Below are 56,660 nucleotides of genomic sequence, written 5' to 3'. Positions count from 1 at the left end.
TGTTCTCAGTGCTGAACGTATCAAGATCACCACGACCAAGTCGCCGCTGTGGTGCTCGGTCATCATCGTCGTGCTCGCGCTCGGCTTCGCGGCCATCATGGGCGCGGTTGCCAAGTCGGCTCTGACGTCCTCCGACGTCCAGGGAGCACCGGACCTCGACACCGCCGTTGCCACGGCCGGCATCTCGGGTTTCGGAATCATGGTTCTCATGATCATGGCGGCCCTCGCGGTCACCAGTGAGTACCGCTTCGGGACCATCCGCACCACCTTCCAGGCCGTTCCGAACCGTGCCTCGGTTCTGATCGCCAAAGCCGGCCTCATCGGTGCTTTCGGTGCTGTACTGACATTTGTTCTCGCCTTCGGCGCGTACGCCATGGCCAAGGCCATCGCCGGTACCGAGGCGAGTGCCGGATTGACCCTGTCGAGCGGCAGTGACTGGCGCGCGATCTACGGCATCCCGATCTACGCCTTCCTGTGCGTGATTCTCGCTGTCGGCGTCGGATCGATCATTCGCCAGTCGGCCGGCGCAATTGCGTTGCTCCTGCTCTGGCCGCTGCTCATCGAGAGCCTGTTCGGACTGTTCGGCAGCTTCGGCGAGAAGATCACCCCGTTCCTGCCGTTCGCGAATGCAAACCACTTCCTCAGTGCGAGCAGCGGTGGCGTCGACTTCCACTGGGGACCCTGGGGCAGCCTGATCTACTTCGCGGCCTTCGTTCTGGTGATTTTCGGAGCAAGTATCGTCATCGTGAATCGTCGCGACGCCTGATCTTGTCGCTCCCTCGGTAGGTGTTGTCGGGAGACCTACCGAGAACCAGGAGTGACAGCAGAGTAGGGACCCAGTACGAAAAACCATTCGTACTGGGTCCCTTTCCTGTGCTTCGGCCGATATCCTCCGAAGATGAGACTCTTCGGTGTGGTTGTGGTCGCAATGGCTGGAGCACTCGTGGTGAGTGGATGCTCGTCGGGAAGTGAAGCGGCCGTCCCGACAGACCCGGTTGCATTCTCCGAGACCGTCACGGTCGACGCCGTGACCGGGCATCTGGAGCAACTCGAGAAGATCGCCGCCAACAACGAGGGCAATCGATCGGCCGGTACCCCCGGCTACGACGCCAGTGTCGACTACGTGGCAAACCTGCTCGAAGACAAGGGTTTCGAGGTCAGCACCCCGGAATTCGACTTCAGCTCCTTCGATCCCGGCACCGAATCCCTGAAAGCCGCTGACGGCTCCGATGTTCCGGTGCGGGCGCTGACATATTCCACCTCCACGGGACCGACCGGAATCACGGCGCGTCTGGTGGCGATTCCCGCCGACGAGACCCCCGGTTGCGAGGCCACCGACTACGACGGCCGCGACGTGAACGGTGCAATCGTGCTGGTCACCCGCGGAGTGTGCCCGTTCGGCGACAAGCAGAAGATCGCCGCTGATCGCGGCGCGGCGGCGTTGCTGGTTGCCAACAACGAGGACGCAATGCTGGGCGGGGCTACCTTGGGTGAACCCGAAGACGCCCGCATTCCGACCGGCGGGGTGAGTAAGGCGTCGGGCGAGGCTCTTGCCGCAGCGCCCGGAGACCTCACGCTGATTCTCGACACGTCGACGGAAACGACGAAGTCGCGCAACGTGATTGCGCAGACCAAGACCGGCGCGACCGACAACGTGGTTGTCGTGGGCGCCCACCTGGACAGTGTGCCGGAAGGTCCCGGAATCAACGACAACGGAAGCGGTACCGCAGCCGTACTGGAAACCGCGCTGCAGATGGGAAGCTCACCGAGCATCGAAAATGCCGTGCGTTTCGCTTTCTGGGGAGCGGAAGAAGTGGGATTGGTCGGCTCCACCCGCTACGTCGAGGGTCTGAGCGATCAGGAACGGGCCGACATCGCCCTGTACCTGAATTTCGACATGCTCGGTTCGCCCAACGCCGGATACCTGGCTTACGACGGCGACAACTCGGATGCCGTCGGGGAGGGGCCCGGGCCCGAGGGGTCGGCGGGCATCGAGCGCACCTTCGTCGATTTTCTCGCCGGGCGAGGGATTGCGGCGGACGGAACGGACTTCGACGGGCGCTCCGACTACGGCCCGTTCATCGAGATCGGGATCCCGGCGGGTGGCGTGTTCAGCGGCGCGGACGAGCGCAAGACGCCGGCACAGGCCGAGAAGTGGGGCGGAGAAGCGGAGGAGACCTTCGACCCGAACTACCACAGTGCCCAGGACAACCTCGCGAACATCGATCGCGAAGCGCTCGCTGCCAACGCTTCTGCAGTAGCCTTCGGAGTTGCGACGTATGCCCAGGATTTGAGCGGGCCGAACGGAGTTCCCGTCGGCGATGCCCGGACACAGGCCAGAACCGAATGATCGACTGACCGAATGATCGACTGACCGAATGATCGACTGACCGAATGATCGACTGTGCGAGCGACCAGGAGGCCACTGTGCGAGAACGGCGGCAGCACACTGTCTGTAACTCTGAGTTACGCTTGAGTTATGGCTGATCTGTCCCCGGAGAACACCGACACGGCAGGTGCTTCTTCCTCCTCGGTTCGAGGCGTCGTCGACGTCGTCTTGAACTCTGCGGCAGAACTTAACCGTCGGCAGCAGCTCATCGACGCGCTACGACGCCTCAGGCGGGCACTACCCGGTGATCCAGGGTTCGGGGACCCGCTCTCGCTCGCCGGCCCCGGCGGTGCCCGCGCCGTGGCGCGCGTCGCTGACAGATTGCTCGATCAGAAGCCGGCAGCCACTCGCGAAGTGAGCCTCGGAGCACTGCAGGTGTGGCAGGCAGCGCTGGAAAAGATGGGCCGCGGACGTGGCGATCAAGAACTGACCATCGTCTTCACCGATCTGGTGGGCTTCTCCACCTGGTCGCTCGCAGCCGGTGACGGCGCGACGCTGACCCTTCTGCGTGCGGTGGCGCAGGCCGTGGAAACTCCGATCACCGACAACGGCGGACACGTCGTCAAACGGATGGGCGACGGTCTGATGGCAGTGTTCATTCGCCCGGATGCGGCTTTGAAGGCGGTGTTCACCGCGCAGGACGCGCTCGCGGAAGTCGATCTCGACGGATACACCCCACGCATGCGCGTCGGCCTACACACGGGTACCCCGCGTCAGATCGGTGACGACTGGCTCGGCGTCGACGTGACCATCGCCGCCCGGATGATGGGCCTGGGCGGCGACGGCAACGTCATGATGTCGGCGACAACTCTCGAGGAACTCGAAGCCGGCACCCTGGAGGATCTCGATCTCACGATCCGGCCATGGCGGCGAGGGTTTTTCGCGACCACGCCCAACGGAGTTCCCGTCGACCTGGGAATCTGGCGCGTGCGCCGGAACTAGCGCCCTGGACCTCGAGCGCTAGACCTGGAGCCGCCAGAGCGGGGACACCGGACCGTGTCCCGCGCCGAGGTCGTACGACGCCTCGAGACACTTGGTCACCCACTCCTTGCCGAACGCCACCGCGTCCGGAACGGAATAGCCGTGTGCGAGAGCGCAAGTGATCGCAGCAGCCAGCGTGTCTCCGCCGCCGTGATCGTTGCCGGTGTCGATCCGGGCACTGCTGAATTCGAGGAAACGGTCGCCGTCGAACAACAGGTCGGTGGACAACTCCGAAGTACGAAGGTGGCCACCCTTGACGATGGACCATTGAGCGCCGAGCGCATGCAGCGCTTCTGCCGCTTGGCGGGCGCTCTTGTCGTCGACGACCTCGATACCGGTGATCAACCGAACCTCGTCGAGGTTCGGAGTGACCACCGTGGCTGCCGGAATCAAGGTGTTGCGGACCGCGTCGAGAGCTTCTTCGTGCAGCAGCGGATCGCCGTGCATCGACGCGCACACCGGGTCGACCACGAGCGGAATCGGACGGTCGCGGCCGATCCCAACCTCGGCGGCAACCGCGGCCACCGCTTCGATGATCGTCGTCGACGCGAGCATTCCCGTCTTCGCCGCACCGACGCCGATGTCCGAGACCACGACGCGCACCTGGTCGGCGACGATCTCCGGCGGAATCTCGTGGAATCCGCTGACTCCCACCGAATTCTGGACCGTCACTGCGGCGACGGCCACGCAGGCGTGCACTCCGCACATCGCCATCGTGCGGGAATCGGCCTGAATGCCGGCTCCGCCACCGGAGTCGGTTCCGGCGATGGTCAATGCCCGAATCGGGGTCTGTCCGGCGGGGGTCAGGGGCAGCAGCTTCACGACGACGAGCTTACCGATCGGACCTGGGGAAACGGCAGCTCGGTCCCACCTCTCGCGGGAACGACGGCGCGAACTGCGATTGCGATCCGGTCGTTCCCGGTGCAAAAATTGGTCGAACCCGGGACAGCGTCGTCGGTAGCTGATTCTATGAGTGGCATGGATCACAGTTATGGAGAGCGTGCGAACGCAGCTGTCGCCGATCGCGCAGGTGCACATCGTGCCGTGGAGGTCGCCGCAATGAACGACATCGAAAATTCGAAAACCGGAACCTCACCGGAAGTCACGCTCGTGGACAATCCGTCGCACGAACGATTCGAACTGCTCTCCGACGACGAGTTGGTCGGCATCCTCGGATACCGCGACGAAGACGAGATTTCGGGGAGCGGAGCCGAAGCGGGCGACGTGGTTGCGTACATGCATACCGTCGTCAAAGAGGAGTACGGCGGGCAGGGACTGGCAGCCGTACTCGTGCAGTTCGCAATGGACTGCGCCCGTGAACGTGAATGGTCGGTACGGCCCGTGTGTACCTATGTTCAGCGGTACCTCGGCGAGCACCCCGAGTATCTGGAACTGCTCGTCGAGGACTAGAAGCCCGAGGGTGCAAACAGACGATCAGGCTCCGAGATTCACGATCACCCGAGATTCACGATCACCGGAGCGTGATCGCTGGCGCCCTTGCCTTTTCGCTCGTTTCGATCGATCTCGGCCGCCTCGACGCGAGCTGCGAATGCCGGTGAGCCGAGGATGAAGTCGATTCGCATACCCTGCTTCTTCGGGAAGCGAAGCTGCGTGTAATCCCAGTACGTGTACACGCCGGGACCGGGTGTGTACGGGCGAACTACGTCCGCGAACCCGGACTCGGTGAAGGCGGTGAACGCAGCTCGTTCCGGCTCCGACGTGTGGGTCTTGCCCTCGAAGAAAGCGGGATCCCACACGTCGTCGTCCGTGGGAGCGACGTTCCAGTCGCCGACCAGGGCGATCTGCGCGTCGGGATCCTGCTTGAGCCAGCCCTCCGCGTCGTCGCGCAGCTTGGCCAGCCAATCCAGCTTGTAGGCGTAATGCGGGTCTTCCAGCTCACGGCCGTTGGGGACGTACAGGCTCCACACCCGCACACCGCCGCAGGTGGCACCGATCGCACGTGCCTCGCGGACCGGGTCTGCCTCGGGATCCTTGTCGAATCCGGGCTGATCCTCGAATCCGATCTGCACGTCCTCCAAGCCGACGCGGGAAGCGATGGCGACACCGTTCCACTGGCTCAACCCGACGTGGGCGACCTCGTAGCCGATTTCCTTGAAGCGTTCGTACGGAAACTGCTCGTCCTTGCACTTGGTTTCCTGCATTGCCAGGACGTCGACGTCGGATCGACCGAGCCAGTCGATGATCCTGTCGGTACGGGCACGGACGGAGTTGACGTTCCAGGTAGCGATGCGCACGAGGGCAAGCCTAGCGTCAGCCGCCGACAGGATCGGTGGCGTATCGGTAGCGGTGGTGTTCGACGAATCCGAGCCGCTCGTACAGCGCGATCGCCGCGAAGTTGTCCGCCGAAACCTGGAGGTACGCGTGCGTCGCACCGTTCTCACGACCCCAGGAGAGTAGATCTCCGCAGATCAGCGACCCGATTCCGTGACGACGGTGTTCAGGGGCGACGTGAATGCCGGTCAGTCCTACCCAGCGTTTGTGGTCGGGTGCCTCGGTGAGCGCAGCGCGCCCGATGGCAAGCGTCGTGTCGGTGTTTCCGATCGCGCCGAAAGTTGCAGTGCCCACGACAGCCGTGAGGACCGCCTCGACGTACGCCGGATCGCCGTGGGCGTCGTACATCGACAGCCAGTTGTGGTCGGGGCGGTCGGCGAACGAGGTGACCGGAGGACCGAGCGGCAGCGTGACATTGTCCAGATCGGCGGCCATCACGATGGTTTCCTTCTTGCTGGTCCACCCGTCCGGAGCGGTGCCGAGTCGATCGGGGAGGAGCAGCAGGGTTGGCAGGCCGCGGTCACCGAACCACTGGCGTATCCGCTCGATGGTGCTCGCGTCGAAGCCGGCAACCGCCCCCGCACCACCGAGCGGCAAAGCCGAATTGGCGCGGCCGGTGACACCGTGACCGGCGCGCAGCAACCAACCGTCGATCCACGCCTGCTCGACCCCCGGCCACGCCGCCGCAGCAGCCGTTTCGAGGTTTCGAATCTCGCCGATGCGAATCGGGCGGGCCGAGAGACTCTTGAGCGCGATCACCTGATCGGCGGAGACCTGGACCAGCCGACCGTCGCCGGCGCGAACGGCGATGGGATCGGCGCCCTCGAGGATGCCGATGACGTCGGTCATGGGATGCGAATAGCCGGGTGGGAGCTTGTATCGCAAGACCACCCGGCTACCGATCGAAATGTTGCCGTTCAGAGCAGAATTCTCAGTCTTCGTAATCGTCGTCGTCGTGACCGAACGGATCGTCGACGGTCCCCGGCGTCCAGGTCAGACCGGGCTTGCCCCAACCGGAACGCTTGATGATCTTCTTGGCAGCGCGCGCGTTGCGGCCGATCAGTACGTCCGTGTAGAGGAAACCGTCGAGATGCCCGGTCTCGTGCTGGAGCATCCGTGCGAAGAATCCGGTGCCCTCGACCTCGATCGGGTTGCCGTCGGCGTCGGTGCCGGTGACCTTCGCCCAATCGGCGCGACCCGTCGGGAACTGCTCGCCGGGAACGGACAGGCAACCCTCGAAGTCTTCGTCCGGGTCGGGCATCGTCTGGGGGATTTCGGACGTCTCGAGTACCGGGTTCACGACGACGCCGCGTCGACGCTCGCTGCTGCGGTCGTCGCCGGGGCAGTCGTAGACGAAGACTCGCAGTGGAACACCGACCTGATTGGCCGCCAGACCGACGCCGTTGGCAGCGTCCATCGTCTCGTACATGTCTGCGATCAGTTCGGCGATCTCGGCCGGGGACTGAGTGACCGGCTCTGTCGCCTTGTGCAGTACCGGGTCGCCGACGATTCGGATGGGGAGGATAGCCATGCGGACAAGGATAGTGCGGCGCGCCCGCGTAGTTATCACGGCCCGCACACTCGATCATGGTTCAATGGTTGCTGAAGAACAGCGATGTAATTCGTTGCTCGGTCGGAACGTGGGCCGCGGGGGAAATTGTGAGTTACCTTCGGGCCAGGGGACCGGGAAACTCACGGCCGCGAGAATTCGGTCGGAAAAAGAACACCGGGCATACGAGTCTCGCTGACGCCGAGCACAGCAGTCGAGGAGTGACATGGACGGCGCAACCGCGCGTAGTCGGAACCAGTCCGAAGGCACTGGCGCCGACGATTCGGTAGTAGATACAGCAGGCATGCACGAGGTCGGCGAAGACGGCCTCACCCGCCGGGAGCACGACATCCTCTCCTTCGAGCGTCAGTGGTGGAAGTACGCCGGTGCGAAGGAAGAAGCCATCAAGGAGTTGTTCGACATGTCGGCAACCCGCTACTACCAGGTTCTCAACGCCTTGGTCGATCGCCCCGAATCCTTGGCGGCTGATCCCATGCTGGTCAAGCGCCTGCGTCGTCTGCGTGCCAGCCGTCAGAAGGCCAGGGCCGCCCGCCGCCTCGGCTTCGAGGTCACCTGAATCACGCGTACATATGATCGGGCTGTCCACGCACTGGCGATAAGGTCGACATCGTGAGTACCCCGAAAGAGCAGCCGTCCGGACCTCCGCTTCGCGCAATCGCCATGGTGTTGATCGCGTTGGCGATCGTGTTCATCGGTCTCGGAGCAGCCTCACTGGGTGGATCGAGCGACGGTGGATCGGGCGACGAGAACACCGCAGCAGAGCAGACCGAATCCTCGGCGCCTGCCACGACGAGCGCCCCCGCGCCGGCACCTGCCACTTCCAATCCGGCAGCGACGACGCAACCCGCTTCGGGCGATACCACCACCACGTCGCGACCCTCGGGAACTGCGACGACCACGACTTCCAGCTCCGCGAGCGGCACCGACACGTCGAATGTCAGCGTTCGAGTTCTCAACAACAGCACCGTCTCCGGTCTGGCAGCAGGCACCGCCGAGGAATTGACGGCAGCAGGTTGGAACGTCGAGGAGACGGGTAACTACAGCGAGGGCACCGTCAGTACGACGACGGTGTATTACGGATCGTCCGCGGCGGAGAAGGCAGCGGCGCAGAAGATCGCGGCTGAACTCGGAGTCTCCGCAGAGCCTCGATTCGCCGGCATCGCGAACGCGTCACCTGGCGTGATCGTGATCGTGACCTCCAACTGACCGGTCGTGAAGGTGGAACTGACCCGTCGGTTCCAGCTACTACACGCGCCGTTATGATCAGAAGCACTTTCTCGCCACCTCAAAGGAGCGGTTCGATGGCCCCCAGCAGCACCCGGCGTATGTCCTGGCGCGTCGTTGCCCCTGTAGTCGCGATTGCCGCTTTCGGCTTGACCGCTTGCAGTAACAGCGAAGAGCCCAGCAGCGTCCCCGGCACGACTCCTCCGGTGTGGACCGGTGCAGCCGATCCCAGCGCGCACGAAAGCGCGGGCGGCCACGGTTCCGAGACGGCTCACGCCGGCGCTTCTGCCGAAACGGTCACCGCAACGCTGAACGGCACCGACGGCGCCAAGGTCGGAACGGTCACGTTCGCGCAGGAAGGTAGCGACGTCAAGGTCACCCTCGACGCCAAGGGCCTCACCCCCGGCTTCCACGGATTCCACGTCCACCAGGTCGCCAAGTGCGAGACCAATTCCGTTGCCCCCAGCGGCGGAGAGCCGGGTAACTTCCTCTCGGCAGGCGGACACTTCCAGGCCGAGGGTCACACGGGCCACCCGGCGAGCGGCGACCTCACTTCGGTTCAGGTCCTCGAAGACGGCACCGCCACACTGGTCACCACGACCGATGCATTCACCGTCGACGAACTGGTCGCAAACGGTGGAACATCCGTCATGATCCACGCCGGAGCGGACAACTTCGGCAACATCCCGACGCGTTACGCGCCGGCACCGGACCAGCAGACTCTCGACACCGGTGACGCAGGCGGACGCGTTGCTTGCGGTGTCATCACCAAGAGCTGACAAACTCACCTGAGTTTTGCATCACTTCCGGCGACTACCACGCAGTAGCCAGCACGGTGTTTTTACCGACACTGTGATTGGATTCTCTGCGTGGTAGTTCCATTTCCAGGTTCGCCGCGTCCGACGCTGGGCGTGGAGTGGGAGATCGCGCTGGTCGATCGCAAGACCAGAGATCTCTCCAACACAGCAGCCGAGGTGTTTTCGGCGGTCGAAGAGCTTGCCGGCTCCGAAACCCCGCACATCACCAAGGAACTACTGCGAAATACCGTTGAACTCGTCACGGGTATTCATTCGACGGTCGGCGAGGCGATGAGTGATCTCGACAGGTCACTGGATCTGCTGCGTCGCGCTGCGAATCCGCTGGGCGTCGACCTCATCAGCGCGGGCACGCACCCGTTCGCGCAATGGTCGACTCAGTTGGTCACCCGGACGCCCGACTACGACGAGCTCATCGAACGCACGCAGTGGTGGGGTCGGCAGATGCTGATCTGGGGCGTGCACGTCCACGTGGGTGTCTCGTCCGCGGACCGCGTTTTCCCCATCATCAACGCACTGCTGCAGCGCTATCCGCATTTGCTGGCGCTGTCGGCATCCTCGCCGATGTGGGCCGGTGTCGACACCGGCTATGCGTCCAATCGAGCGTTGATGTTCCAGCAGCTCCCCACCGCAGGTCTTCCGTACCAGTTCGAGAACTGGGCCGAATACGAGTCGTTCATCGACGACCAGATGAAGACCGGTGTGATCACCAAGATCGGTGGCATGCACTGGGACATCCGTCCTGCGCCGAAGTGGGGAACCATCGAGGTCCGGGTCTTCGACGGCGTCTCGACGCGCGCCGAACTGGGTGCCCTCGTTGCTCTGGTCCACTGCCTCATCGTCGATCTGGACCGCAGACTGAGCGCCGGTGAGACTCTGCCGAACATGCAGCCGTGGCACGTCAAGGAAAACAAGTGGCGCGCAGCGAGATACGGACTGGACGCCGAGATCATCCTCGACTCCGACGCAAACGAGTGCCTCGTCACTGACGATCTGGATCGCCTACTCGACGACTTGGCGCCGATCGCGGTCTCGCTCGGCTGCGCGGACGAGTTGGCGTCGGTGGCGGACATTCCCCGGCGCGGCGCGTCCTACCAGCGGCAACGTCGTGTAGCGGAAGCGACGGGCGGCGATCTGGTTGCGGTCGTCGACGCCTTGGTCGCAGAGTTGGGCACCTAGCAGGTTCACAGTGCGAAGGACTGTTTCGCGGACTGGAAATCCGGGCATACCAACCGTTTGTCCAGTGGGTGTCCATATTCAGTTCACACGCCGTTTACTATTGTCCGGTGTTGATAGACAGTTGGTCCCAACGAGGGGGCGCACCCGGACAGTCGGACCGTTCGTGGTCGAGTTCTCACCGACTCCTTCTGATCGGCACAGCAGCATTGACCCTGCTGGTCCTGGGCGTGCAGGCGTTCGCGTCGTACAAGGGCTATCTCGGTCCGGTGGAAAGCCTGTTCGGTGACTACTTCCTCGTTCCCCGCTCCGCGACCATGCCTTGGGTGGGCCTCGCTCTCGCGCTCGTCGGACTGAACAACAAAGAACGCATCTACGCGGTATCCGCGGCCGTCGTGATCGACGTGGTCGTCGGCGCGATCCGCTGGTTCTCGGGTGGACCGCTGACTATGGGCACCGGCGGCACCTGGGTGCTGACGGCCATCGCGGTGTACGCGGTGTGGAAGTTGTCCGGTGAGCGTCGACTCAGCGTTCTGCACGGCGTCGCGCTGGGCGCGTTGCTCATCATCGCGGCCAAGGTTGCCGAGACGTGGCTGGAGATCACCATTCTCGTCGGCACCGACGTGTGGGACGAGTACGTCTTTCTCGCCGACCAGGCTCTCGGGAATCCGTCGTGGGTGATGGGCCAGATCGTCGACGCCATGGGCCCCGTCGGTGCCGCAGCCCTCGACTGGATCTACGTCGAACTACCCGTCGCAGTGATCGTGGTTGCTCTCTATCAAGTACGTAAGGGATGGCCGTCGCATCACCTGCTGCGCACGTTCCTGCTCATCGGGCTGATCGGCCCGATCTTCTACGTCCTGTTCCCGGTGGTCGGCCCGGTGTTCGCCTTCGGTCCGCGTGGTTTCGGATTCCAGATCGGTGACTACTGGCCGAACATCGTGCCCAGTTTCGACTTCGCATCACCGTCGTCGCTACCGTTCGACGACGCCGCGCCACGAAACTGCATGCCGAGCCTGCACACCGCGTGGGCAGTCGCGCTGTTCATCCACTCGCGCAGCGGACCGTGGTGGATTCGCAGCCTGGGATCGTTCTGGCTCGTTGCGACCCTGACCGCGACGCTCGGTTTCGGATTCCACTACGGCGTCGACCTCATTGCCGGTGCCGTCCTGTGCTTGACCCTCGATGCGGCGCTACGGGATCCGGAGCGAGGCTGGGGGTGGTTCCGAGTGCGTCTGTTGATCGGTGGCTCGGCACTCCTGGCGGGATTGTTGCTCTCGTACCGGTTCGCTGCGGTGCAGATGGCCGAGTACCCGGCGATCTTCGGGCCGCTGCTGATGGCTGTCCTGGTTCTCATGTCGGTGGCGTACTTCGCCACCTTCTTCGCCCGCCCCGGCACTGCTCTTGCGGTGTGGGGCGAGCGCGACGGCGAGTGGGATGCCGTTACAGGAGAGAGTCCGGGTCTTCCAGCTCGTTGATCTTCATGAGGTCGTCCTCTTCGCGCTGTTCGCGGTAGGCGACTCGGCCGACGCTGTGCGCGATCACGGGCGCCGTCAGCAGCGTGAAGATGCCCACCAGGACCAACATCCAGATGTCGACGCTCCCACGAAGCAGGAACACGGCGCCCATCAGGACCAAGATCAGTCCGACCACCTGAGGTTTCGTGGCCGCGTGCATACGACGCAGAGTGTCGGGGAAGCGAACGATTCCCACCGCGGCGGTCAGCGCGAGCAGCGCGCCGAGGAAGATGGAGATGGCCCCGATCGTGTCGAGGATGTTGCCGATCACTGGTCACTCACCCGGAAGCGCGCGACGGACACGGAACCGATGAAGCCGACCAGCGCCAGCGCGACGATCGCGGGAACAATGGTCGTGTCTTTGCTGTACGCGGCCCAGACCGCGAGTCCACACATCGAGACCGCGATGATCGTGTCCAGGGCGACGAGGCGGTCGAGTGAGCTCGGACCGTCGAGCAATCGGAACGTGGTCAGTACGGCGGCGATCAGCAGAATCACTCCGGAAATGATCAAGATCGTGGTGATGAACCCGTTCATGGTTGGTCCTCCTGCCGGGGTGCATCGAATTCGTAGTCGCGCTGGTGCCATGGGCTGGGTTGCCAGTCCGAATCACGTTCGAACGACGCGATGAACAACCGCTCGAGGTCCTCCACCGAGCGGTAGAACGCGCTGACGGCTTTCTGCGAGCCGACGTCGAGCACGTGGACGTAGACGATGCGTCGGTTCTGGTCGATCTCGAGAACCATCGTGCCGGGGATCAGGTTGAGAACGTCGATGCACAGGGTGAGAACCAGGTCGGACTTGATCCCGAGTTGGTACCGCAGAACTCCGGTGACCGGCGGCGGCGACGGACGGATCGCCAGCCACGCGACCTGGATACTCGACTGGATCGCGTAGTACACGATCATCCACAGCAGACGCAGAATCGACAGCAGATGTACCCGACCCTCGACCGGTACGCGGGGGAGGGGAAGCAGGACCATGATGATCAGGCCGACGGCGAGTCCGCCGAAGATGTTGCCGAAACTGATGTTGCCCCACAACAGGATCCATACGACCATCAGCCACAGCAGGATCCCGACGCGGAGTACCTGTTCGCGTTTCATCGCGGAGCCTCCTCGGTATTCGGGACGTCGGTGTTCGGGGCCTCGGTATTCGGAACGGCTGCGGGGTCGTCTGCAGCGACGGGAGCTTCGTCGACCGGCACGGGCCGGTGGTTGCCGAGAACCGCGTCGATGTAGATGGACCGGTCCTGCAGATCCTTCGCCGCTCTGTCGCTGATGTCGATGATCCGGCCCGCGAACACCGTCAGTGCCAGACCGACGATGACAAGTCCGACCGTCGGAATCAGCATGAAGAGCGGAATCTTGCCGACATCCTCGCGGTCGACGAACGCGATGTCCTCTTCGGACTCGTCGATCAACGCTGACGGGCTGACGTCGGCGAGGTCACCTTCGGGCGCGTCGGCCCGGGCTCGCCAGAAAGCCTTGGTCCACACGCGGGCGACGGCGTAGAGCGTCAGCAAGCTGGTGATCGTGCCGCCGGCAACGAGGATCCAAGCCAACGCGCTGGCGTCGGCCGCACCGGCCTGAAGGAGCGCGACCTTGCCGATGAAGCCCGAGAACGGCGGGATACCACCGAGATTCAGCGCCGGGATCAGGAAGACGATCGCGAGGATCGGGCTGGCCGCCGCCAGACCGCCGAGACGGCGCAGCGACGACGACCCGGCTTGTCGTTCGATCAGACCCACGACGAGGAAGAGCGTCGTCTGCACGATGATGTGGTGGGCGACGTAGTAGATCGCGCCGGACAGCCCGGACGTCGTGGACAGTGCGATACCGAAGATCATGTAACCGATATGGCTGACCAGTGTGAACGAGAGCAGACGTTTGATGTCGCTCTGCGCGATGGCACCCATGATGCCGACCACCATCGTGAGCAGGCCGCACACCATCAGTACGTTGTCGAGTTCTCCTTGCGGGAACAGCAGTGAGTGTGCGCGGATGATCGCGTACACACCGACCTTGGTGAGCAACCCGGCGAAGACGGCGGTGATCGGTGCGGGCGCGGTCGGATACGAGTCCGGTAGCCACGCGGACAGCGGGAAGACCGCAGCCTTGATGCCGAACGCCACGAGCAGGACAGCGAAGATGGCGGTTCGTGTGCCCGGCGGAATGTTGTCGAAGCGCAGGGCCATGTCGGCCATGTTGAGGGTGCCGGTCGCCGCGTAGGCGAAGGCGATGCCCGCCAGGAAGATCAGCGAGGACACCATCGAGACCATCACGTACGAGACGCCTGCCCGGACGCGGTCGGCGCTGGCACCGAGCGTCAGGAGCACGAAACTCGCGGCGAGCAGAACCTCGAACCCGACGTAGAGGTTGAAGAGGTCACCGGCGAGGAACGCGTTGGAGATTCCGGCAGTCAATGCGAGATAGGTCGGCAGGAAGATCGAGACCGGCTGGGCCTCGCTGCCGTCGCGGATACCCTGACCGATCGCGTAGATCATGACGGCGAGCAACACCACCGACGAGACCACGAGCATCATCGCCGAGAGACGGTCGACCACGAGTGTGATGCCGATGGGGGAGTCCCAGCCGCCGACCTGAACGGCCGTAGTACCGTCGCGGTCGGCGAGGTAGAGCAGCAAGCCCGACACCGCGACGACGCCGACGAGCGCGATCAGTGTGATCACGCGCTGGAAACGAGGACGTCGGCCGACGACCAGCGTCGCAGCTGCGGCCAGCATCGGGATCAGAACGGGCAGGGGCGCAAGGGCTCCCATCAGGTTGTCCGAGATGGTCATGCGCCTCCACCTCCCTCGATCTTGGTCTGGCGAGCGTCTTTGCGCCGCTTCTCGGATTCCTTCTTACGAGCAAGGTCGGTGGCCCAGTCGGGTACCGGTTCGTCCTCGAAGTCGCCGTCGTGGAGTTCGTCGTAGCATTCGATGTCCTCGAGGTTGACCAGTTGTTCGAGGGGAATAGGGTTGCCGTCCTTGTCGAATGCGTCGCCGCCGATGCTCGGGGCACCGGTGACCGGGTCGTCGGAGCGGTCGTGGTCGGGAGCGTCGGCAGGCAGGCGACGCTTGAGAACCTTGGTGTCCTCGGGATCGTCCTCGACGGCGTCGGCGGTGTTGATCTTGTAAGACCGGTACGCCAGTGCCAGAACGAAGCCGGCGATACCCATCGTGATCACGATCGCCGTCAGGATCATGCCCTGGGCGAGCGGATCCGCTATTTCCTCGTGGACCGAATCTCGGCCGACGATGGGCGGATTCCCGTCCGATCCACCGACGGTCAGGATCAAGAGGTTGATGGCGTTGCCGAATAGAAGTAGACCGAGCAGCATCCGAGTGATGCTTCGTTCGATCAGCAGGTAGACACCGGCCGACGTGAGGACGCCGATCAGGATCAGCATTCCGATGTTTGCGCTCATGGTGCTTTCACCTCGATTTCTGCGTCGAGGCGGGCGCCGAGACTTCGGAGTACGTCCAGGACCAGGCCGACCACGATGAGGTAGACGCCCAGGTCGAAGAACAGTGCGGTGACCAGTTTGACGTGGCCGATGAGCGGGAGTGTGAACTCGAAGACGGCGGACGAGAGCGCCGGGGCGCCGAGGAACAGCGACACCAGGGCGGTGCCCGCGGCCAGCGCCAAACCGAGGCCGAGAATCTTGCCCGCGTCGATGGGTACGGCTTCACCGAGTTCGTAGCGTCCGCCGGCGAGGTACCGAAGTACCAGCGCCAGGCCCGCCGTCAGGCCTCCGGCGAAACCGCCACCGGGGGCATTGTGACCGGAGAAGAAGAAGTAGATCGACAACACCATGATGGTCGGGAAGATCAACCTCGTGGTGACCTCGAGAACCAGCGAACGGTGTCGAGGATCGATGAGGTCTCCGCCGCGCAACCACGTCGTGTCCGAGTTGGCAGCTGCCTTGTCGACGATGACGGAGGGGGCGTCCGCGACGCGCGGCGCGATACCGAACCGGCGGTTGCGGAAGACGAGGCTGGCGACGCCTGTCGCAGCTACCAGCAGCACCGAGATCTCACCGAGGGTGTCCCATGCGCGGATGTCGACGAGTAGGACGTTGACGACGTTCTTGCCGTTGCCCAGGTCGTAGGCAGCGTCGGGAAGCAGCTCGTAGATCGGACGAGTGTTTCGGGCATTGGTCGCGAAGGCCGCGATGGTGGTGACGGTGATACCGACGGCGATGGCGAGTGCGGCACGCGGCCACTTGAAGCCGATCGCCTTGCTCTCGTCGACTTCGGCGGGGAACTTCCGGAGCACGAGCACGAAGATCACCAGTGTCAGTGTCTCGACGAGGAACTGGGTCAGCGCGAGGTCGGGTGCGCCGTGCAGCGCGAACAACACGCCGCAGCCGTAGCCGGTGAGTCCGACGAGGATGACGCTGGCGAGTCGGTTGCGCATCAGCGTCGCGGCGATGGCGGCCGAGATCATCATCAGCGCGATAGTGAACTGGATGGGTGAATCCCACATCCGAAGGTCGACTCCGCCGCCATCGGTGTCGATGATCAGCAGGAACAGCGGCACAACGACCAGCGTCGCGAGAATCGTCGACTGTGTGCGAGGGAGCGAACCACGCTGAGTGGCACCGGTCAGGCGCATCGAGATGGTGTCCATGCCGCGCAGGGTCGCATCGTAGATACGGTCGGCGTTGCCGAGCGGCGGGTGCTCGAAGTGCAGTCGGCTGATCTGACGCTGCGCGATGTAGAGCGCGATGCCGCCGGCGATGACGATGCAGGTGAGCAGCAGCGGAGTGTTGAATCCGTGCCACAGCGCGAGGTGGTAGTCGGCGTGCGGTCCGGGGGCCAGCGTGGTGGAGTACGGCGTCAGCAGCTTCTCGAGCTGGGGCGAGAGAATGCCGGCGGCCAGACCGAGAACAGCGAGCAGGCCTGGCGCGAACAGGAACAGCCAACCCGGCTTGTGCATCTTGCTCACGGCTGGGCTCGGCTTGCTCAGGGTCTTACGTCCGAAGGCGCCCCAGATGAAGCGGACGCTGTAGCCGACGGTGAGGATCGAGCCCAACACGATCACCGTGACGACGGCGATGGACGACCAGTGGCCGAGCGCGTTCGTTTCGAGCACCGATTCGAGTGCGGCTTCCTTGCCGACGAATCCGAGTAGCGGTGGCAGACCGGCCATGCTGGCGGCAGCGAGGCTCGCGATGATCGCGAGAGCGGGTGCCGCTTTACCCAGGTGAGCAAGTTTGCGCAGGTCACGGGTGCCGGTCGTGTGATCGATGATGCCAACGACCATGAAGAGTGCGGCCTTGAACATCGCGTGCGCCACGACCATCGTCATGCCGGCCAGGGCGGCGTCACGCGTGCCGATGCCGACCAGGACCATCATGAAGCCGAGTTGGCTGACCGTTCCGAAGGCGAGGACGAGTTTGAGGTCGTACGCGCGCATGGCTCGCCAACCGGCGAGGATCATCGACAGCAGACCCAAACTGATGATGGTGATGCGCCACGGCGGCGAATCGGCGTACCCGGGAGCCAGGCGCGCGACGAGGTAGATACCGGCCTTGACCATTGCAGCAGCGTGAAGATAACCGCTGACAGGGGTTGGCGCGGCCATTGCACCGGGAAGCCAGAAGTGCAGGGGCACGATTGCCGATTTGGAGAGCGCACCGATCAGGATCAGGACGATCGCGACGGACGGGAGCCACCCCGTCGGCGGGTTCGCGACCAGTTCGGACAGGTTGTAGCTGCCGCCGACCTGGCCGAGGATGATCATGCCGACCAACATCGCCAGACCACCCGCGGTGGTGACCAGCAGTGCCTGGGTCGCGGCGCGGCGGCTGGTGGCGCGTTCGGCGTAGTGACCCACGAGCAGGAACGACAGGACCGTCGTCAGTTCCCAGAACACGTAGAGAAGCAGCATGTTGTCGCTGGTCACTAGCCCGAACATGGCACCCGCGAAGGCGACCATCTCGGCGGCGAAGATACCGAGTCGAGGTTCGTCGTCGGTGAAGTAGCGGGCGCAGTAGACCAGGATGAGCGTGCCGACACCCAGGACGAGCACGGCCATGATGGCCGAGAGCGCGTCGAACCTGAAGTCGATGTCCATCGACAGCCCTGGAACCCAGGTGATGTGCAGCGTCTCGACGGTGCCCCATTTGTCGATGACCCAGCCGAGGCCGGCGAGGGGGACTATCGCGAGGGGGAAGAAGCCGTTTCGCCCTAACCTGCGCACCACAAGCGGAGCCAAGAGGGCGGCAACGGCATGGGCAAGCAAGATAGCGAGCAAAAGGCACTCCGTCGTGTTGTCAGCGGGCGGCGGGGTGTCCGAACAAAATCGAACCTATCGGATTAACGAGACAATTCACCTTGTCGGAGAGGTTGTCTTTGCGTACATATTACCGGGCGTGGCAGTTTCGATGTGCAGCGAGTCGATTCGGACATCATCGGCACTCGCTGATACACGTAGGTTGGACGACGTGAATTCGTCGACACCCACCACGATCATCCGTACCGCTGCCCTTGCACACATTCGTGACCGCAAGCTGATCCAGACCCGCTCCGTGGGCAAGACGGCGTTCTACATGGCCGGCGGAAAGATCGACCCGGGGGAGACGCCCGAGCAGGCGTTGCACCGCGAAATTCGGGAGGAACTCGACGTCGATCTGGTCGACGGGACGGTCACGTTCCTCGACGTCTTCGAGGCTCACGCTTTCGGACATTCCGCGGACACGGGCCTGCACATGAGTTGTTATCTGGCGGAGATGGCCGGAGACCCGCACCCGACCAGCGAGATCGCCGAGTTCCGCTACTTCACGCTCGCCGAGTACGCAGCGATGGACGATGTGGCGCCAGGATCGCTCAAAGTGTTCCATCGCCTGGCGTCGATGGATCTGATCGACTGATCGGCGGAGGAACGGATCGATTGATCCGCCCCAATCGGAGACTCACGTAGGCGCAGACGGCCACGATGATCAGCGCCACGGCGTCGAGTATCAGAATGTCGGTCGAGATTTCGAACGGGCCGACCGTCGTGATGCCGTTGAAGGGCTTGTTCTCGTCGAGCGGCGTGTACGCCGTCCATCCGTAGTCGAACTGCGGATAGACGAGCAGGGCCAGCGCCGTCGGGCCGAAGATGACACCGAGTCCGACGAGTGCTCGCGACGCTCCGGTCCGCGGTGGCTCTCGGTACATCGCGCTGGCGATCGCGTATGTGACGACCGCAGCGGTGAAGGCGACAAGAAGATCGCTGATCGTGAGAACGTCACCGATCTTCGGCGACGGCGACGTGGCGTAGCTGACGATCCCGGCGACCGTGACCGTCAGGAGCAATCCGTAGCCGACGACTCGCGAGGGAGCGATCGCGCCGATCGCTGCCGCGGCGACGATGACGAGTCCGATCACGACGGCGGTGGAGGCGGGGGTTTTCGACCATTCCATAGCTTCGGTTGCGGGACGGTTCGCCGAGACCGCCGCCAGAGTTGCGACGGCAGCGGTACACATCAGCAGGATACGACTGCCGTCGCCCAGCACCCGCGCGCAGATCACCGTGATCACCAGCGCGACGAGTAGTAGAGGCACCGCCGCCGTGACGGTGGTGATCTCGAACCACCAATTCGCAGCGACCCCGAAGAGAGTGAGCACCGCCGCGATAGTCACCGGTCGAACGGCCATCCGTTCTTTGGGGTGGTCCTTGTCGAAGTCGTGGAACCAGAACGCGGCGACGCAGGCGGCGGCCAATGCCAGCGCGAGCAGTGTTGCCCCCAACACTGGTGGTTGAAACTGGTTGGTGTTGTCGGCGATGTAGTCTGCGTACCGCCGAGGAATAGCGTCCTCGTCGAGGAGTGAATCCGAGACATGCACGGCAACAATCGTTCCCGCGACGGAAGCGGCTCGGACCCGGGGAGCGGCAGCAACCGTGACCGCGCCGACAGCGACTCCCGCACCGACGGGTGAGAGTGCCTCGAAGTTGTGATCGTAGAGCCCGGGCAGTTCGAGTAGGAGTCCACCGAAGACCGTCATGGCCGCGGTCCGCAACCGGCAGCGGGCCATCATCGCGGCTGTCCCGACCGCGACGACAGCCAGAACGCTGGCGCCGATCGTCGAGATCGACCAGAACCTGTCGCCCGTCGAAATCGACGTCGACTGGCTGTTCACGAACGGTGCCAGGGCGACGACGGTGACGACGAATGCCGTCACGCCACTCAGCGCGACGAGCAGCGTCCTGCGGGCGATGGGCACTGCTCCAAAATAGTCAATCCGGTACCAGTTGCACCGCAATAGCAGGTCTCAGTCCGGTGACGGTGTGTCAGTCGACTGGCTCCGGTTCGATCCGAGATTCCGTGGTGTCGACGGGTGGATGGGACCGTCGGAGGATCGCTGCACCGCAGAAGCCGATGATCAAGGCGAAGAGGATTGCAGTGCCGACGGTCTGAGGGGTGACGTAGTCGACGGTGATTCCGACGCCGCGTCCGAATAATCCTCCGTCGCCGTGGGGAGAGACCGCATCGATATCGAGCTGGCCTTGGATGTATATCGACGTCATCATCGGTGGGAAAGCGAGCTGATCGGTGAGAACAGCGATCGACGAGAAGGTCATTGCGGCAAAGGGAATGGCGAGTCCGAGTGTGGCGTCGACCAGGCTGCCGGGAGCCAGGGCACCGAACAGCAATCCGGCGGCGAGACCCAGCGAGGCGATCTTCAGTGCGATTGACCAGACACCGTGCGCGGAGTCGAAGGGCAGTAGTTCTGACAGCGGTACCGCAACGAGAACGGCGATGGGAACGAGGTTTGGCACCTGCTTGTGCAGTCGCAATCCGACGGCGACCGGCAGGGCTGCGAAAAGCACCAGTACCCAGGGGGACTTCAGGTCTCCCCAGTGGCCGGAACCCTTCGCGATGTCGACGAACAGCGGAGCCGACGCAGCGGCCAGAGCGGTTGCGGCCCAGAGGAACTTGCCACCAGCACCGGAGGTGTCGCCGAGACGGTAGGCGGCGATCCATGTCAACGCGAGCGCAGCGCCCGCTGCCAAGACCATGACGATCCAGGCAGTTGCCTCGGACGCGTACTGCTGGCGATCGATCACGGCGCCGAGCACTCGATGCCCGATCGCCAGCGCGGCGATCACCACGAGCGCTATGCGGATTTCGCCCGCGTCGGGCTTGCGGATCCGGAAGCCGGATTGCGCGGTCACTGCACAGGCGATTGCTGCTGCGGCCGTGGCGCCGATCAGCCACCACGACGGCTCACCTACCGAAGACGTACTCATCCGGCCCGTCCCGCCGGCGAACGTGCGAACCGCGAGGAAGGCGGCAAGCACGCCGAGGAGGGTGGCGTTCTTCGTGGCGGTGCGATCCCAACTGACGGCAACCACACAACCCAGAATTGCACCGGCTGCAACACTTTTGACGATGATCAAGGCGATCAGCAGGTCCAGTGACGCAACCTCGGGCACGACTGCCCGAATGATCGCGATGACGGCGACCCCGACGGTGATCGCGATCCAGGCTGCCCGACGGGAGCCGCGACGCTGTGAGAGTGCGCAGGCAAGCACGGCAACCACGGCGCCGAGCCCGACAGCGGTGGGTCCACTGCTGATCCAGCGATCTACTTCCGACGGAGAGGCCACGATGGCCCAGTCACGGAGAACCGGATTGGTCAGGGCCAGCGCCGCGAGTATCCCGGACAGGAGCGCAGCGACGGTGGTGAGGATCGCTCGAAGATCGAGTGGCATCGGGCCAACCTATCGCGGCGCCGCAACATCGGTCGTGGGCGGCGTGAGTGCCGGAAACCAGATGTCGGTGAGAACGTCTGCTGCGACGTCCGCACCCGCGGTGATCGCGCCCTGTTCCGCCCAGCGAATGAAGAAGCGCTCGACTTGTGTCAGCAGGAGCTCGACCCGGAGTTTCGCCTCGTCGTGTCGGCTCTGCGGCCAGCGTGCCAGGTACGACGGCATAGCGTTGGGCAGTGCTGAGATGCCTTCGCGGGCCAGTGTGCGGAACTCGGGTTCGAGGACCATGGCCTCGTCCCACGCCCGCATCATGTGGTGGTGATCGCGGCACCAGTCGAGAGCGCGGTTGATCCAGCCGGCGAATTCTTCGCGCGAACCGGAATCGAGTACGTGGTCGAGATCCTGGAATATGGCGAGGGTGCTGGATACGACGGTGTTCGAGCCGAGCGCCTTGAGGATGTCGATCTTTCCGGGAAAGTGCAGGTAGAAGGTGGCTCGGCTGCAACCGACCCGGCCGGCGATGTCCTCGACGGTGACAGCCGCGTATCCGCGTTCGGTGAAGAGCGCGCCGGCGGCATCCACGAGGTCTGCGCGGGTTCGCTGCTTCTGCTTCTCTCGCAGCGTCAGTCTGCCGGAGGTATCTGTCATTACCAGGATCCTAGTGCCGCGGGGGCTCTCACGGGTCAGTTGCACGAGACTCTCCGTCTTTCACTTGACAGTCCGTTAGTGAAAGCTACTCTGTGGTGTAGCGCACATTCGACCGATCAGAGGACGCCATGACCATCTCGGACACAACACGCACGCCTGACCTGCCGGCCGGATTCGACGTCACCGATCCTGCTGTCCTCGGGGAGCGGATCCCTTTCGAGGAATTCGCCGAACTGCGTCGCAACGCACCCGTGTGGTGGTGTGAGCAGCCGCCGACGGTCGGTGGATTCCAGGACGAGGGCTACTGGGTGGTCTCGCGTCACGCTGACGTCAAAGAGGTCAGCCAGCGCAGCGATGTGTTCTCGAGCTGGGAGAACACCGCGATCGCGCGTTTCGCCGACGACATGCCACGTGAGGCCGTCGAGATGCTCCGGCATCTTCTGCTCAACAAGGATGCACCGGAGCACACCAAGCTCCGCAAGCTGATTTCGAAGCTGTTCACGCCTCGCGCGATCAACGGCATGCGCGACGAATTGGACCGTCGTGCACGGAGCATCGTCGACACCGCTGTGAGCGAAGGCCCGGGCGACTTCGTGAAGCAGGTTGCCAGCGAGCTGCCGCTCCAAGCGATCGCGGATCTGATCGGTGTACCGCAGGACGATCGAGACAAGCTGTTCAAGTGGTCCAACGAGATGATGGGCTACGACGACCCGGAATACCAGGGTGATCCGGCAGTCGCGTCCACCGAGGTCCTCGGATACGCGTACCAAATGGCAGACGCACGTCGTACCTGCCCGGCAGACGACATCGTCACCACTCTGGTCCAGGCCGACATCGACGGCGACTCCTTGAGCCCGGAGGAGTTCGGGTTCTTCGTGCTCATCCTGGCGGTCGCAGGGAACGAGACCACTCGCAACGCCATCACGCACGGAATGATCGCGTTCCTGGACAACCCCGAGCAGTGGGAGCTGTACAAGAAGGAACGTCCCAAGACGACGGCCGACGAGATCGTCCGTTGGGCGACACCCGTCACCGCCTTCCAGCGCACCGCGCTCGAGGACACGGAATTGGCAGGAGTGTCGATCAAGAAGGGGCAGCGCGTGGTGATGCTGTACAGCTCCGCGAACTTCGACGAGGACGTGTTCGAGAACCCGATGACGTTCGACATCACTCGTAACCCCAATCCGCACTTGGGCTTCGGCGGAACGGGCGCGCACTTCTGCATCGGTGCCAACCTCGCTCGTATGGAGATCGACTTGATGTTCAACGCGATCGCCGACAACGTCCCGGACATCACCAAGATCGGTGATCCGCGCCGTCTGCGCTCGGGTTGGATCAACGGCATCAAGGAGTTCCAGGTCGATTACAAGAGCACAGGCTGCCCGGTCGCTCACTAGAGTCGGTAGGTGAGAGGTACACCCCACGATCTCGAGGAGCCACCGCATGACTTCGATCAACGACAAGGCAACTGCTCTACTGGCGTTGCACCAGCCAGGTAATCCGGTCATTCTCCCGACGGTGTGGGACGCGTGGTCGGCGAATCTTGCGGTGGCTGCCGGTTTTGCAGCCCTGACGGTAGGCAGTCATCCGGTTTCCGATTCCATCGGCAAGCCGGACAACGAGGGCATCACCTTCGACGAACTTCTGCACCGGATCAAGCAGATCACCGGTGCGGTCGACGCCCCGATCTCGGTGGACATCGAGGGTGGTTACGGGCTCGAGCCGGCAGTTCTCATCGACGGGTTGATCGATGCCGGCGCTGTCGGACTCAACATCGAGGACACCGTTCACAGTGAAGGCGGACGCTTGCGCGAGGCGCAGGAGCACGCCGACTTCGTGGGTGGGCTTCGTCAGGCCGCCGACGCAGCCGGAGTTCACGTTGTCGTCAACGCGCGCACCGACCTGTTCGTGAAGCAGGTCGGTGACGAGTCCGATCGCGTCGATCGCGCCATCGCACGCCTCAAGCTGGCGGCCGACGCCGGCGCCGACGTTCTTTACCCCGTCGGGCGGCATGACGACGCGACCCAGCGCCGCCTGACGTCCGAGCTCCCACTTCCGATCAATGCGATCGGAATCCCGGATCAGGACGACCCGGCAAGTTTCGGTCCGCTCGGAGTGGCACGTGTGAGCTTCGGTCCGTTCTTCCAGATGGCATTGGCCAACCGTGCGAACGAGATCTTGGGACGCTGGAAGTAAGAATGCAGACACTGATGTCGCCCGGCCCGCTTCTCGACGATGGCGGACATTTGGTCGAGACGGGTTGGGCCCCATCGGAGATTCGCAAGTATCGACGCTCTGCGATCGCCGCTCCGAAGTTCCGGATCAAGGAGTGGGACTACTACTGCGTTCTTACTGCGGATTACGGCATCGCGTTGACCGTCGCCGACAACGGGTACATGGGCTTGCTCGGAGTCTCCTGGCTCGATTTCCGAACACCACACGAGATTACCGAAAACGTGATGCTGCCGTTCCCGATGGGAAGGCTCGGCCTGCCCGAAAGCGCGGACGACGGTGATGTGGTGGTGTCGAAAGGTAAAGCTCGCTTCGAGTTTCGCCATGTGGACGGTGGGCGCCACCTGATCGTCGACTACCCGGCTTTCGACGGTGGACGAGGTCTTCATGCCGATTTGTTCCTGGCGAGTCCTGCCGATGACCGGATGGTGATCGCCACACCGTTTCCGAAGGCGTCCCGATCGTTTTACTACAACCAGAAGATCAACTGCCTGCCCGCTGCCGGGACCGTGCGAATCGGGAGCGACGACTTCACATTTCGCTCGGAGGACTCGTTCGGCGTTCTCGATTGGGGCAGGGGAGTCTGGACTTACGACAACACCTGGTACTGGGGTTCTGCATCCGGAGTGGTGAACGGCGAGCGGTTCGGATTCAACATCGGTTACGGCTTCGGCGATACTACGGCGGCCAGCGAGAACATCGTGTTTGTCGGAGGGCGGGCACACAAACTGGACAGGATCGACTTCGGCATCCCGCAGGGAACGTACGACGGCGCTCCGTGGAACTTCTCGAGCAACGATGGTCGCTTCGAGATGACTTTCGAGCCGATCATCGACCGTGCCGCGACTTTCGACGTCGGGGTGCTGCGTTCGATTCAGCATCAGGTGTTCGGAAAGTTCTCCGGCACAGTGATCCTCGACGACGGTACCTCCGTGGTGGTTCGAGATCTCCTCGGATTTGCCGAGGAGGTTCGGAACCGCTGGTAGGCCGTACGTCTCCGCGAAGATGACGGAACGCACCATGAGCACCGGGGCATGATCGTGCCCCGGTGCTCGCGTCTCGAGTTGTTTCACTTCAGGCTGCTGTCGGTGGGCCGTTCCCGCCGATCGGCTGCTGATACGGATCAACTGACATCGGCGGATAGAACACCGATTTGCGATCCGGCCCGATCTCCACCCGCCACTCCGTGTGGTGCATCGTCCGATGATGATGACCGCACAACAAGATCAGATTGTCGAGATCCGTTGGGCCGCCATCGTTCCAGTGAACAATATGGTGAGCATCGCACCACCCCGACGGCGTCCCGCACCCTGGAAACGCACACCCGCCATCCCGAACCGCAAGAGCCCGCCGCTGCGGCACCGTTGCTGTTCTCGCTTCCTTACCGCAGTCGAGCGGAACACCATTCTCATCCAGGAGGATCCGGGTGACCGTGCAGTCGCAGGCCAACATCCGGGCGGTGTCGATGCTGATCGGGCCCACCCAATCCGTCCACGCGAAACCCAGTTCCTGAGTCGACGGCAAGAGGTCTTTCAGAACTTTAAGGTCTGTCATATCTTTCGCCGACGCAGTCACCGTGATGTGCGGTTTAACCCCGCCCTCGATCGGACCCAACCCCGCCCGCTCGTACCGGCGCAACAACTCGCAAAACCCGTCCGCACGCCGTAATGCCGGAGTACGCGTGTCCTTCACGCCGTCTTTCTCCGGCGTCGGCGCCGACAGACTCGACAGCAACGTGATCAGACGTGCCCCGTTCACAGCATCCAGATCACCCTTCACGGTCACCCGCCCGTACAAGCCTTTCGAGGCGTAGAACTCGTTACGCTCCGAATCCTCACCCACCGGAACGCCGTCTTCGCGTTTGCCGTACTGCTTCTCGATCCGCCGGATCGCTGCCCGCACCGCATCACAATCGGCGATGTTCTTCGACGCCAACCCCAACAGAATCCCGCGGGCCTTGTCCACATCCGCCGGCGTCATGTTCTTCGGCGGATGCTGACAAAACGACGCCACCTGCCGCGCCTTCAACGCATCCACGTCACCGCGATGGAATGCATCCGCGACAACAGGTTCGAGCATCAACAACCGCGCCAACCCGACCAGCAGGCTGCACTCACCGATCTCCAGATTCGTCGAACCATGCAACCACTGCGCGATCGCCCGAAAACCCTTCCCGCCGAGAACCTCACGGGAAAACATCTCCACGATCAGCAACACCATCCGCGACTGCAATTCGTGTCGGGCGCGCACCAGATCCAGAACCTCACTCTTGAGGTCCTCGCCATCCAGCTGCCACGCTTCCCGACTGTCCATGCTCAAAGTTTAATCGAACAAAGTTTCGAACACAAGACTTGGGTCTCGAAAACTGTTCCTATGCAATAATTTTCGACAATTCTGATTTCTGGGACTTTTCGGATCTTCATTCGATTTGCGGCAGGCAATCTCGACTGCCTCATTGCATGGACTCTGCTGACGCCGAGCGCTCGGCATACATTCCGGCTTCATGTTGACGTGGACGAGGGCACTTGGACGCGCGGCCGCGCATGGGCTCTGTCGATTGCATTGGTTGCCTTGCCGTACTACCGCGACACGAACGAGCAGATCACGGCCTGGGCGAAACATGCGATTGCCCAGGTCGTTGACGACGTCCACACCGAACTCTGAGACCACCCAGCGTCGTTTCCGTTCTCGCAACGATCCTTGGAACTCGAGCAGGGAGGGCAACAGTCTTGTCCGCGGCGACCGATCAGTCGATCGCGCTCAGGTCCCCGTACACCGTCCGGCCCTCCAGGACGGTGGCGAGCACCGTGATGTCGGCCAGCTCGGCCGGCTCGACGTCGAGGGGATTTGCCGACAGCACAACCAAATCCGCGTAGGCGCCGGGAAAGATGGACCCGATGTGATCTTCGCTGAACAGCTGCCAAGCGGCGTTGACCGTATGGGCGCGCACGGCGGCGTCCACGGGGATCCGTTCCTGGGGTGCGACGACGCGACCGCTGGGCGAAAGCCTGGTGACGGCGTCCTGCATGTTTCGTAGCGGATTGGCGGGGGTGACGGGACCGTCGTTGTGGAAGGTGAACCGTTGCCCGGCCGCGAGTGCAGATCCTGCTGCGGCCCAGACGGATCCGTATTCGGGGCCGAACAGGTCATCCACCAGAACGTCACCCCAGTAGTGCAAGTGGTCGATGAAGATGCTGACCGTGACGCCCAGTTCCGCTGCGCGGGCGAACTGATCCGGACGCATCGCGCCGACATGTTCGAGGCGCAACCGGTGATCGGGCCGGGGGTGCTCCTTCAGAAGCTGCTCCCACGCGTCGAGAACCATGGTGATCGCGTCGTCGCCGTGGGCGTGGCACGCCATCTGCCACCCCTTGGCGAAGTAAGCGGAACTGATGTCGTGGATCTGTTCGCCGGTGTAGTTGGCATGCCCGTGCGTGCAGGCGATCCCGAGCGCACGGGTGGCTTCGGTATCGAGATACGGGAAACTGGTGGCGATGTTGCCGACCCACGGCGAACCGTCGGACCAGGCCTTGATGCCGATCTGGCGCACCAGGTCGTTTCCGTCGCCCGGCGACGCCTCGGTAGTGCGTGCGTCGTTGGACATTTCGTAGAGCCGCAGACGGGTGGTGAGCAGTCCGGCGTCAGCTATCGCGGCCAGGGCTGGCCGCATCTTGGGGTCGAACGACAATTCGGCGATGGTGGTGATTCCCGCGGCGTTCAGCCGGGCGCATTCGGCCGCCACCAGTGCGGGGAAGTCGTCACCGATGGTGACTGCGTGGCCCGCGACTGCAAACACCGCAGGCATTTCGTACGCGGCTCCGTCGAGTGCGCCCGTCGCGTCGTGGCCGTACGATCCGCCGATCGGATCGGGGGTATCGCGGGTGATGCCGGCCTGCACTGCTGCCGCCGTGTTGAAATACGCGACGTGTCCCGAGTTGTGCATGATCACGAGGGGGTACTCCGGCGCTACGGAGTCCAGCCAGTCGATGGTCGGGTCGGGTAGGCCCTTCTGCAGCAACGGGTCCCAACCGTTCAGAGAAGCGCCGGCAGCACCTCGCGAACGAACAGTGTCGACGACGGCAGCAACTACGGCGTCCGCCTCGGCGATCGTGACAGGCCGGATGTCGACGACGTCAGGCCCGAGCACGATGGCTTCTTCCAAAGGGTGACCGTGTGGCTCGATGAACCCCGGCAGAACAGTGGCACCTCCGACGTCGACGACGCGGGTATCCGGCCCCACCAGTTTCTCGACGTCCGTGCGCGCGCCGACGGCTGTGATCCGGCCGCCCGTCACGGCGAGCGCCTGGGCGCGTGGTGATTCCTCGTGCATGGTCACGATGTCGCCGTACAGAACCAGATCAGCAGCCATGGTCAGTCCTTATCGGTTGTCCGCGTACGCCTGTAGGTGTGCCACCTGCTCGGGATCGAGTGAGGGACGTACCTTCTCACGGGCGGTTGCCACGTCCGCGGCCGTCACGTCGGCCGCGTCCATGCTCCGACGCATGGCGGCGAGTGCAGCCTCACGCAGGAGAGCCGAGCAGTCTGCTGCCGAGTATCCCTCGAGATCGACGGCCAGAATGTCCAAATCGACATCTTCGGCGAGCGGTACCGACTTGCCGGAAGCACGCAGAATCGCTTTGCGGGCCTCCGCATCCGGCGGCGGTACGAATACGAGACGTTCGAGTCTGCCGGGGCGCAGAAGAGCCGGGTCGATCAGATCCGGTCGGTTGGTGGCGCCCAACACCACGACGTCGCGTAGCGGTTCGACGCCGTCGAGTTCGGTCAGCAACGCGGCTACGACGCGATCCGACACCCCGGAGTCGGAACTTTGACCACGACGCGGGGCAAGGGCGTCGATTTCGTCGAGGAAGATCAACGAGGGCGCCGAATCGCGTGCGCGCTGGAACAACTCTCTTACGGCCTTTTCGGAGGCGCCGACCCACTTGTCCATCAGCTCCGCACCTTTGACGGCGTGGACGCTGAGGTGACCTGAGCTGGCAAGGGCACGAACGAGATACGTCTTACCGCAGCCGGGAGGGCCGTAGAGGAGCACGCCGCGGGGTGGGTCGACACCGAGGCGTGCGAAGGAGTCGGGGTGCTGTAGCGGCCACAGCACCGCTTCGGTGAGCGCCTGTTTGGTTTCGACCATGTCGCCGACGTCGTCGAGGGTGACGCTGCCGATCGACAGTTCTTCGGTACTCGAACGAGACAGTGGCCGAATCACTTCGAGGGCACCGACAAGATCTTCCTGCGTGATCTCCGGAGAATCACCGGATTTGGACGCCCGCGTCGCCGCTCGCAAGGCAGCTTCACGGCAGAGCGCCGCGAGGTCGGCGACCACGAATCCCGGTGCGCGCGAGGCGATGGCGTCGAGTTCGAGGGTTCCGGTGGGCACGCGGCGGAGCAGGAGTTCGAGCAACGCCTTGCGGGTTGCGCCGTCCGGCAGGGTAAGTGCGAGTTCTCGATCGCAGAGATCCTGGCCGCGAAGGCGCGCGTCGACGGTCTCCGGATGGGCGGAGGTCGCGACGAATGCCACGCCCGGGGTTGCGACGGCGCTGCGCAGTTGTTCGAGGATCAGTGCGGATACCGGTTCCGCGGTGGCCGGAAGCAGAGCGTCGATGTCACTGATCAGCAGTACACCACCGCCGCGCACGGCAGCAACGGCGTCGACGATTCGCTGCAGGCGGGTATTCGCCTCGGTGGCACCGACTCCCGGGCCGTCGAGTTCGACAAGTTTGCGCGAGGACAGGACCGAGCGGGCCAACGTGGCTTTGCCCACGCCGGCGGGGCCCGTGATGAGGACGCCGAGGTGCGGGGAGGCGCCGAGCGTACGGAGCAGTTCTGGTTCGTCGAGTGCCAGGCCGAGCCACTCGGTCAGCTTGGCTGCCTGCGCTTGCGCGCCGACGAGGTGATCCAGCGGAACCGACGGTGCAGGCTCGATCGCGACGGCGGCCGGACTGGAAACAAGCGCACTCGGTGTCAGTGTGCCCGCCGAGCCGGAACCCCAGTTGACTGCCGAATTCGGCTGGACGCTGACCGGACCACCGGCAGGTTCGACGGCCGTGACGGTGAGCAGTTCGGATGTCCACGCGACGCCGAAGGTACGGGAAAGCGCTTGGGTGGCTTCGGAAGTGCTCGTACCCGGACCGAGATCGCGGGGGAGGAGCGAGACCGTGTCGCCGACGCTGACGACCTTGCCCAGAAGGGCTTGTCGCAGAACCGTCGAGCTGATCGAATTTGTCGCCATGGACGAGCCGGTGACGGAGACGGATCGCGCTCCGTACACCGTCACCGGACCGACCACGACGGATGAGTTCTCGGTCAGGCCGACGTTCGACATGGTGACGTCGTCGAGAAGGATCGTGCCTGCCGGGGTTCCGGTGGGTGCACGGCCCGCGACGGTCGCGGTGCCGCGGGCTCCCATGAGTGCGATGGCATCCCATTCGCGGATGCCCAACGCCGCCAACGCTTCGGGGTGCAAGCGCACGACCCCGCGGCGTAGGTCGGCGGCAGAGGTGTTGAGTCGAACGGTGAGGGCGAGTTCCGGCGAAGTCACCTCTCGAGAGTACGTCGTGGACTAGCGGGGTCGCCGCAATCCGAGACGAGCGGCCGAGCGGCGGCCACCGACGTTGGGTTGGCGTCGGATCGCGCGGCGTTCGGAAGGCTTGATGTCCCAGGTTTCGGGACGTGCTGCCACCCACCGCTTCGAGTGCACGGCAAACGGGATGTGCACCAGGTAGATCGCGATGAGAACGATCAGCAGGATGTACGGGTAGGTGATGAGTGCGGCTGCAGCCAACGTCACCAGGACGAGCAGGCCGGCCGCCATGTGCGGCGGCACGGATACCGACTTCATCGCCAGCGTCGGGATGCGGCTGACGATCAGTGCAGCCGAGAAGAGCGTCCACACGATGACGACGAAGTGCGAAGACCACCAGCCGTCACCCCACTGAGCCGTCGCGGCCAGGGGAGTGAGGGCGATGAGTGCGCCGGCCGGAGCCGGAACGCCGACGAAGTACTCACGTGCATACGCGGGGACGTCGTCGTCGTCGTCGAGCAGGGTGTTGAAACGTGCGAGTCGCAACACGATGCTGACCGCGTAGATCAACGCGATGATCCAGCCGATGCTGGTGCCGTCCAGCAAGGTCACGTACAGGACCAGGGCCGGGGCGACGCCGAAGGAGATGGAGTCGGCCAGTGAGTCGAGTTCGGCGCCGATCTTGCTGGTGGCGTCGAGCAGTCGCGCGATGCGGCCGTCGAGTGAATCGAGGACGGCAGCTGCGCCGATCATCGCGAGCGAGGTACCGGGTTGTCCGTCGAGAGCGAATTTGACGGCGGACAGCCCGGCGCACAGCGCCAGGATGGTGATGACGGACGGCAGCAACCGCACCGCCTGGGTGCGTTTGGGCATCTTCGCGCCGGGTTGGGCTGCTCCCGGCTTCTTCACGGCTGACTTCATCTTCGGCGTCTTCACGGCAGTTGCGCGATAACTGTTTCAGCACCGATCGTGCGTTGTCCCGGCTCGACCAGGAGTGTGGTTCCGGCGGGGAAATAGGTGTCGACGCGTGAGCCGAAACGGATCAGTCCGTACGTGTCGCCGATCGGCAGGACGTCACCGACACCGGCGTAGCAGACGATGCGGCGTGCAAGCAGTCCCGCGATCTGGACAACCGCAACGTCGTGACCATCGGCGGTTTCGATCAGCATGCTGTTGCGCTCGTTGACCTCGCTGGCGTCGGCGAGATCTGCGGAGAGGAACTTGCCTGCCTGGTGAACGACCTCTTTGACCGTTCCACCGACAGGGCTGCGCTGGACATGCACGTCGAGAACCGACAGGAAGATGCTGACGCGCGGGCGCGGCTCGCTTCCGAGATTGAGCTCGGCGGGCGGAACGGCGTTGTCGACCAACGCCACCTCGCCGTCGGCGGGTGCGACGACGACGCCGATGCGGTTGGGCGGCACCCGGTGCGGGTGACGGAAGAACGTGGCGCATGCGGCGGCGGTGGTCAGACCGGCTCGGCGCACCCACTTACGGTTGCGGCCCAGAGCTGCAACTCCCAGCGGGGCCAGCACGAACGGCAGGCCGGCGGGATGAAGTGGCGGAATCGCATGGCGAACCAGATCGACGATATGTCCGATCCCGGTGGGTTGCGGGGTTCCGGGGGGTGTGGGTCGGCGTGCCACAGGCTCCTCTAACTACTCGGTAGGTCTTCTGCTGGTCGCACTGACAGTACGGGGTGGTAAAGCATCCATAGATTACGTGAACGCCTTCTCTCCTACAGGCTGTAGTGGCATCAAGTACGAGTAGTACCCGACACAGTCGCCGGTGCGTATCGCCAGCGGGAGCGTCGCACCGCTTACTCGGATCACCAGTTGCCGCCCCGGTTGGGCTGCGGCGGCGTCGCGCAGTCGCTGCCGGTCGACCAGTACTCGGAACTTCTCACGGGGATCCGTTCCGCCCGGATCCACCCGGGCACCACCGTCTTCGCCGACGCTGACGACGGCACTGTCCTCGGTGCCGTTGAGCAGGGCGGCAAGGTGGTCGCCGCTCAGTTCGACGGCGTTGTGGTGCTCGCGCAGGATTCGGTGATCGGGGAACTCTCCGTCCTCGATCAGGGGGCTGGACACCTCACCTCCCGGATACGACGCAGTCACCGTGCGCGCGGAGAAAGTCAGCGTCACGACGCCGGCGACGTCGCGCAACAATCGCGCGAAGGTGACGGGAACGACAGCGGACACCGTCAGAGCGGAGTGAACTGTCACCTCGGCGACCGCGAGCCGGAACTGATCAGTGGTGACAAACGCAGCGACGCCGTCGTGAATGTCGAGGTGGACGCCGCGAAGTATCGGGAACTCCGATTCCTCGTTCACGGCGAACAGCACGGCGTCGAGTGCGCGTCGTAGATCCCACGAGTCGATGTCCACGCCGCCGGAGATAGGTAGCGCGTCGATCAGGCGGTGGATTCGTCCCAGTTCGGCCCGGGCGTCGGCGAGACCGTCCTCGAGGTTGCGCAGATGGGCGTCGAGGCACGAATGGGGTTCCGGTCCGGTCAGGACGGCCATCATGTCGCGGATCGGAACACCGACGCGCCGCATACCGGCGATCACGCGTGCGTCGCGGAGTTGGTCGTCGGTGTACCAGCGGTAACCGGTGTGCGGATCGACGGAATGCGGGACGAGCACGCCTTCCTTGTCGTAGAACCGCAGCGCGCTGATCGGGAGCGCCGACGCCCTGGACATCTCGCCGATCGTCAAGAGGGCGGAACTAGTGGTCACGGATCAATTCTGCCCGCAGTCGCTCGATAGCGCCCCTGATCATCCGGCCGTAACCGTCGTCGGCGAGTGTGCCGACCGACGCCTCGGCCTTCGTCAGATGCTCGACGGCCTCGGCGTCGCGTCCGAGTTTGCGGTAGTCGGCAGCCAGGTTGAGGTGCAGCGATGGATAGAAACCGGCGACCTGCAGCGATGCGTGGTGTTCCTGGGCTCGCGCGTCGGTCAACGAATCTGCAGCGTCGAGGGCGCGCAGGTCCCAGCAGAGCTCTTGAGCCGGATCGTCTTGAACGTCGGCCATGTAGTGCGCGAGGGAGACGATGTGGAGCGCATCGGGGGCGGCGCTGATCTCTTCCCACACCTTCTCGAACGCAGAGCGAGCCCCGGCTCGATCGCCGGAGCTCGCCAATTCTTGTGCCTGCGCTATCTGTGTCATCACGGGATCCATGGAACGGATCCTGATGCCTCGACCAGGTCGAGGGTCAAGCAGAGGTGCGTGCAGCCGCCTCGGCCTCGCTCTTCACACGCTTCAAGGTGGCATTCATGCCTTCAACGAGCTCGACCTCGAAGTCGGCGTTTCCGCCCAGGACGGTCTTGACGAGGAACTGCGAGACCTTCGACGTTCCGGTGGGAGCCTCGCGACGCTCGGTCACTTTGGTGCCGGTAGCGGTCGGCTCGAGTTCGTAGGACCAGATCGTGCGGTTCTCCGCGATGCGGAACGCCACCGACTTGTTGGGCTCGAAGCGAACGACCTTCGACGACGTCGGCCAGACCAGCAGGCCCTTGCGGTTGACGTTGATCGTCTTGGCGCCCTCACGCACGGTCCCGCCGATTACCTTCATCACCTTGCACTGGGGGCTCCATTCGCCCATGCGCTGCAGGTCGGCGACGATTGCCCACACGTCCTGCGGTGATGCGTCGATGTCGATGCTTGCTTCGAGGGTGTTGGACACAGTCTCTCCAGTCGAGTTGATGCTACGTAAAGTTACAAACACTTTTGTCGATCGTAAGCGATCCGTCAATGGACCATGTGTGTCAGGTCACTGTACGGCCGTCCAACAGGGTCGTGCGGGAACACGCGCGGTGGTAGCGGACAATGGTTCGCGCACGTATGACGATCCATCCGACTGGAGTACCGAGAAGTGAACAGCGACGCCGCGACGCAGGATGGCCTCAAGCGAGGGCTGACAGCGCGCCATATCCGCTTCATCGCCCTCGGATCAGCCATCGGAACCGGACTGTTCTACGGCAGCGCCGAGGCCATCAAACGAGCCGGCCCGTCGGTGCTCCTGGCCTACCTGATCGGCGGTATCGCGGTCTACCTGGTGTTGCGAGCGCTCGGCGAGATGGCGGTCCGTAACCCGGTTTCCGGTTCGTTCAGCGAGTACGCGAACAAGCACCTCGGACCACTCGCCGGTTTCATGACCGGGTGGACGTACACGTTCGAGATGGTGATCGTGTGCCTCGCCGACGTCACCGCCTTCGGCCTGTACATGCAGTTCTGGTTCCCGGACGTACCGAGATGGATCTGGGTTCTGGCTGTCGTCTTCTTCATCGGCGCGATAAACCTGTTGAGCGTCAAGGTGTTCGGCGAACTGGAATTCTGGTTCACGCTCGTGAAGATCACCGCCATCATCGCGATGATCGCCGGCGGCATCGCGATCATCGTGTTCGGATTCGGCGTTCACGACACCGATGCCGGAATCAGCCACCTCTGGTCGGACGGCGGGTTCTTCGCGACGGGCTTCGGCGGATTCGTCGCGTGTTTCGCGATCGTCATGTTCGCGTTCGGTGGCACCGAGATCATCGGTATCACCGCGGGCGAAGCCGAGGATCCGGCGCAGACCATCAGGAAAGCCGTCAACACGGTCCCGGTGCGCATCATTCTCTTCTATATCTGCACCCTCGCCGTCATCATGGCGATCATTCCGTGGCAGACCATCAACTCCGACAACAGCCCGTTCGTCCAGATCTTCGAGAACCTCGGATTGGGAACGGCCGCATCGATCCTCAACATCGTCGTCATCACCGCAGCCCTGTCAGCCATCAACAGCGACGTTTTCGGTGCGGGTCGCATGATGTTCGGAATGTCGCATGCCGGCCAGGCCCCGCAGGTGATGAAGAGAGTCTCCGCCAACGGTGTTCCGTGGATGACCGTTGTCATCATGACCGTTGCCCTGTTGGTGGGAGTAGTGCTCAACTACCTGATCCCGGACCAGGTGTTCCTCGTCATCGCCTCGCTGGCGACCTTCGCCACCATTTTCGTCTGGATCATGATCCTGCTCTCGCAGTTCCGTTCCCGCGCTCAGATGAGTGCAGACGAAACAGCGGCACTGAAGTTTCCAGTGCCGCTGTGGCCGTACGGTCAGATCTTCGCGATCGTGTTCCTGGCTTTTGTCATCGTGTTGCTCGGCGTCATCGCCGATACCCGAGTTGCGCTGCTCGTCGGCGCCGGATGGCTGGTTCTGCTGACGGGCGCGTACTACAAGTGGGTGAAACCGGCTGTCAGCGCAGCGGATCGAAGTGACTCATGACGGTCGGCGTCTGAGCACCGGTCATCGAGTCGGCCACCATCTTTCCCGTCAACGGACCCAGAGCGATTCCCCACATCCCGTGGCCACCGGCGACGTGCACGCGCGGCGAGCGCGTGGCTCCGATCAACGGCAAGCCGTCGGTAGTGCACGGTCGTGATCCCACCCACTCCTCTTCCCGCGCAGTCCAGTCGATGCCGCTGAGCATCGGCTTGGCCGCATCGATGATCGCCTGCACGCGGCGCGGATCCAGCGGCGCGTCAGGGCTGCGGAATTCCATCATTCCGGCCACTCGGAAGCGATCGTGCAACGGAGTGCATGCGACGCGCTGGGTGGGGAAATACACAGGGTTCTTGGGGAGGTGCTCGGGCTTGACACTGAAGCTGTATCCGCGTCCGGCCTGCACCAGTTTGCGCACACCGAACGGTGCTGCGAGCTTGTTCAAGCGGGCACCGCTCGAGATGACCACGGCGTCGCCGTCGCGTGAATCACCGTGTGCACTGCGAACAGTGACTCCGCCGACCCGATCGTCGATCTGCGTGACGTCGAAACCGCTGACGATTTCTCCACCGCGTTCACGAACCGCGTCCGCCAACGAGTTCACGAACAACGGGGGATCGATGAAACGCTGATTACGCAGACGCAAACCGGCTTTCACACCCTGGCCGAGTGAAGGCTCGAGCGAGTGAATCGCGTCGTAGTCGAGGAGGTCGAAGTCGACTTCTCCGCCGGCAGCTTCGACGTGATGGAACTCGTCCACCAAGGTCTGTCGGTCCTTCTCGGACGCAAACGCGGCGAGGAAAGGATCGGCCAGGCGGGTCAGCTCTTTGACGCCACCGTCGGCGAGTTCGTCGTACGCGCCCAAGGCTGTTCGGTTGACCTCGGTGTAGACCGACATCGCTTCCTGCCACTTCGACGGCGTGCAGTGGCGCGCGAACCCGACCAGGAACCGAATCAGCTTCAGATCGGTGGTGAGTGGCACGTACACCGGGGACGACGGGCTGAGCATCGCGCGCAAGCCGTATTGGAGCACTGCGGGTTCGGGCAGCGGAAGCGTCAATGCGGGGGCCAGCCAACCGGCGTTGCCCCAGCTCGCGTCGGCTGCGACGCCGTCGCGATCGACGACGGTGACCTCGACTCCACGTTCCTGCAAGAACCAGGCCGTCGACAATCCGACAACACCCGCACCGACCACGACCACACGATCGGGGCTTTGACGAGTTCCCATGACGCACTCCTTCTACAGACTCTGCTCGAACCGAGACGCCGGTCACATCCGGCTCTTCTCCCAAGCATGAATCGCGGGGGCGGCAAAAGGACTGGCCGTTCGGCCACAGCTTCGGGGAATGCGTTGTGCGAGTGCACAGCCCTCGCTTGGGAAGCGAATCACAGTGAGTCGGTTCGTAAATGCGCTGGAACTTTTGAATTAATACTAAAGTATTAACCATCTCTCGAATGAGCTGCGTTGTTAATACTTTAGTATTAATGTTTCGCTGAATGTTAGTTCCTTGGTATTAGTCGCGTGCAAATCCTGGATGTAAGTGGGGGCGCCATTTCAAGTTGTCGAGAGATTTCTTTCAAAAACTGTTACAAGTTCTAGTAATTGAGGTATGGTGACGGTCATCACATAAACGGCAAATCGTGAATGGCCTTCAATCGTCGATCAGCTGTTCCAACTTACCGCTCGGTGTGAGCATCCAGTGGAATGGGTGCTACCAAACCAGCTGATTGGAGGTGGTTTCTCACGGTCGGACGTCATCTTTTTCGGAATCGAGACATGATTCCCGGGTGATGTCGTATCGCTAATCTCCGTTGTCAAGATTTCGGTCGTGCATCGGTAGTGAACAAATCCTATCGTGCTGCGCACGGCCTCAAAGACTTCCCCTTCGCCGCGAAAATTCCGGTGATGCGGAGGCTGTCAATGCAGTAGTTCAACTTTACTCGAACTGCGTTTTGGCAGGAAGTGCTATCAACGCTAAAAACCGATCCCGAAAGGGAATGAGGAGTAGAAGATATGCATGTTTCAACGGCAAAACGTACGGTGGCCGCTCTAGCAGTAGCAACTGCTTCGGCGGGCATGGTATTCGCAGCAGTTGCACCGGCGTCGGCAACTGCAGGTACGACGGTGACGAGCTATAACCAGGCGTGCCGCGCTGTAAGTGTTGGGCAGACCGTGGATCAGGTAGTTCCAACCTCGGTCACGGCTAACCACGTCACTGTGAATGCCACGCCCGGGGTAAATTCATACACCCTTCAGCCCGGTTCAGCGACGACGCCCAGCAGTTCTGGCGTCTCGGGTGTCACATTCCTCGGCATTGATGACGTCAGGCTTGTCTACCGCTATGACCCAGCGACGTTCGTCGCAGGATCGGCCGCACTGGTGGCCGGTTCCGGTTCGGGCTACACAGGCACGGTCACTCTCACCGATACCGGATCGCAACTGATCGTGGACGGTGCGGATGTCGGCGTAGGCGTGACATACCAGCTTCCGAAGATTAGTTTCCAAACTCGGAACAGTGCGTTGGACGTGAAGTTCGACACTCAGGGCACCGCGGCCCAGATGTATAACTTCTCGGCGAATTACTTCCGTTTCACATCGAAGGCGTCAGTGCCTATCTTCGGGACAGTCAGTGCGCCGACCTCATGCATTCCCGCCAATGCGGTGGGTGCGACCGGTAGTTACCCGGCACTGAATTCGGGTGCGGGCGTTCTGCATCCATAGTCAATCCGGACCCCGGTGATTAGCAGCGCTGCCTGACACCCCACTCAGGCAGCGCTGTTTTGCGTAGTCTTGTGCGTGAGTGCCAGAAGTGTGTGCCGGGAGGCGCTTCCAGACCATGTGGATGCGAGTTACGTGCAGAATTACCCGCTCGACAAGAATCCCGACCTACCGCAGTGGTAGGCCGGGCTCGTAATGTCTTGGTGAATAAGGGATCAGGATGCGATGACGGTCGAGTTGCTCTCGAGCTCACGCGTCTTTGCGGCTTCCTTCAGTTCCTCGAAACTCGCGCGAAGCAACTCCAGGTAGTGGCCTAGATCTGGCATCGTTGCGGCGTCTGCAATCACGTTGAGCGTTAGGTTGCCGCCACTCGCAGCTACCATGAAGTGCCGCAGCCCGTCACCGTCGACCGGTGCTTGATTAGCGAGTACGGCAGTGCCAGATGCCCCGTTCAGGGTCAGTCCGTTGACCGAGAGCGGAATGTTACTCACCATCGTGTGCTGATACCGCGGCCCATCCGGCTTGTAGTCGTCATGGTGACGTGAATATGCCATCAACCGCGCTATCGGAGCGGGTAGGGTCTCCAACACTGTGCTCATCCGCCGGACCGCTGTGTGGGACGTACGGGCCTTCTCCGAGCGTGCAGACTCTGCGATGAGAGCGAGTCTCTTCAGCGGATCCGTGATCGTGGTGTGCATGTTCACGGACAGATTCACCAATTGGTTTGCGGACTCCCACTCCTCTTGCTTGCGCATGGACCGCGGAACCATCGCGAACAGAGAACCTCGAGGCGCTTCGCTCTTCTCGGTAAGGTATCGCGCCATCGCGCAACCGACCACAGCCAGAAGGACGTCGTTGACAGTCGCTCCGGGGACTGCGTTCTTCACATGCCGAACCTCGTTGCCTGCGAGGATGATCGGCTCCACCAATGCCGACCCGCTTACCTTGCAGTTGAAGCGGGTGCTAGTACTTTCGTAGATGCACTCGTCCCATTCTCCAGCACTCTTCGCCTCGACTACCGCACGGGCAGCAGCCCGATTGCCCGGAATGCTCTTGGCGAACTGGATAAGTTGGCCGGGGAAACTCAGCACTGATCGCGTGAAGAGACGTCCCCGTAGGAACCGTATTGCAGGTGCTGATTTCCTCGGCCGTTGCGCATCCGAAAATATGGCTTCACCCAGCATTCGGATCGCGATTCCGTCGGCCGCGCTGTGATGAGACTTGAGCACAACCGCCGTCAGCCTGCCGGGTAGAGCGTCAAGCCCCTCGATCCCCGTGAAAAAGTGCAGTTCCCAGGGTGGGCGGCTGAGATCCATTCTCGAGGTCAGCAGGGCGCTGAGCATTTCTTGAAATGGTGCCCAACCCGGCTCGGAAATCGCGTTGACCCGCACGTGGTCGCCCACATCCAGGTTGGGGTCTGGAACCCAGTACGGATGGCCGAGTCCCAGTGGCGTGTGCTGGATTCGGTGGGTGAACATGCGATTGTGTCCGAGCCTGGCGGTGACCCAATCGACGGCTTGCGCCTGCGTGAATTCTGCGGCTGGGTGCTGAGATGTTTCGAAGAAGTACACGCCGACCAGATGCTTCAGGTGGCCGGCGGACTCGTTGTAGACGAAGTCCGCGTCTCGCGGATTCACCTGTGTGACAGCCGCATCCAGCAGGTTGGGCAGTCTCATGTCGAACTCCTCACGTGGCGGGTGCCGGATCAAAGTGTCCGTGCCCCGGAACTCTCGTGGCCCGGAACTCTCGTGCCTGGAAAACTCTCGTGCTTGGAACGCGAAATGACCCCCGAGGCGAATTGGAGCCTCGGGGATCATCGAAGTTCAGAGTAGAGAAGTTGCACCAGAGAATTTACTTCTGCAGAATGGTACTTCCCAGGCCGGTCAACTCTATGGTCCCAGTAGCCCAGGCGATCAAACTGGTGATATATCTTTGCAGCATTGTAAATCACCTTTCCTTAGAGCGGCGTCGGCGTGTACGCGGACAGGGTGTTGAGATACTTCGCGAACGTACCTACTAGGTCGATTGAGCCAAATCCCACCAGATCCGACAGATAGCTCATTGAAAGATCGAACATTATTGTCTCCTCTCCCGACTACGGGGCAACGGTCGAGCCGAGGGCGGTCTGAATGCTTCCACCAATACCTGCAGAACCGCTAGCCATTAGGTTGATGGCTGCGGAGATAGACTTGAAGATGCCGTCGACTATTGCCTGCACATAAACGAACGGGGGTAGCAATGATTGCGAATCAATGCTCGTGACTGCGTCGATTATACTTGCTGTATCCACTATGCTAACGCTCCTTGCGGTAGATTTTTATCACGGTAGGAAATTCTGTTGAAGTCAGCCGAGTGGGGGTTGCCAGTCGAAGTCGACTGACGCCATGGAGCCTCTGTATACGAGCAATGAAATGATCTGCAAAATTATCGGTTCCTTGAGGTAAGGCACCATCGATCCTAGATCCATCGTTTACTCCTGTCGTTGGGTGATGTTCTGAAATGGATCAGGGTTGCGATGAGCCGGTCTCGATTAATCCGGCTAGCGAGCCGGTGGCGCCCTCGATGCCGGGCACTAGGGATCCGCTCCATACATTGTCCAGTAATCCGGTGAACAACGCAGCCGTTGCTTGAAGGAACATTGCGATCATATGAAGTTCCATCCTTTCGATAGATCTGGAAGACTTTTTGTACATCGGCGCATGCTTGTTGCATTCCACAAAGAGCAGGTTCGACTAGTGCACGGACCCTTGCGATCGTTCTGCTAAGAGATCCGTGTGGCGTTCGGGGTCTTATGTGGCGTGACGGGAATGAGGTTAGCTCGAGCAAGTCCACTTTGACTAGGAATTTGTAGAACCAAACTGAAACGTGTTTCATTTGTGCTGGTCAGGCAACCAAAATGGCCTATTTGGGCCGTGAGAGGAAGATCTTGCGGAACGCTAACCAGATTGCAAGATTGATGATTGCCGAATTGCTGGGTTTTGGGAATCGTGGCCGGTAATTATGACTTTTGGCGGACTGGTCGTTAATACTTTTGGGTGATATTTTGTCGAATACCCCCCAAAGTGGAGCGGCACGGGAGATGCTCCGATACCTTCTTCGCCGGCTCAGGAACTTCGTAGTTTGAACTGAAGCATCAGGATCAGTCGAGTGTCCGCGTCGCTCAGGTCAACCCCGCACATCTCCTTGCAGCGGCGTAATCGATTGCGGAGAGTGTTGGGGTGAACATGCAATGCTGCGGAGGAACTCGCGACATCACCGCCCTTGTCGAGGAAGGTGTGGGCCGTTGCGACGAGTTCGCTTCCATGTCGACGGTCGTACCCTTCCAGGGCGTGCATAGGTGTGGCGGTGCTCAGTCCGTCGAATATGTCGGCAACATGTAAGGCCAGTACCGACGCCAAGGTGTCGTTCATACCCGCGACAATCCCGCCGGACCGGTTGTGTCGCAGCGCGCCCAGAACATGGTCGGCGTCGGCGCGTGACAAATGGCATTCGCTGGCTGATTTCACGGTGCGGCCCACCGCAACGGCAAGTTGTGCTCGTGTGCGGGCGCGGCTGAGGAAGTCCTCCAACAGTCGGCGGGCGTTCGCTTCGTCAGCGCCGACAACAAGGTACGTCGAGTCGATCAACTGTGCGATCACGGCGTCGACGGCCAGAGTGTCCAGGTACAAGCTCAAGGAGGCGACCAACCCCGCCGGCAGTGGTCCCGTGACGGTTCCGACCGCGACCACCGTGAGCGGACCTGCCAACCGCAAGTCGTCGGCGGCGCGGAATGCGGGTTCGCCACCGCCGATCAGTGCTTGGACGCGCTGGGATTGGCGACGACGTGTGCTGTCGACCCGGTCACGCTCCGAGGCGATTCTCTCGGCCACGACAGATACCGCGGAACGAAGTATCGATTCCTGTGTGGGCGTCGGTGTTCCGGCCAGTGCGACCCAGATCGAGCCGACGGGGTGATCGTTCTCGCGAACTGCGATAACCAGTCGCGGCGTGATCGCGGGGTCTTCGAGGTCGACGTAGATGGGATCGCTCTCTCGGTGAAGCCGATCGAATACTCCTGCATCGGAGAGTAATTGGCGGAATCGGCTGGGTACCTGCCGACCGAGGATCGTGCCGATGCGAGCTTCGTCTACGGCCTGCTCGCCGCCGGAGTACGCGAGAACCGTCGAGTTCTCGTCCTCGATCGTGACGGGAGCGCCGAGCAATTCGGCCAGAGAACCGGCAACGGAGAAGAGGTCGTCGTCGCGCAGGTCCATGGGTGGGAGCCTACTGAGCGATGGACGGATTTCGGGTTTCGACGCCTCGGCAGGACCTCGATGGCGAATATAGGCTGGTGCAATGGCCGACATCGAAGGTGTTCTGTTCGATATCGACGGAGTCCTGCTCACGTCCTGGCAGCCGATCGAGGGAGCAGGGGAAGCAGTACGCGAAGTTCGGCGGCGCGGATTGGCCTGTGGGTTTCTGACCAACACCACCTCGCGCAGTTCGACACTCATCGCGCAGGGGTTGTGCGACGCCGGTATCGAGGTGGAGGCGAGCCAGATAGTTACTGCCGCCAGGCTCACGGGGGAGTACGTGCGGGCGACGTACCCGGACGCGAGGGCGTGGGTACTCAATCACGGTGACGTGTCCGCCGATCTCGAGGGAATCGAGTTCGACGACGCCGATCCCGAGGTCGTGATTCTCGGCGGCGCCGGCCCGGAGTTCACCCACGAGGCGCTGAGCCGAGTGCTCGAACTATTGCTCGCCGGAGTGCCCGTCGTCGCGATGCACCGCGGGATGATGTGGGAGACCGTAGACGGCCTTCGGATCGACACCGGAACGTACTTGCCCGGCTTCGAGGAAGTGGCGGGTGTAAACATCGCCGCAGTGGGTAAACCGTCTCTCACGGGGTTCCTGACAGCCACGGAGTTGATGCATGTCGAACCTGAGGCGACGGTGATGGTCGGCGACGATCTGATCGGGGACGTCCTCTCCTCGCAGCGGGTCGGCCTGACCGGAGTTCTGGTGCGCACAGGCAAGTTTCGGCAAACAGTGCTCGACCTCTCGGTTCAGAAGCCCGATCATGTCATCGATTCGGTCGCGGATCTCCCGGCCCTTCTCGGGGTCGTCCTCGAGGCTTGACCAGGCGGGGGTGACGGACTTCACTCGAGCGGGTACTCTCGCGCCCGAATCCAATGAACTTGTTCCACGAAGGAGTTTCTATGCCCTTGATCTCGTCAGTCTGGTTCCGTCGCTCATACTCTCGAGTCAGCGGAATTTCCAGTAGTCGGTTGGGGGGCCGCCTGGCGAGAACAGGGGCTGTGATGACTGTAGGTATGGGGCTCGCCGCCGGGCTGGCGCTGACCGGTGCGGGAGCTGCTTCCGCGGCGCCCGTCGCGTGTGTCTCGCCGCCGTCGGCAAATGACATCCAGGTCTCCGAGACCGCGAGCTGCGGCGCGCAGTCCGTCGGAGCCGGCCGCGCGCAGGCCGGTGCCGCCGAGAGCGGTACGGCAGTGAGCGTCGCCGCCGACAACGGCTACTCCAATTCATATGCCAACGGCTTCGGAACCGCGCTGGGGGCGTCTCGCGGTAACGGTCAGGCGCAGGCATTCGCGCTCGGCGGCGGTATCGCGCGGGCCGGGGCGGCTGACGGAAATGTCACCTTCGCCATCGCCGGTTACGGGGCGGGCGCTACAGCCGATGCCAATGGCGTCGACTGCGTCGGAGTGCTCTCGTTCGCGGTCAATTTGAGTAACGGACAGTTCTGCATCGCGGGCTGAGGCTCAACCTTGCACTCGGCACGCTCGAGTGCTAAAAATGCAGTTGGCACTCGCGAACCGTGAGTGCCAGGTCGAGGCAGTGAGACCGGGAACCATAGACACCCCCGGTCGTCCGTCGCGGGCACTGACTAGACCACAGGCGTAGATGGGTGACCAGGCAAATCGGTCGCCCGTGTAATGAGGTGACCGGTCAAACGGTCGCCTTGTGCCGATGAGGTGACCCGACGAGCGGTCACCTTGTGTGTCACCCCCTATCCGGAGGATCACTTCGCAATGGCAAAGATCATCGCGTTCGACGAAGAGGCACGTCGTGGCCTCGAGCGAGGCCTCAACGCCCTCGCCGACGCTGTCAAGGTGACGTTGGGCCCCAAGGGTCGCAACGTCGTTCTCGAAAAGAAGTGGGGCGCCCCCACGATCACCAACGATGGTGTTTCCATCGCCAAGGAGATCGAACTCGACGACCCGTACGAGAAGATCGGCGCCGAGCTCGTCAAGGAGGTCGCCAAGAAGACTGACGACGTCGCTGGCGACGGCACCACCACCGCTACCGTTCTCGCACAGGCACTGGTCCGTGAAGGTCTGCGCAACGTCGCAGCCGGCGCGAACCCGCTCGGCCTCAAGCGCGGCATCGAGAAGGCTGTCGAGGCTGTCACAGCTCGCCTGCTCGAGACCGCCAAGGAGATCGACACCAAGGAGCAGATCGCTGCTACCGCCGGTATTTCCGCCGGCGACCCGTCCATCGGTGAGCTCATCGCCGAGGCTATGGACAAGGTCGGCAAGGAAGGCGTCATCACGGTCGAGGAGTCCAACACCTTCGGCCTGCAGCTCGAGCTCACCGAGGGCATGCGCTTCGACAAGGGCTACATCTCGGCGTACTTCGCCACCGATGCAGAGCGTCAGGAAGCCGTCCTCGAAGACGCGTACATCCTGCTCGTCAGCTCCAAGATCTCCACGGTCAAGGACCTGCTGCCCCTGCTGGAGAAGGTCATCCAGTCCGGCAAGCCGCTCCTGATCATCGCCGAGGACGTCGAGGGCGAAGCTCTCTCCACCCTCGTGGTCAACAAGATCCGTGGCACCTTCAAGTCTGTTGCCGTCAAGGCTCCCGGCTTCGGTGACCGTCGTAAGGCTCAGCTCGCCGACATCGCCATCCTCACCGGTGGCGAGGTCATCAGCGAAGAGGTCGGACTCTCCTTGGAGACCGCAGGCCTCGAGCTCCTCGGCCAGGCACGCAAGGTCGTCATCACCAAGGACGAGACCACCATCGTCGAGGGTGCCGGCGACGCCGACGCAATCGCCGGTCGTGTCAGCCAGATCCGCGCCGAGATCGAGAACAGCGACTCGGATTACGACCGTGAGAAGCTGCAGGAACGTCTGGCCAAGCTGGCCGGCGGCGTTGCAGTCATCAAGGCCGGCGCTGCTACCGAGGTCGAGCTCAAGGAGCGCAAGCACCGCATCGAAGATGCAGTGCGTAACGCAAAGGCAGCCGTCGAAGAGGGCATCGTCGCCGGTGGTGGCGTTGCACTTCTCCAGGCAGCTCCCGCACTGGACGACCTCAAGCTCGAAGGTGACGAGGCAACCGGCGCGAACATCGTTCGCGTTGCACTGTCCGCTCCGCTCAAGCAGATCGCATTCAACGCAGGCCTCGAGCCCGGCGTTGTTGCGGACAAGGTCTCCAACCTGCCCGCAGGTCACGGCCTCAACGCTGCGACCAACGAGTACGGCGACCTGCTCGCTGCAGGCATCAACGACCCGGTCAAGGTCACCCGCTCGGCACTGCAGAACGCAGCGTCCATCGCGGCTCTGTTCCTGACGACCGAAGCCGTTGTCGCTGACAAGCCCGAGAAGGCCGGAGCGCCTGCAGGCGATCCGACCGGCGGCATGGGCGGCATGGACTTCTGAGTCCATCTCCACCTAGCTCCTAGAGCCCGGCCCACCATTCGGTGGGCCGGGCTTTTGCTCGTGCGGGGGAGGCAAGTTTCGATGACTTGGCAGCGGCAGCCGCGATGCAGATTGCGGATTCACCTAACCAAGAGGTTGCCTCCTGATCGATCGGAATCACAGGCACCTTTTCCGATTGCTGGATCCGGTGATACCCAACGATTCCGAGCAGAACCCAGAGGATCGGCATGTCAGCTCGCTACAATTCGGACATTCGTTCAGCGTCGGAATTGAGGGGCATGCATGATCTTTCGGAACTCGTTGCCAGCCGCGGTATCTCAGATGGGGCCGCGAGACGCGGAGTTCGTCTACAACGAGTCCGGCGGACATCTGAGCCACATGGTCTGCGCCTACTTCTTCGACACGACGGGCCATCCGCTCGCAGAGATGACGCACGACGACGCGGTTCGGTGGATCACCGAAAGATTCGGATACTGGCCACTGTTCACGAGTCGACTCCAGCGAGTTCCGCTGGATCTGGACTATCCCTATTGGGTCCCGGCCGATTTCGACGTCGGTGATCACGTGCACGTCCATCGTGCCCCGGTTGCCGGGTGGGCGCCGGTTCGTGAATTGCTCGGGCGCTCGCTCGGTGAGCCGATGGACTTGTCCCGGCCGCCCTGGGAGTTGCACGTCATGACCGGAGTGCACGGGATCGACGAGCTACCGGGCAATCTGACGCTGATCATGCTCAAGACCCACCACGGGGCCGGTGACGGTCTGGCGATCCGCGATCTGACCAACCTTCTGTTCTCCGGTCCGCCGAAGCCGGAGACGAAGCGTGCCGGTTCGGGGCTTTCGTCGCTGAATTTGATCGGGCGCACGGTCGTGGGTTTGCCCGGCCAGGCGATCCGTTTCGGCCGGGGTCTGTCCGTGACAAAGGTTGCGGCCGAGACGGTTCGGGAGGCGGAAGAGGCCGGAGAGCTGCCTACGTACTCGGCCGACCGCCTGCCGACCCGATTCAACGGCATGCTGGGCGGAGACATCACGATCGATTTCCTGACGCTGGACGGCGCAGACATCAAAGCGATCCGAGCGGCCGTTCCGGACGTGACGGTCAACGACATCTTCCTGACCGTCGTCGCCGGCGCTCTCGACGCATACCTGTCGGAGAAGGGCGAGAAATCAGGCAGTGGGTTGGCGGCGATGGTTCCCCGATCGATGCGGCAGATCGCCGAATGGGAATCGGCCAACCAACTGGCGCTGTTGACGGTCGATCTGCACACGGACGTCGAAGATCCGGTCGAGCGGCTGACACGAATCAGGGATTCGGCGCTGATGGCAAAGGGGCGGAGTTTGCACCCAGCCGTCCGTCGATACGGCACACGCATCGAAACGTCGCCCGCGGCTCTGCTCAGACTCACCGGTCTCTCGCGTCGGATCAACAAGCTTGACCCTTCGCACAAGGTCATTCAGAACACGACGATCAGCAATGTCCCGGTATCGGTCGACGGCAATGTCTTCGAAGGTGCGCCGGCGGTGGCAGTTCTCGGCGGGCAGGCGCCGGTCGACGGAGACATTCTGCGCCACTTCCTCATTGCTGCGCGTGGAGGTTCTCTGACGCTCAATGTCATTGTCTCGCGAGAGACGATGCCAGATATCGAGCACTACATCGAATTATTGCGGGTGGGGTTCACGGCGCTTCTGCAGGCAGTTTCCGACCAAAATCGTGAGTTGGTCGAACGATAATCTCTCGACACCTCAGCTTTACGCCGCCTGTCGTTCCCTGAGTTTTCTGATCGGCGTCATTTGCTCGTCCCAAGTGAACCACTGAACATCTTGGTTGGGCAGCGTCAGTGGCCTGGCCGTCAAGGGTCTCGAGGCCCTCGCTGCGCTCAGCGGTGGAGAGTTGAAGGCCGCCAAGTAGATTGTCGATTTCGGGGCCTGCTCGTGTTGGCGCGTAGGCCCCGAAATACCTTTTGTCGGCGCGTAATTCTCGCCATGTCAAGTGCCGGAATTCTCAACCTAACGGCATGAGCATCCAGGCGGCGAGATATACCAAAGCCGCGGTTCCACCCGTGCAAATAGCCGCGATAACGGCGAGTAGACGGACAAGATTTACGTCGGCGCCGAAGTAATCTGCAATTCCGCCGCACACTCCGGCGAACATTTTCTTGTCGTTGGAACGGGTGAAGGGGCGAGGTGTGTTGCTTTCGAATGTCATGCTTCAATTCTGAAGCGAGATCGCATCAGGCACCATCGGGGACGACCCCCATCTGCACCCTGATCTTTTGAGCCCGTCGTGTCATACCCCGGTAGTTCATCCCAGCTTCACCGAACGGTTGCTGCGGGAGACTACCTTGTCGGCGGTGACCGATTTAGCAGAACGCCGACCGTTCCTCAGCGCCTTCGCGGATCTCTCGACCGCCGTCGATCTGGCCGACACCGCCGCCTTCACCGTCGACGACAATGACGACGACGATCCGGTGCTGCTGACGTCGCCGGACGGTTTCGAGGTCGACACCTGGCGGGAGGGCTACCCGTACGACGCACGGATGCCTCGGGACGAGTACGAAATGTCCAAGCGTCTGCTGCAGATCGAACTCCTCAAGCTGCAGAACTGGTCGAAAGAAACCGGCGCACGGCACGCCATCGTGTTCGAAGGACGCGACGCTGCCGGTAAGGGCGGAACGATCAAACGATTCATGGAGCACCTCAATCCTCGTGGCGCTCGCGTCGTCGCGCTGGAGAAGCCGTCGGCTCGCGAGTCGACGCAGTGGTACTTCCAGCGCTACGTGCAGCACCTTCCCGCCGCCGGGGAACTGGTGATGTTCGATCGATCTTGGTACAACCGGGCCGGGGTCGAGCGGGTCATGGGTTTCTGCACCGACGAGGAGCATGAGCGATTTCTGCGCCAGGTGCCGTTGTTCGAGCAGATGCTCGTCGACGACGGCATCAGCTTGATCAAGTTCTGGTTCTCGGTTTCACCGCTGGAGCAGCGCACGCGGTTCGCGATCAGACAGGTCGATCCCGTGCGGCAGTGGAAGCTTTCGCCGATGGACATCGCTTCTCTGGACAAGTGGGATGCGTACACGGCGGCGAAGGAAGAGATGATCCGGTTCACCGATACCGCCACCGCTCCGTGGACCGTCATCAAGAGCAACGACAAGAAACGCGCGCGGATAAACGCGATGCGTCACGTGCTCAGTCAGTTCGATTACGACAACAAGGATTACGAGATCGTGGGTACTCCGGATCCGCTGATCGTGGGCAGCCTCGAATAGTCGGCGCGTGTGCTCTGCCCATCCGCGGCGTGGGTGGTTAGTGTGAGTTGAATGGAGACCGTACCGATCCAACTCCCCGACGGCACCGTGACCCCGATCCGTCTGTTTCCCGGACCGAACGACGACGCACCCGTGGTGGTGATGTTGCCCGGGCTCGGAGTTCCCGCCGGGTTCTACGATCCGGTGGCGCAGGCCCTGGTCGAAGCCGGCTTCAACGCGGCCATCGGTGAACTGCGCGGCCAAGGTGACAGCAAACCGCGCCCGAGCGCGTCGAGTGCTTTCGGATATCAGGAACTGGTCTCGATCGATTGTCCGGCGACGTTCGAGGTAGTGCGCGAGCGGTTCCCGGCCAGCACACCATTTCTGATGGGGCACAGCATGGGCGGCCAGATCGGGGTGATGTACGCGTCGAGGATTCGGGGCCGGCTCGGCGGACTGATCCTGGTTGCCTCCGGATCGCCGTATCACCGCGGATTCCCCGGAATCCGTGCGCCCGGACTCTATCTGGGTTCGTCCGCGATGTCGGTGACAGCCAACATTGCCGGCTTCTGGCCGGGAGACCGGGTCAACGTCGGCGGCTTCGGTCGACAGTCGAAAGTACTGATCACCGATTGGGCCCGGTTCGCCAGGACCGGTCGCATGGAACCCGTCGGTGCGGATATCGACTACGAGGAGCGGATCGCTCGCCTGACCTTGCCGGTTCTGTCGATCACGATCGAAGGGGACGATCTCGCTCCACGCCGGTCGGCAAAGAACCTGGTGGACAAGCTCTCCGGGGCCCAAGTGACGATGACGCACATCGACGAACCACTCGGTCACAACGGTTGGATACGCAATCCCACCGCTGTGAGCGAGCGCGTCGTCGCGTGGTTGCGCGACCGCTGAAAGATCAGGCGAGTTTCTGCCAGAGGAACTCGTAGGTCAGCGCAGTCTTGAAGGCCAGCTGAGCATTGTCCGCGGCGCCGCCGTGGCCACCCTCGATGTTCTCGAAATACAGCACCGGCTTGCCCAGCTCTTCCAGCCGTGCGGCCATCTTGCGGGCATGCGCGGGGTGGACGCGGTCGTCGCGGGTGGACGTCGCGATCAGGATCGGTGGGTACGACGCGGCGGCGTCGATGTTCTGATACGGCGAGTACTCCGAGATGAATGCCCACTCCTCCGGGACATCGGGGTCACCGTATTCGGCCATCCACGAAGCGCCGGCCAGCAGGAGATGGAATCGGCGCATGTCCAGCAGCGGGACCTGACAGACGATGGCGCCGAAGAGCTCGGGGTACTTGGTCAGCATGATGCCCATCAGCAGGCCGCCGTTGCTACCGCCCTGAGCTGCCAGAAGATCCGGGGTCGTGATTCCGCGATCGACGAGGTCTCTCGCGACGGCAGCGAAGTCTTCGTGCACCTTGTGGCGCCCGGCCTTGAGAACCTGTGTGTGCCAACCGGGTCCGTACTCGCCGCCACCACGAATGTTCGCAACCACATAGGTTCCGCCCTGCGTCAGCCAGGCACGGCCCAGAGAACCGCTGTACGACGGTGTCAGCGAGATCTCGAATCCGCCGTACCCGTAGAGCAGGGTAGGGCCGGGCTCGCTACGCGGACTGCGCACCACGAAGTACGGAACTTGGGTGCCGTCGGCAGAGGTGGCGAAGAACTGCTCCGTGGTGATGCCCTCGGCGTCGAAGAACGAGGGAGCCTGCTTGAGGGCAGTGGGTTCGGTTTCGCCGATCACGCCGTGCAAAAGAGTTGCAGGGGAGGTGTATCCACTCGAATTGACGAAGTACTCGTTGCTGACATCAGGGTCGGTGTCGAGAATTTCGATACTGGTCAGTTCTGGAAGCCCTTCGAAAGGTCGATCCTCCCAGCCGTTTTCGCCCGGCGTCAGGATTCGCAGCGTCGTGCGCACGTCGGTCAGGACCACCAGAATCAGATGATCGCGTGTCCAGGTGTAGTGCTCGAGCGAGGAATGTGCGTCGGGTTCGAAGATCGATGTCAGTGCTCGTGAGCCGGCAAGGAAATCGTCGTAACGGATGGCAAGCAGTGCGCCGGTCGGATATTCGGTGTCCTCGACGGCCCACACGGACTTGGTGCGGATCAACAACCACTCGTGGTGAATCGAGATCCCGGCGTCCTCGGGGACGTCCACGAGCACCAGTTCACCGTCGGGGCGAACTTCGAAATGCTGAGAGTTGTAGAAATCGACCGAGCGAGTGACGAAGTCTCGTTCGAATCCGGGCGTCGGATCGTGCGAAGCCGAGATCGCCACGTCCGTGGCCTGGCCCTCGTAGACGGTCTCGGCGCTGGAGAGGGGAGTGCCGCGTTTCCACCGCTGGGCCAGACGGGGATATCCGGAATCGGTGAGCGACCCCGGTCCGATATCCGTTCCGACGTAGACGGTGTCGATGTCGATCCAGTCGATGTCGGTCTTGGCCTCGGGAAGGTAGAAGCCGGGATTCTCGCCCTCGGGAGCGAGGAACTCGCGCTTGTCGATGTCGAACTCGCGAACGACCGCCGCGTCTGCCCCACCGCGGGAGAGGCTGATCAATGCACGGTTGCGGTGTGGCCGTAGAAGTTGCGTGCCCTTCCAGACCCAGTTCTCGCCCTCGGCCTCGGCCAGGGCGTCGAGGTCGACGAGGACGTCCCATTCCGGGTCGTCGGTGACGTACTGATCGAACGTCGTGCGTCGCCACAATCCGCGAACGTGGGTGCTGTCGCGCCAGAAGTTGTAGAGGAACTCACCTCGACGGCGGACGTAGGGGATTCGCGCGTCGGTATCGAGGATCTCGCGCACGTCGCTCTGTAGTCGATCGAAGCGCTCGTTGTCGGTGAGCTGCTCCTCGGTCACGGCATTGTGCTGACGGACCCAATCGAGTGCAGACTCACCGGTCACGTCTTCGAGCCAGAGGTAGGGGTCGTCGCCGGTGGTGGGCTGCTGATCGGAAGTCATACGTCCATTCTTACTGCTCGCTCCCGACAGCACTCGACCCCGCTCCCGAAACACTGGAGCGGGGTCGAGTGAGAACGAATCGGGTCAGACGCCCAGGGAGTGAGCGAGCATCGGCCAGGAGTTGTGGAGATCGTCCTGCCAGTAGCCCCACGAGTGGGTGCCGGTCGGCTTGAAGTCGAAGGTGGCCGGGATCTTCAGGTCGCTCAGGCGGTAGGCGAGGTTGTGGGTGCAGTAGTTGACCGCTGCCTCGATGACGCCGCCGACGATTGCCTGGTTGGCGAGCGCACCGACCTGACCGTTGATCGCGGGATTGGCGAGAGTGTCGTGTGGGCCGGGGAGTCCCGAGCCGGTGGAGACGTAGAGTTCGGTGCCGCGGAGCTTCTCGGCGTTGAGGACCGGATCGTTGTCCTTCCATCCCTGACCGTCGAGCGGGCCCCACATGTTGGTGATGTCAGCTCCACCGCGGGTACCTGTGACAAGTTCGATCGCACTCTGACCGACGGGGGTGCTGGTCTCAGCGCATCCGCTGTACGCCCCGACGCCCTTGTAGAGGCCGGGAGCCGCGATGGCGAGGTTGAGGACCGAGGTCGCGGTCATGGAGATCGCGGAGATCGACTGGACCTTGTTGGTGTTGAACTCGGCGTCGATGACGGGCGGGAGTTCCTTGGTCAGGAACGTCTGCCACTTCTGGCGACCGAGAACCGGATCGTCGTTCACCCAGTCGGTGTAATAGCTGAACGCGCCTTCGAGTGGAGTGACGACGTTGACGTTCTTGTCCTGGAAGAAGTTCATGACGTCGGTCTTGCGTTGCCAGGTCGCCGAGTCTTCGCCGCCGCCTGCACCGTTGAGCAGGTAGAGCGTCGGGCGGGGTTCGCTGTTGTCTGCGGGGAGGATGACCTCGAGCGGGATGTTGCGATCCATCGCCGGGGAGAAGACCGAGATGGTGACCTTGCGGTCGCCGGTCTTGGTGTTGCTCACGACGTGCGATCCGGACGTGTCACCGCCCGCAGAAGCTGTCGCCGGACTGATCAGCATCGGCAGCACCGTGGCCACTGCGAGAGCTGCGATCACACTGCCACGCTTGAAAATTCGAGCACGCATACGTTCGGATCCTCCACCTGAATGTCTTCGGATCCGGAACGGATCGAAGTGCCTGTGAGCCCTTACTGGAACAGGTTCACTTTTTGTTATGTGTCAGTAAAGCAGAGCGGGCGCAGAAAGTGACGCGATTCGATTGCCTGACAATTGAATTGGCCCCGGAATTAACCCCCGAATTAACCCCCGAATCGGCCCAGACAAGCACTCGACCCCGCTCCCGGAAGTGCAGGGAGCGGGGTCGAGTCGGAACGATTTCGGTCAGATGCCCATCGAACGAGCGAGCATCGGCCAGGAGTTGTGGAGATCGTCTTCCCAGTAGCCCCACGAGTGGGTGCCGGTCGGCTTGAAGTCGAAGGTGGCCGGGATCTTGAGATCGTTGAGGCGGTAGGCGAGGTTGTGGGTGCAGTAGTTGACTGCTGCCTCGATGACGCCGCCGACGATCACCTGGTTGGCGAGTGTGCCGACCTGTCCGTTGATCGCCTCGTTGTTCAGGGTGTCGTGCGGGCCGGGGAGTCCGGAGCCGGTGGAGATGAAGAGCTCGGTGCCGCGGAGCTTCTCGGCGTTGACGACGGGGTCGTTGTCGATCCAGCCCTGGCCGTCGAGGGGGCCCCACATGTTGGTCACGTCAGCGTCGCCGCGCATGCCCACAACCAGTTCGATGGAGGACTGGCCGACCGGTGTGCTCGTCTCGGCGCATCCGCTGTATGCACCGACGCCCTTGTAGAGGCCCGGAGCTGCGATGGCGAGGTTGAGGACCGAGGTCGCGGTCATCGAGATCGCGGAGATCGACTGGACGCCGTTGGTGTTGAACTCGGCGTCGATGACGGGCGGGAGTTCCTGGGTCAGGAACGTCTGCCACTTCTGACGGCCGAGGGACGGGTCGTCGTTCACCCAGTCGGTGTAGTAGCTGAATGCACCTTCGAGCGGGGTGACGACGTTGACGTTCTTGTCAGCGAAGAACTCGTTGACGTCGGTCTGACGCTGCCACGTCGCCCGGTCTTCGCCGCCGCCTGCACCGTTGAGCAGGTAGAGGGTCGGGCGGGGTTCGCTGCCGTCTGCCGGGAGGATGACCTCGAGCGGAATATCGCGTTCCATGGAAGGGGAGTACACCTTGATGGTGGCGATGCGCCCGTTGTCCGTGCGGCTCGAGAGCTTGGAACCCGTTGTGTTTGCCTTGGCAACAGTTGCCGTGGTGGTCGACGGATCTCCGCCTGCGGACGACACTGCAGGGCTGATCAGCATCGGCAGCACGGATACTGCGGCTACAGCGGCGACCAGACGGCCACGCTTGAAAGTGCGAGCACGCATACGTTCAGAAACCTCCACCTAAAATTCCTTCGAATCCGCCCAGGAGTGAACGGTCCTTTGTTGCTGTTCCCGTACGGGAATTCATGCTGGGTACATGCTCTGTCGATAGGTACAGGGCGTGTGAGTCTTGTAAGTTCTACCGCATCGGTGCGTTATCCGCCAGTGAACCAGAGATTTGCTGAACGTACGACCAGTTTCAGGTGAATTTCCCTGATCATCGACGGGATTAGTGAGTGAACCGGACATATCCACTATGGGAACAACATTGTTGCCTACCTCTGCAGTCGAACGCGTCTGTCGAAGATCTTCTCCGATATCAGCGCCCAGCGGGGAGTTACGTTTCGGTGAACGTCGGTTACTCGCCGCAGACTCGCGCGGACTCGACGGCAATCGCCAAGAGTTTCGCGTGGCAGGCGCGGGTCGAGTTCCCGGAGATCACCCCTGTCTTCAGCGTCGACGGCGTCGTGGAGATTCAGGAGTCCGGCGGAATCGCCCTGGCCTTCGACCTGGAAGACTCGAATCCGCTGGAGGGAGACCTGGCCAACGTCTCGTACTTCTGCGACCTCGGAGTCCGCTCGATGTTGCCGACGTACAACTACATGAATGCTGCCGGCTGTGGCTGCTTGGACCTGGCGGACACGGGGTTGAGTGGATACGGCCGTGACCTGGTTGCCGAGATGAATCGCGTCGGAATGACGGTCGACGGCTCACATTGTTCGGTACAGACGGGGTTGGACATCTCAGCTATCACCCAGCGAGCAATGATCTACAGCCACTCGAATCTCCGAAGGTTGTGGGAGCATCCGCGCAACATCACCGACGATCAGGCCAGGGCGTGTGCGGAGACCGGCGGCGTCATCGGGATCAACGGCGTCGGCATATTCCTCGGCGTCAACGGACCGGATGACGACCAGGCTCGGCTGTCCGCGATGGCCGACCACATCGAAGAGGCTGTGGGACTCGTCGGCATCGATCATGTCGGGATCGGCTCCGACTTCTCCTTCGACGCCGACGACTTCCGCGAAGAGATCGAGCAGAACCCGTCGTCGTTCTCCGAGGCGTACACCGCGTGGGGGCCACTGCAGTGGACTCCTCCGGAGGAGGTGCTGACACTTGATCAGGTATTGCGTGAGCGGGGCTTCGACGAGCCGTCGATCGAGGCCGTGTACGGCGGAAATTTCGCCCGAGTTGCCCGAGAAGTGTGGGCTACCGACGGGTAATACGACCATCTGGGGACAGCGAAACGATGCAGGACTACCCTGGTGAATCGTGACCTCACACTATGACGTCGTTGTCCTCGGAGCCGGCCCCGGTGGGTACG

Annotated in this window: 51 protein-coding genes; 23 read left to right on the top strand and 28 right to left on the bottom strand. The window is 62.7% G+C overall.

Annotated features, from left to right (window positions below; all coding sequences use genetic code 11):
- From M1L53_RS31305 to M1L53_RS31295, 3 genes are all read left to right on the top strand, one after another.
- Nucleotides 1-766, top strand: a 766-nt coding sequence (locus M1L53_RS31305) for an ABC transporter permease (RefSeq protein ID WP_007730130.1), incomplete at its 5' end; no start/stop codon positions are given.
- Between the two features lie 132 nt (nucleotides 767-898).
- Nucleotides 899-2,350: a M20/M25/M40 family metallo-hydrolase gene (locus tag M1L53_RS31300; RefSeq protein ID WP_187781773.1), complete on the top strand. Its 1,452-nt coding sequence runs from the start codon at nucleotides 899-901 to the stop codon at nucleotides 2,348-2,350.
- A gap of 129 nt (nucleotides 2,351-2,479) precedes the next feature.
- Nucleotides 2,480-3,331, top strand: coding sequence for an adenylate/guanylate cyclase domain-containing protein (locus M1L53_RS31295; RefSeq protein ID WP_007730127.1), 852 nt, complete (start codon nucleotides 2,480-2,482; stop codon nucleotides 3,329-3,331).
- Between the two features lie 18 nt (nucleotides 3,332-3,349).
- On the opposite strand, the gene thiD is transcribed toward M1L53_RS31295, so the two are convergent.
- A complete protein-coding gene (gene thiD, locus M1L53_RS31290) occupies nucleotides 3,350-4,192 on the bottom strand; it encodes a bifunctional hydroxymethylpyrimidine kinase/phosphomethylpyrimidine kinase (protein ID WP_003945044.1) in 843 nt (280 codons plus the stop codon).
- 156 nt (nucleotides 4,193-4,348) lie between these two features.
- On the opposite strand from thiD, the gene M1L53_RS31285 reads away from it, so the two are divergent.
- Nucleotides 4,349-4,780 carry a GNAT family N-acetyltransferase gene (locus M1L53_RS31285; RefSeq protein ID WP_007730124.1) on the top strand — a complete coding sequence of 144 codons (432 nt, stop codon included), beginning with the start codon at nucleotides 4,349-4,351 and terminating at the stop codon, nucleotides 4,778-4,780.
- A 44-nt stretch (nucleotides 4,781-4,824) separates the two neighbouring features.
- Here M1L53_RS31285 and M1L53_RS31280 read toward each other — a convergent pair whose 3' ends face one another.
- From M1L53_RS31280 to M1L53_RS31270, 3 genes are read right to left on the bottom strand one after another with little or no spacing between them, the layout of a single operon-like run.
- On the bottom strand, nucleotides 4,825-5,625 hold the full coding sequence (locus tag M1L53_RS31280) for an exodeoxyribonuclease III (protein ID WP_054186900.1): 801 nt from the start codon (nucleotides 5,623-5,625) through the stop codon (nucleotides 4,825-4,827).
- Between the two features lie 16 nt (nucleotides 5,626-5,641).
- Nucleotides 5,642-6,553, bottom strand: coding sequence for an N-acetyltransferase (locus tag M1L53_RS31275; protein ID WP_083471125.1), 912 nt, complete (start codon nucleotides 6,551-6,553; stop codon nucleotides 5,642-5,644).
- 40 nt (nucleotides 6,554-6,593) lie between these two features.
- The gene (locus M1L53_RS31270; RefSeq protein WP_003945053.1) at nucleotides 6,594-7,193 is read right to left on the bottom strand and encodes a peptide deformylase; all 600 of its coding nucleotides are present in this window, start codon (nucleotides 7,191-7,193) and stop codon (nucleotides 6,594-6,596) included.
- 244 nt (nucleotides 7,194-7,437) lie between these two features.
- Here M1L53_RS31270 and M1L53_RS31265 point away from each other — a divergent pair, with 244 nt between their 5' ends.
- The 5 genes from M1L53_RS31265 to M1L53_RS31245 all read left to right on the top strand — a co-directional run bounded on the left by M1L53_RS31265 (nucleotide 7,438) and on the right by M1L53_RS31245 (nucleotide 11,925).
- Nucleotides 7,438-7,788: a DUF3263 domain-containing protein gene (locus tag M1L53_RS31265; RefSeq protein ID WP_007730120.1), complete on the top strand. Its 351-nt coding sequence runs from the start codon at nucleotides 7,438-7,440 to the stop codon at nucleotides 7,786-7,788.
- Nucleotides 7,789-7,841: 53 nt separating this feature from the next.
- Nucleotides 7,842-8,438 (top strand): LytR C-terminal domain-containing protein, encoded by a 597-nt coding sequence (locus tag M1L53_RS31260; RefSeq protein WP_054186902.1) that lies wholly within the window; start codon nucleotides 7,842-7,844, stop codon nucleotides 8,436-8,438.
- A 95-nt stretch (nucleotides 8,439-8,533) separates the two neighbouring features.
- On the top strand, nucleotides 8,534-9,235 hold the full coding sequence (sodC, locus tag M1L53_RS31255; RefSeq protein WP_007730117.1) for a superoxide dismutase[Cu-Zn]: 702 nt from the start codon (nucleotides 8,534-8,536) through the stop codon (nucleotides 9,233-9,235).
- Between the two features lie 90 nt (nucleotides 9,236-9,325).
- Nucleotides 9,326-10,450: a glutamate--cysteine ligase gene (locus tag M1L53_RS31250; RefSeq protein WP_003945034.1), complete on the top strand. Its 1,125-nt coding sequence runs from the start codon at nucleotides 9,326-9,328 to the stop codon at nucleotides 10,448-10,450.
- A 107-nt stretch (nucleotides 10,451-10,557) separates the two neighbouring features.
- On the top strand, nucleotides 10,558-11,925 hold the full coding sequence (locus M1L53_RS31245) for a phosphatase PAP2 family protein (protein ID WP_054186903.1): 1,368 nt from the start codon (nucleotides 10,558-10,560) through the stop codon (nucleotides 11,923-11,925).
- On the opposite strand, the gene mnhG is transcribed toward M1L53_RS31245, so the two are convergent.
- From mnhG to M1L53_RS31215, 6 genes are read right to left on the bottom strand one after another with little or no spacing between them, the layout of a single operon-like run.
- The gene (gene mnhG, locus M1L53_RS31240) at nucleotides 11,891-12,235 is read right to left on the bottom strand and encodes a monovalent cation/H(+) antiporter subunit G (RefSeq protein ID WP_003945045.1); all 345 of its coding nucleotides are present in this window, start codon (nucleotides 12,233-12,235) and stop codon (nucleotides 11,891-11,893) included. The genes M1L53_RS31245 and mnhG overlap by 35 nt on opposite strands.
- A complete protein-coding gene (locus M1L53_RS31235; protein WP_003945061.1) occupies nucleotides 12,232-12,501 on the bottom strand; it encodes a monovalent cation/H+ antiporter complex subunit F in 270 nt (89 codons plus the stop codon). Before M1L53_RS31235 ends, mnhG begins: the two co-directional genes overlap by 4 nt.
- On the bottom strand, nucleotides 12,498-13,070 hold the full coding sequence (locus M1L53_RS31230; RefSeq protein ID WP_003945063.1) for a Na+/H+ antiporter subunit E: 573 nt from the start codon (nucleotides 13,068-13,070) through the stop codon (nucleotides 12,498-12,500). The genes M1L53_RS31235 and M1L53_RS31230 overlap by 4 nt, the downstream gene beginning before the upstream one ends.
- Entirely contained in the window at nucleotides 13,067-14,767 is a 1,701-nt protein-coding gene (locus M1L53_RS31225) for a Na+/H+ antiporter subunit D (RefSeq protein ID WP_003945059.1), read from the bottom strand. Before M1L53_RS31225 ends, M1L53_RS31230 begins: the two co-directional genes overlap by 4 nt.
- The gene (locus tag M1L53_RS31220; RefSeq protein ID WP_261949427.1) at nucleotides 14,764-15,396 is read right to left on the bottom strand and encodes a Na(+)/H(+) antiporter subunit C; all 633 of its coding nucleotides are present in this window, start codon (nucleotides 15,394-15,396) and stop codon (nucleotides 14,764-14,766) included. The genes M1L53_RS31225 and M1L53_RS31220 overlap by 4 nt, the downstream gene beginning before the upstream one ends.
- Nucleotides 15,393-18,230: a Na+/H+ antiporter subunit A gene (locus M1L53_RS31215; RefSeq protein ID WP_047268846.1), complete on the bottom strand. Its 2,838-nt coding sequence runs from the start codon at nucleotides 18,228-18,230 to the stop codon at nucleotides 15,393-15,395. Before M1L53_RS31215 ends, M1L53_RS31220 begins: the two co-directional genes overlap by 4 nt.
- A 190-nt stretch (nucleotides 18,231-18,420) precedes the next feature.
- On the opposite strand from M1L53_RS31215, the gene M1L53_RS31210 reads away from it, so the two are divergent.
- Complete coding sequence (locus tag M1L53_RS31210) at nucleotides 18,421-18,846, top strand: NUDIX domain-containing protein (protein ID WP_054186909.1); 426 nt, start codon at nucleotides 18,421-18,423, stop codon at nucleotides 18,844-18,846.
- Here the strand turns inward: M1L53_RS31210 and M1L53_RS31205 are convergent.
- The 3 genes from M1L53_RS31205 to M1L53_RS31195 all read right to left on the bottom strand — a co-directional run bounded on the left by M1L53_RS31205 (nucleotide 18,803) and on the right by M1L53_RS31195 (nucleotide 22,319).
- Complete coding sequence (locus tag M1L53_RS31205; RefSeq protein WP_232318973.1) at nucleotides 18,803-20,182, bottom strand: hypothetical protein; 1,380 nt, start codon at nucleotides 20,180-20,182, stop codon at nucleotides 18,803-18,805. The two genes, M1L53_RS31210 and M1L53_RS31205, sit on opposite strands and share 44 nt — an antisense overlap.
- A gap of 67 nt (nucleotides 20,183-20,249) precedes the next feature.
- Complete coding sequence (locus M1L53_RS31200; RefSeq protein ID WP_054186904.1) at nucleotides 20,250-21,674, bottom strand: hypothetical protein; 1,425 nt, start codon at nucleotides 21,672-21,674, stop codon at nucleotides 20,250-20,252.
- A gap of 9 nt (nucleotides 21,675-21,683) precedes the next feature.
- Nucleotides 21,684-22,319 carry a TetR/AcrR family transcriptional regulator gene (locus M1L53_RS31195; RefSeq protein ID WP_042926208.1) on the bottom strand — a complete coding sequence of 212 codons (636 nt, stop codon included), beginning with the start codon at nucleotides 22,317-22,319 and terminating at the stop codon, nucleotides 21,684-21,686.
- Between the two features lie 128 nt (nucleotides 22,320-22,447).
- Here M1L53_RS31195 and M1L53_RS31190 point away from each other — a divergent pair, with 128 nt between their 5' ends.
- The 3 genes from M1L53_RS31190 to M1L53_RS31180 are packed head-to-tail and all read left to right on the top strand — an operon-like array spanning nucleotide 22,448 to nucleotide 25,537.
- A complete protein-coding gene (locus M1L53_RS31190; RefSeq protein ID WP_003945041.1) occupies nucleotides 22,448-23,716 on the top strand; it encodes a cytochrome P450 in 1,269 nt (422 codons plus the stop codon).
- A 46-nt stretch (nucleotides 23,717-23,762) separates the two neighbouring features.
- A complete protein-coding gene (locus M1L53_RS31185) occupies nucleotides 23,763-24,515 on the top strand; it encodes an isocitrate lyase/phosphoenolpyruvate mutase family protein (RefSeq protein ID WP_007730096.1) in 753 nt (250 codons plus the stop codon).
- A 2-nt stretch (nucleotides 24,516-24,517) separates the two neighbouring features.
- Nucleotides 24,518-25,537: a DUF2804 domain-containing protein gene (locus tag M1L53_RS31180; protein ID WP_007730095.1), complete on the top strand. Its 1,020-nt coding sequence runs from the start codon at nucleotides 24,518-24,520 to the stop codon at nucleotides 25,535-25,537.
- Nucleotides 25,538-25,625: 88 nt separating this feature from the next.
- Here the strand turns inward: M1L53_RS31180 and M1L53_RS31175 are convergent, their stop codons facing one another.
- Complete coding sequence (locus tag M1L53_RS31175; RefSeq protein ID WP_054186905.1) at nucleotides 25,626-26,864, bottom strand: HNH endonuclease signature motif containing protein; 1,239 nt, start codon at nucleotides 26,862-26,864, stop codon at nucleotides 25,626-25,628.
- Nucleotides 26,865-27,062: 198 nt separating this feature from the next.
- Here M1L53_RS31175 and M1L53_RS31170 point away from each other — a divergent pair, with 198 nt between their 5' ends.
- The gene (locus tag M1L53_RS31170; RefSeq protein WP_007733703.1) at nucleotides 27,063-27,215 is read left to right on the top strand and encodes a hypothetical protein; all 153 of its coding nucleotides are present in this window, start codon (nucleotides 27,063-27,065) and stop codon (nucleotides 27,213-27,215) included.
- An 82-nt stretch (nucleotides 27,216-27,297) separates the two neighbouring features.
- Here the strand turns inward: M1L53_RS31170 and M1L53_RS31165 are convergent, their stop codons facing one another.
- From M1L53_RS31165 to M1L53_RS31135, 7 genes are all read right to left on the bottom strand, one after another.
- Nucleotides 27,298-28,920 carry an amidohydrolase gene (locus tag M1L53_RS31165; RefSeq protein WP_054186906.1) on the bottom strand — a complete coding sequence of 541 codons (1,623 nt, stop codon included), beginning with the start codon at nucleotides 28,918-28,920 and terminating at the stop codon, nucleotides 27,298-27,300.
- Nucleotides 28,921-28,929: 9 nt separating this feature from the next.
- On the bottom strand, nucleotides 28,930-31,107 hold the full coding sequence (locus M1L53_RS31160) for an AAA family ATPase (RefSeq protein WP_003941536.1): 2,178 nt from the start codon (nucleotides 31,105-31,107) through the stop codon (nucleotides 28,930-28,932).
- A 21-nt stretch (nucleotides 31,108-31,128) separates the two neighbouring features.
- Nucleotides 31,129-31,962: a phosphatidylcholine/phosphatidylserine synthase gene (locus tag M1L53_RS31155; protein ID WP_054186910.1), complete on the bottom strand. Its 834-nt coding sequence runs from the start codon at nucleotides 31,960-31,962 to the stop codon at nucleotides 31,129-31,131.
- A gap of 59 nt (nucleotides 31,963-32,021) precedes the next feature.
- Entirely contained in the window at nucleotides 32,022-32,735 is a 714-nt protein-coding gene (locus tag M1L53_RS31150) for a phosphatidylserine decarboxylase (protein WP_003941540.1), read from the bottom strand.
- A 72-nt stretch (nucleotides 32,736-32,807) separates the two neighbouring features.
- Nucleotides 32,808-33,827, bottom strand: coding sequence for a MerR family DNA-binding transcriptional regulator (locus M1L53_RS31145; protein WP_042450437.1), 1,020 nt, complete (start codon nucleotides 33,825-33,827; stop codon nucleotides 32,808-32,810).
- Nucleotides 33,817-34,269: a hypothetical protein gene (locus M1L53_RS31140; RefSeq protein ID WP_007733713.1), complete on the bottom strand. Its 453-nt coding sequence runs from the start codon at nucleotides 34,267-34,269 to the stop codon at nucleotides 33,817-33,819. The genes M1L53_RS31145 and M1L53_RS31140 overlap by 11 nt, the downstream gene beginning before the upstream one ends.
- 34 nt (nucleotides 34,270-34,303) lie before the next feature.
- Nucleotides 34,304-34,774, bottom strand: coding sequence for an SRPBCC family protein (locus tag M1L53_RS31135; protein ID WP_003941500.1), 471 nt, complete (start codon nucleotides 34,772-34,774; stop codon nucleotides 34,304-34,306).
- A gap of 189 nt (nucleotides 34,775-34,963) precedes the next feature.
- On the opposite strand from M1L53_RS31135, the gene M1L53_RS31130 reads away from it, so the two are divergent.
- Nucleotides 34,964-36,355: an amino acid permease gene (locus M1L53_RS31130; protein ID WP_021333985.1), complete on the top strand. Its 1,392-nt coding sequence runs from the start codon at nucleotides 34,964-34,966 to the stop codon at nucleotides 36,353-36,355.
- Here the strand turns inward: M1L53_RS31130 and M1L53_RS31125 are convergent.
- The gene (locus M1L53_RS31125; RefSeq protein WP_021333986.1) at nucleotides 36,327-37,580 is read right to left on the bottom strand and encodes an FAD-binding oxidoreductase; all 1,254 of its coding nucleotides are present in this window, start codon (nucleotides 37,578-37,580) and stop codon (nucleotides 36,327-36,329) included. The two genes, M1L53_RS31130 and M1L53_RS31125, sit on opposite strands and share 29 nt — an antisense overlap.
- Nucleotides 37,581-38,366: 786 nt before the next feature.
- Between M1L53_RS31125 and M1L53_RS31120 the strand changes: the two genes are divergently transcribed.
- Nucleotides 38,367-39,074, top strand: coding sequence for a hypothetical protein (locus M1L53_RS31120; protein WP_125050456.1), 708 nt, complete (start codon nucleotides 38,367-38,369; stop codon nucleotides 39,072-39,074).
- 212 nt (nucleotides 39,075-39,286) lie between these two features.
- Here M1L53_RS31120 and M1L53_RS31115 read toward each other — a convergent pair whose 3' ends face one another.
- Nucleotides 39,287-40,747, bottom strand: coding sequence for a wax ester/triacylglycerol synthase domain-containing protein (locus tag M1L53_RS31115; protein WP_007733717.1), 1,461 nt, complete (start codon nucleotides 40,745-40,747; stop codon nucleotides 39,287-39,289).
- Between the two features lie 1,428 nt (nucleotides 40,748-42,175).
- Nucleotides 42,176-43,324 carry a CdaR family transcriptional regulator gene (locus tag M1L53_RS31110; RefSeq protein ID WP_007733721.1) on the bottom strand — a complete coding sequence of 383 codons (1,149 nt, stop codon included), beginning with the start codon at nucleotides 43,322-43,324 and terminating at the stop codon, nucleotides 42,176-42,178.
- Between the two features lie 82 nt (nucleotides 43,325-43,406).
- Here M1L53_RS31110 and M1L53_RS31105 point away from each other — a divergent pair, with 82 nt between their 5' ends.
- The 4 genes from M1L53_RS31105 (at nucleotide 43,407) to M1L53_RS31090 (ending at nucleotide 48,457) form a co-directional block, all read left to right on the top strand.
- Nucleotides 43,407-44,192 carry an HAD-IIA family hydrolase gene (locus M1L53_RS31105; RefSeq protein ID WP_003941506.1) on the top strand — a complete coding sequence of 262 codons (786 nt, stop codon included), beginning with the start codon at nucleotides 43,407-43,409 and terminating at the stop codon, nucleotides 44,190-44,192.
- Nucleotides 44,193-44,272: 80 nt separating this feature from the next.
- Nucleotides 44,273-44,830, top strand: coding sequence for a DUF6764 family protein (locus M1L53_RS31100; RefSeq protein WP_039973364.1), 558 nt, complete (start codon nucleotides 44,273-44,275; stop codon nucleotides 44,828-44,830).
- A 273-nt stretch (nucleotides 44,831-45,103) separates the two neighbouring features.
- The gene (gene groL / locus M1L53_RS31095; protein ID WP_003941476.1) at nucleotides 45,104-46,729 is read left to right on the top strand and encodes a chaperonin GroEL; all 1,626 of its coding nucleotides are present in this window, start codon (nucleotides 45,104-45,106) and stop codon (nucleotides 46,727-46,729) included.
- A 282-nt stretch (nucleotides 46,730-47,011) separates the two neighbouring features.
- Entirely contained in the window at nucleotides 47,012-48,457 is a 1,446-nt protein-coding gene (locus M1L53_RS31090; RefSeq protein WP_007733729.1) for a wax ester/triacylglycerol synthase domain-containing protein, read from the top strand.
- Nucleotides 48,458-48,728: 271 nt separating this feature from the next.
- Here M1L53_RS31090 and M1L53_RS31085 read toward each other — a convergent pair whose 3' ends face one another.
- The gene (locus M1L53_RS31085) at nucleotides 48,729-48,932 is read right to left on the bottom strand and encodes a PspC domain-containing protein (RefSeq protein WP_003941534.1); all 204 of its coding nucleotides are present in this window, start codon (nucleotides 48,930-48,932) and stop codon (nucleotides 48,729-48,731) included.
- Nucleotides 48,933-49,077: 145 nt separating this feature from the next.
- Here M1L53_RS31085 and ppk2 point away from each other — a divergent pair, with 145 nt between their 5' ends.
- Together ppk2 and M1L53_RS31075 are read left to right on the top strand one after the other, a co-directional pair.
- Nucleotides 49,078-49,992 carry a polyphosphate kinase 2 gene (gene ppk2, locus M1L53_RS31080; protein ID WP_007733731.1) on the top strand — a complete coding sequence of 305 codons (915 nt, stop codon included), beginning with the start codon at nucleotides 49,078-49,080 and terminating at the stop codon, nucleotides 49,990-49,992.
- A 51-nt stretch (nucleotides 49,993-50,043) separates the two neighbouring features.
- Nucleotides 50,044-50,877, top strand: coding sequence for an alpha/beta fold hydrolase (locus M1L53_RS31075; RefSeq protein ID WP_042450422.1), 834 nt, complete (start codon nucleotides 50,044-50,046; stop codon nucleotides 50,875-50,877).
- A 4-nt stretch (nucleotides 50,878-50,881) separates the two neighbouring features.
- On the opposite strand, the gene M1L53_RS31070 is transcribed toward M1L53_RS31075, so the two are convergent.
- The 3 genes from M1L53_RS31070 to M1L53_RS31060 form a co-directional block, all read right to left on the bottom strand.
- Nucleotides 50,882-52,933, bottom strand: a complete 2,052-nt coding sequence (locus M1L53_RS31070) for a prolyl oligopeptidase family protein (protein WP_047268841.1) — start codon at nucleotides 52,931-52,933, stop codon at nucleotides 50,882-50,884.
- 84 nt (nucleotides 52,934-53,017) lie between these two features.
- A complete protein-coding gene (locus M1L53_RS31065) occupies nucleotides 53,018-54,034 on the bottom strand; it encodes an alpha/beta hydrolase family protein (protein ID WP_007733734.1) in 1,017 nt (338 codons plus the stop codon).
- Nucleotides 54,035-54,289: 255 nt separating this feature from the next.
- A complete protein-coding gene (locus M1L53_RS31060) occupies nucleotides 54,290-55,339 on the bottom strand; it encodes an alpha/beta hydrolase family protein (RefSeq protein ID WP_007733735.1) in 1,050 nt (349 codons plus the stop codon).
- Between the two features lie 233 nt (nucleotides 55,340-55,572).
- Between M1L53_RS31060 and M1L53_RS31055 the strand changes: the two genes are divergently transcribed.
- Nucleotides 55,573-56,559, top strand: a complete 987-nt coding sequence (locus tag M1L53_RS31055; protein WP_039973363.1) for a dipeptidase — start codon at nucleotides 55,573-55,575, stop codon at nucleotides 56,557-56,559.
- The last annotated feature ends 101 nt before the right edge of the window (nucleotides 56,560-56,660 follow it).

Source organism: Rhodococcus sp. T9N (genome assembly GCF_024436645.1).
Lineage (GTDB): Bacteria > Actinomycetota > Actinomycetes > Mycobacteriales > Mycobacteriaceae > Rhodococcus_F > Rhodococcus_F qingshengii.
This window is presented reverse-complemented; position numbering and strand designations above follow the sequence as displayed.

Coding starts and splice junctions, on each gene's coding strand:
- M1L53_RS31300 (WP_187781773.1), top strand. CDS start 899: ATGAGACTCTTCGGTGTGGTTGTGGTCGCAATGGCTGGAGCACTCGTG.
- M1L53_RS31295 (WP_007730127.1), top strand. CDS start 2,480: ATGGCTGATCTGTCCCCGGAGAACACCGACACGGCAGGTGCTTCTTCC.
- M1L53_RS31285 (WP_007730124.1), top strand. CDS start 4,349: ATGGATCACAGTTATGGAGAGCGTGCGAACGCAGCTGTCGCCGATCGC.
- M1L53_RS31270 (WP_003945053.1), bottom strand. CDS start 7,193: ATGGCTATCCTCCCCATCCGAATCGTCGGCGACCCGGTACTGCACAAG.
- M1L53_RS31265 (WP_007730120.1), top strand. CDS start 7,438: ATGGACGGCGCAACCGCGCGTAGTCGGAACCAGTCCGAAGGCACTGGC.
- sodC (WP_007730117.1), top strand. CDS start 8,534: ATGGCCCCCAGCAGCACCCGGCGTATGTCCTGGCGCGTCGTTGCCCCT.
- M1L53_RS31235 (WP_003945061.1), bottom strand. CDS start 12,501: ATGAACGGGTTCATCACCACGATCTTGATCATTTCCGGAGTGATTCTG.
- M1L53_RS31230 (WP_003945063.1), bottom strand. CDS start 13,070: ATGAAACGCGAACAGGTACTCCGCGTCGGGATCCTGCTGTGGCTGATG.
- M1L53_RS31225 (WP_003945059.1), bottom strand. CDS start 14,767: ATGACCATCTCGGACAACCTGATGGGAGCCCTTGCGCCCCTGCCCGTT.
- M1L53_RS31220 (WP_261949427.1), bottom strand. CDS start 15,396: ATGAGCGCAAACATCGGAATGCTGATCCTGATCGGCGTCCTCACGTCG.
- M1L53_RS31200 (WP_054186904.1), bottom strand. CDS start 21,674: ATGCCACTCGATCTTCGAGCGATCCTCACCACCGTCGCTGCGCTCCTG.
- M1L53_RS31195 (WP_042926208.1), bottom strand. CDS start 22,319: ATGACAGATACCTCCGGCAGACTGACGCTGCGAGAGAAGCAGAAGCAG.
- M1L53_RS31190 (WP_003945041.1), top strand. CDS start 22,448: ATGACCATCTCGGACACAACACGCACGCCTGACCTGCCGGCCGGATTC.
- M1L53_RS31185 (WP_007730096.1), top strand. CDS start 23,763: ATGACTTCGATCAACGACAAGGCAACTGCTCTACTGGCGTTGCACCAG.
- M1L53_RS31180 (WP_007730095.1), top strand. CDS start 24,518: ATGCAGACACTGATGTCGCCCGGCCCGCTTCTCGACGATGGCGGACAT.
- M1L53_RS31175 (WP_054186905.1), bottom strand. CDS start 26,864: ATGGACAGTCGGGAAGCGTGGCAGCTGGATGGCGAGGACCTCAAGAGT.
- M1L53_RS31165 (WP_054186906.1), bottom strand. CDS start 28,920: ATGGCTGCTGATCTGGTTCTGTACGGCGACATCGTGACCATGCACGAG.
- M1L53_RS31155 (WP_054186910.1), bottom strand. CDS start 31,962: ATGCCCAAACGCACCCAGGCGGTGCGGTTGCTGCCGTCCGTCATCACC.
- M1L53_RS31140 (WP_007733713.1), bottom strand. CDS start 34,269: ATGGATCCCGTGATGACACAGATAGCGCAGGCACAAGAATTGGCGAGC.
- M1L53_RS31125 (WP_021333986.1), bottom strand. CDS start 37,580: ATGGGAACTCGTCAAAGCCCCGATCGTGTGGTCGTGGTCGGTGCGGGT.
- M1L53_RS31120 (WP_125050456.1), top strand. CDS start 38,367: ATGCATGTTTCAACGGCAAAACGTACGGTGGCCGCTCTAGCAGTAGCA.
- M1L53_RS31115 (WP_007733717.1), bottom strand. CDS start 40,747: ATGAGACTGCCCAACCTGCTGGATGCGGCTGTCACACAGGTGAATCCG.
- M1L53_RS31110 (WP_007733721.1), bottom strand. CDS start 43,324: ATGGACCTGCGCGACGACGACCTCTTCTCCGTTGCCGGTTCTCTGGCC.
- M1L53_RS31105 (WP_003941506.1), top strand. CDS start 43,407: ATGGCCGACATCGAAGGTGTTCTGTTCGATATCGACGGAGTCCTGCTC.
- M1L53_RS31100 (WP_039973364.1), top strand. CDS start 44,273: ATGCCCTTGATCTCGTCAGTCTGGTTCCGTCGCTCATACTCTCGAGTC.
- groL (WP_003941476.1), top strand. CDS start 45,104: ATGGCAAAGATCATCGCGTTCGACGAAGAGGCACGTCGTGGCCTCGAG.
- M1L53_RS31090 (WP_007733729.1), top strand. CDS start 47,012: ATGATCTTTCGGAACTCGTTGCCAGCCGCGGTATCTCAGATGGGGCCG.
- M1L53_RS31085 (WP_003941534.1), bottom strand. CDS start 48,932: ATGACATTCGAAAGCAACACACCTCGCCCCTTCACCCGTTCCAACGAC.
- M1L53_RS31075 (WP_042450422.1), top strand. CDS start 50,044: ATGGAGACCGTACCGATCCAACTCCCCGACGGCACCGTGACCCCGATC.
- M1L53_RS31070 (WP_047268841.1), bottom strand. CDS start 52,933: ATGACTTCCGATCAGCAGCCCACCACCGGCGACGACCCCTACCTCTGG.
- M1L53_RS31065 (WP_007733734.1), bottom strand. CDS start 54,034: ATGCGTGCTCGAATTTTCAAGCGTGGCAGTGTGATCGCAGCTCTCGCA.
- M1L53_RS31060 (WP_007733735.1), bottom strand. CDS start 55,339: ATGCGTGCTCGCACTTTCAAGCGTGGCCGTCTGGTCGCCGCTGTAGCC.